Annotated in this window: 50 protein-coding genes and 1 riboswitch (2 of these 51 cut by a window edge); of the genes, 21 read left to right on the top strand and 29 right to left on the bottom strand. The window is 69.5% G+C overall.

Going from position 1 to position 57514, the window contains the following annotated elements; all coding sequences use genetic code 11:
* On the top strand, positions 1–1165 hold the 3' portion of the coding sequence (locus tag ACFRAQ_RS29540) for a family 1 glycosylhydrolase (RefSeq protein ID WP_379105402.1). It extends 218 nt beyond the left edge of the window; 1165 of the gene's 1383 nt are visible here — the last part of the coding sequence; its start codon lies beyond the left edge, outside the window; it ends in the stop codon at positions 1163–1165.
* On the opposite strand, the gene ACFRAQ_RS29535 is transcribed toward ACFRAQ_RS29540, so the two are convergent.
* The 8 genes from ACFRAQ_RS29535 to ACFRAQ_RS29500 all read right to left on the bottom strand — a co-directional run bounded on the left by ACFRAQ_RS29535 (position 1162) and on the right by ACFRAQ_RS29500 (position 9476).
* Complete coding sequence (locus tag ACFRAQ_RS29535) at positions 1162–2931, bottom strand: AMP-dependent synthetase/ligase (RefSeq protein WP_379105400.1); 1770 nt, start codon at positions 2929–2931, stop codon at positions 1162–1164. The genes ACFRAQ_RS29540 and ACFRAQ_RS29535 overlap by 4 nt on opposite strands.
* Positions 2928–3851, bottom strand: a complete 924-nt coding sequence (locus ACFRAQ_RS29530; protein ID WP_379105398.1) for an alpha/beta fold hydrolase — start codon at positions 3849–3851, stop codon at positions 2928–2930. The genes ACFRAQ_RS29535 and ACFRAQ_RS29530 overlap by 4 nt, the downstream gene beginning before the upstream one ends.
* A 93-nt stretch (positions 3852–3944) precedes the next feature.
* Positions 3945–5207, bottom strand: a complete 1263-nt coding sequence (locus tag ACFRAQ_RS29525; RefSeq protein WP_379105396.1) for an acyl-CoA dehydrogenase family protein — start codon at positions 5205–5207, stop codon at positions 3945–3947.
* A gap of 18 nt (positions 5208–5225) precedes the next feature.
* On the bottom strand, positions 5226–6104 hold the full coding sequence (locus ACFRAQ_RS29520; protein ID WP_379105394.1) for an SDR family oxidoreductase: 879 nt from the start codon (positions 6102–6104) through the stop codon (positions 5226–5228).
* 21 nt (positions 6105–6125) lie between these two features.
* Positions 6126–6989 (bottom strand): MaoC/PaaZ C-terminal domain-containing protein, encoded by an 864-nt coding sequence (locus tag ACFRAQ_RS29515; protein WP_379105392.1) that lies wholly within the window; start codon positions 6987–6989, stop codon positions 6126–6128.
* A 14-nt stretch (positions 6990–7003) separates the two neighbouring features.
* The gene (locus ACFRAQ_RS29510) at positions 7004–7447 is read right to left on the bottom strand and encodes an SRPBCC family protein (RefSeq protein WP_379105390.1); all 444 of its coding nucleotides are present in this window, start codon (positions 7445–7447) and stop codon (positions 7004–7006) included.
* A 28-nt stretch (positions 7448–7475) separates the two neighbouring features.
* The gene (locus tag ACFRAQ_RS29505) at positions 7476–8681 is read right to left on the bottom strand and encodes a lipid-transfer protein (protein ID WP_379105389.1); all 1206 of its coding nucleotides are present in this window, start codon (positions 8679–8681) and stop codon (positions 7476–7478) included.
* 147 nt (positions 8682–8828) lie between these two features.
* On the bottom strand, positions 8829–9476 hold the full coding sequence (locus ACFRAQ_RS29500; protein WP_379105387.1) for a TetR/AcrR family transcriptional regulator: 648 nt from the start codon (positions 9474–9476) through the stop codon (positions 8829–8831).
* A gap of 244 nt (positions 9477–9720) precedes the next feature.
* On the opposite strand from ACFRAQ_RS29500, the gene crcB (ACFRAQ_RS29495) reads away from it, so the two are divergent.
* Entirely contained in the window at positions 9721–10218 is a 498-nt protein-coding gene (gene crcB / locus ACFRAQ_RS29495; RefSeq protein WP_379105385.1) for a fluoride efflux transporter CrcB, read from the top strand.
* Entirely contained in the window at positions 10215–10574 is a 360-nt protein-coding gene (gene crcB / locus ACFRAQ_RS29490) for a fluoride efflux transporter CrcB (RefSeq protein ID WP_379105383.1), read from the top strand. Before crcB (ACFRAQ_RS29495) ends, crcB (ACFRAQ_RS29490) begins: the two co-directional genes overlap by 4 nt.
* A 36-nt stretch (positions 10575–10610) precedes the next feature.
* Here the strand turns inward: crcB (ACFRAQ_RS29490) and ACFRAQ_RS29485 are convergent, their stop codons facing one another.
* The 4 genes from ACFRAQ_RS29485 to ACFRAQ_RS29470 form a co-directional block, all read right to left on the bottom strand.
* A complete protein-coding gene (locus tag ACFRAQ_RS29485; protein ID WP_379105381.1) occupies positions 10611–10847 on the bottom strand; it encodes a hypothetical protein in 237 nt (78 codons plus the stop codon).
* Between the two features lie 200 nt (positions 10848–11047).
* The gene (locus ACFRAQ_RS29480; RefSeq protein WP_379105379.1) at positions 11048–11545 is read right to left on the bottom strand and encodes an ester cyclase; all 498 of its coding nucleotides are present in this window, start codon (positions 11543–11545) and stop codon (positions 11048–11050) included.
* 50 nt (positions 11546–11595) lie between these two features.
* Positions 11596–12738: an MFS transporter gene (locus ACFRAQ_RS29475; protein ID WP_379105694.1), complete on the bottom strand. Its 1143-nt coding sequence runs from the start codon at positions 12736–12738 to the stop codon at positions 11596–11598.
* A 381-nt stretch (positions 12739–13119) separates the two neighbouring features.
* Positions 13120–14337: an NADP-dependent isocitrate dehydrogenase gene (locus ACFRAQ_RS29470; protein ID WP_379105377.1), complete on the bottom strand. Its 1218-nt coding sequence runs from the start codon at positions 14335–14337 to the stop codon at positions 13120–13122.
* 269 nt (positions 14338–14606) lie between these two features.
* On the opposite strand from ACFRAQ_RS29470, the gene ACFRAQ_RS29465 reads away from it, so the two are divergent.
* Positions 14607–15242 carry a hemerythrin domain-containing protein gene (locus ACFRAQ_RS29465; RefSeq protein ID WP_379105375.1) on the top strand — a complete coding sequence of 212 codons (636 nt, stop codon included), beginning with the start codon at positions 14607–14609 and terminating at the stop codon, positions 15240–15242.
* 23 nt (positions 15243–15265) lie between these two features.
* Here ACFRAQ_RS29465 and ACFRAQ_RS29460 read toward each other — a convergent pair whose 3' ends face one another.
* From ACFRAQ_RS29460 to ACFRAQ_RS29450, 3 genes are all read right to left on the bottom strand, one after another.
* Positions 15266–18682, bottom strand: coding sequence for a BTAD domain-containing putative transcriptional regulator (locus tag ACFRAQ_RS29460; RefSeq protein WP_379105373.1), 3417 nt, complete (start codon positions 18680–18682; stop codon positions 15266–15268).
* A 147-nt stretch (positions 18683–18829) separates the two neighbouring features.
* Entirely contained in the window at positions 18830–19462 is a 633-nt protein-coding gene (locus ACFRAQ_RS29455) for a hypothetical protein (protein ID WP_379105371.1), read from the bottom strand.
* Between the two features lie 115 nt (positions 19463–19577).
* Positions 19578–21074 carry an MFS transporter gene (locus ACFRAQ_RS29450; protein WP_379105369.1) on the bottom strand — a complete coding sequence of 499 codons (1497 nt, stop codon included), beginning with the start codon at positions 21072–21074 and terminating at the stop codon, positions 19578–19580.
* 135 nt (positions 21075–21209) lie between these two features.
* Between ACFRAQ_RS29450 and ACFRAQ_RS29445 the strand changes: the two genes are divergently transcribed.
* The 4 genes from ACFRAQ_RS29445 (at position 21210) to ACFRAQ_RS29430 (ending at position 25096) form a co-directional block, all read left to right on the top strand.
* Complete coding sequence (locus ACFRAQ_RS29445; RefSeq protein WP_379105367.1) at positions 21210–21947, top strand: TetR/AcrR family transcriptional regulator; 738 nt, start codon at positions 21210–21212, stop codon at positions 21945–21947.
* Positions 21948–21980: 33 nt separating this feature from the next.
* A riboswitch (SAM riboswitch) is annotated at positions 21981–22092 on the top strand.
* 96 nt (positions 22093–22188) lie between these two features.
* Positions 22189–23538 (top strand): bifunctional o-acetylhomoserine/o-acetylserine sulfhydrylase, encoded by a 1350-nt coding sequence (locus ACFRAQ_RS29440; RefSeq protein ID WP_379105365.1) that lies wholly within the window; start codon positions 22189–22191, stop codon positions 23536–23538.
* Positions 23535–24698, top strand: a complete 1164-nt coding sequence (locus ACFRAQ_RS29435; RefSeq protein WP_379105363.1) for a homoserine O-acetyltransferase — start codon at positions 23535–23537, stop codon at positions 24696–24698. The genes ACFRAQ_RS29440 and ACFRAQ_RS29435 overlap by 4 nt, the downstream gene beginning before the upstream one ends.
* Before the next feature lie 236 nt (positions 24699–24934).
* Positions 24935–25096 (top strand): hypothetical protein, encoded by a 162-nt coding sequence (locus tag ACFRAQ_RS29430; protein ID WP_167659831.1) that lies wholly within the window; start codon positions 24935–24937, stop codon positions 25094–25096.
* A gap of 115 nt (positions 25097–25211) precedes the next feature.
* On the opposite strand, the gene ACFRAQ_RS29425 is transcribed toward ACFRAQ_RS29430, so the two are convergent.
* Positions 25212–25457: a DUF3017 domain-containing protein gene (locus ACFRAQ_RS29425; protein WP_357282389.1), complete on the bottom strand. Its 246-nt coding sequence runs from the start codon at positions 25455–25457 to the stop codon at positions 25212–25214.
* 110 nt (positions 25458–25567) lie between these two features.
* Between ACFRAQ_RS29425 and ACFRAQ_RS29420 the strand changes: the two genes are divergently transcribed.
* On the top strand, positions 25568–26032 hold the full coding sequence (locus tag ACFRAQ_RS29420) for a tRNA (cytidine(34)-2'-O)-methyltransferase (RefSeq protein WP_379105360.1): 465 nt from the start codon (positions 25568–25570) through the stop codon (positions 26030–26032).
* On the opposite strand, the gene ACFRAQ_RS29415 is transcribed toward ACFRAQ_RS29420, so the two are convergent.
* Together ACFRAQ_RS29415 and ACFRAQ_RS29410 are read right to left on the bottom strand one after the other, a co-directional pair.
* Positions 26033–26260 (bottom strand): DUF167 domain-containing protein, encoded by a 228-nt coding sequence (locus tag ACFRAQ_RS29415; protein WP_379105358.1) that lies wholly within the window; start codon positions 26258–26260, stop codon positions 26033–26035.
* Between the two features lie 69 nt (positions 26261–26329).
* The gene (locus ACFRAQ_RS29410) at positions 26330–29701 is read right to left on the bottom strand and encodes an error-prone DNA polymerase (protein WP_379105356.1); all 3372 of its coding nucleotides are present in this window, start codon (positions 29699–29701) and stop codon (positions 26330–26332) included.
* Positions 29702–29850: 149 nt separating this feature from the next.
* Between ACFRAQ_RS29410 and ACFRAQ_RS29405 the strand changes: the two genes are divergently transcribed.
* The gene (locus ACFRAQ_RS29405; protein ID WP_379105354.1) at positions 29851–30825 is read left to right on the top strand and encodes an SDR family NAD(P)-dependent oxidoreductase; all 975 of its coding nucleotides are present in this window, start codon (positions 29851–29853) and stop codon (positions 30823–30825) included.
* A 51-nt stretch (positions 30826–30876) separates the two neighbouring features.
* On the opposite strand, the gene ACFRAQ_RS29400 is transcribed toward ACFRAQ_RS29405, so the two are convergent.
* The 3 genes from ACFRAQ_RS29400 to ACFRAQ_RS29390 are packed head-to-tail and all read right to left on the bottom strand — an operon-like array spanning position 30877 to position 33234.
* Complete coding sequence (locus ACFRAQ_RS29400; RefSeq protein ID WP_379105352.1) at positions 30877–31872, bottom strand: sucrase ferredoxin; 996 nt, start codon at positions 31870–31872, stop codon at positions 30877–30879.
* Positions 31873–31885: 13 nt separating this feature from the next.
* The gene (locus ACFRAQ_RS29395) at positions 31886–32446 is read right to left on the bottom strand and encodes a YdeI family protein (RefSeq protein ID WP_379105350.1); all 561 of its coding nucleotides are present in this window, start codon (positions 32444–32446) and stop codon (positions 31886–31888) included.
* A 23-nt stretch (positions 32447–32469) separates the two neighbouring features.
* Positions 32470–33234 carry an alpha/beta fold hydrolase gene (locus ACFRAQ_RS29390; RefSeq protein ID WP_379105348.1) on the bottom strand — a complete coding sequence of 255 codons (765 nt, stop codon included), beginning with the start codon at positions 33232–33234 and terminating at the stop codon, positions 32470–32472.
* Between the two features lie 240 nt (positions 33235–33474).
* Here ACFRAQ_RS29390 and ACFRAQ_RS29385 point away from each other — a divergent pair, with 240 nt between their 5' ends.
* Positions 33475–35043, top strand: a complete 1569-nt coding sequence (locus ACFRAQ_RS29385; protein ID WP_379105346.1) for an ArnT family glycosyltransferase — start codon at positions 33475–33477, stop codon at positions 35041–35043.
* A 5-nt stretch (positions 35044–35048) separates the two neighbouring features.
* Here the strand turns inward: ACFRAQ_RS29385 and ACFRAQ_RS29380 are convergent, their stop codons facing one another.
* Both ACFRAQ_RS29380 and ACFRAQ_RS29375 read right to left on the bottom strand, forming a co-directional pair.
* Entirely contained in the window at positions 35049–36908 is a 1860-nt protein-coding gene (locus ACFRAQ_RS29380) for a DNA polymerase Y family protein (protein ID WP_379105344.1), read from the bottom strand.
* Between the two features lie 250 nt (positions 36909–37158).
* Positions 37159–37905 carry a hypothetical protein gene (locus ACFRAQ_RS29375; RefSeq protein ID WP_379105342.1) on the bottom strand — a complete coding sequence of 249 codons (747 nt, stop codon included), beginning with the start codon at positions 37903–37905 and terminating at the stop codon, positions 37159–37161.
* A 405-nt stretch (positions 37906–38310) separates the two neighbouring features.
* Here ACFRAQ_RS29375 and ACFRAQ_RS29370 point away from each other — a divergent pair, with 405 nt between their 5' ends.
* Entirely contained in the window at positions 38311–39447 is a 1137-nt protein-coding gene (locus ACFRAQ_RS29370; protein ID WP_379105340.1) for a serine/threonine-protein kinase, read from the top strand.
* Positions 39448–39534: 87 nt separating this feature from the next.
* On the opposite strand, the gene ACFRAQ_RS29365 is transcribed toward ACFRAQ_RS29370, so the two are convergent.
* Both ACFRAQ_RS29365 and ACFRAQ_RS29360 read right to left on the bottom strand, forming a co-directional pair.
* Positions 39535–40176, bottom strand: coding sequence for a response regulator transcription factor (locus ACFRAQ_RS29365; protein WP_213557894.1), 642 nt, complete (start codon positions 40174–40176; stop codon positions 39535–39537).
* A gap of 95 nt (positions 40177–40271) precedes the next feature.
* Positions 40272–41570 carry a PspC domain-containing protein gene (locus tag ACFRAQ_RS29360; protein ID WP_357282242.1) on the bottom strand — a complete coding sequence of 433 codons (1299 nt, stop codon included), beginning with the start codon at positions 41568–41570 and terminating at the stop codon, positions 40272–40274.
* A gap of 310 nt (positions 41571–41880) precedes the next feature.
* Between ACFRAQ_RS29360 and ACFRAQ_RS29355 the strand changes: the two genes are divergently transcribed.
* The 3 genes from ACFRAQ_RS29355 to ACFRAQ_RS29345 all read left to right on the top strand — a co-directional run bounded on the left by ACFRAQ_RS29355 (position 41881) and on the right by ACFRAQ_RS29345 (position 47251).
* On the top strand, positions 41881–42531 hold the full coding sequence (locus ACFRAQ_RS29355) for an MspA family porin (RefSeq protein ID WP_379105337.1): 651 nt from the start codon (positions 41881–41883) through the stop codon (positions 42529–42531).
* A 110-nt stretch (positions 42532–42641) separates the two neighbouring features.
* Entirely contained in the window at positions 42642–46757 is a 4116-nt protein-coding gene (locus ACFRAQ_RS29350; RefSeq protein ID WP_379105335.1) for an AAA family ATPase, read from the top strand.
* A gap of 80 nt (positions 46758–46837) precedes the next feature.
* Positions 46838–47251: a nitroreductase family deazaflavin-dependent oxidoreductase gene (locus ACFRAQ_RS29345; RefSeq protein WP_379105333.1), complete on the top strand. Its 414-nt coding sequence runs from the start codon at positions 46838–46840 to the stop codon at positions 47249–47251.
* Between the two features lie 14 nt (positions 47252–47265).
* Here ACFRAQ_RS29345 and ACFRAQ_RS29340 read toward each other — a convergent pair whose 3' ends face one another.
* Complete coding sequence (locus ACFRAQ_RS29340; RefSeq protein WP_379105331.1) at positions 47266–47853, bottom strand: TetR/AcrR family transcriptional regulator; 588 nt, start codon at positions 47851–47853, stop codon at positions 47266–47268.
* Positions 47854–47929: 76 nt separating this feature from the next.
* Here ACFRAQ_RS29340 and ACFRAQ_RS29335 point away from each other — a divergent pair, with 76 nt between their 5' ends.
* From ACFRAQ_RS29335 to ACFRAQ_RS29315, 5 genes are all read left to right on the top strand, one after another.
* Positions 47930–48421 carry a cupin domain-containing protein gene (locus tag ACFRAQ_RS29335; protein ID WP_379105329.1) on the top strand — a complete coding sequence of 164 codons (492 nt, stop codon included), beginning with the start codon at positions 47930–47932 and terminating at the stop codon, positions 48419–48421.
* Between the two features lie 117 nt (positions 48422–48538).
* Entirely contained in the window at positions 48539–49009 is a 471-nt protein-coding gene (locus ACFRAQ_RS29330; protein ID WP_379105327.1) for an Ig-like domain-containing protein, read from the top strand.
* 239 nt (positions 49010–49248) lie between these two features.
* A complete protein-coding gene (locus tag ACFRAQ_RS29325; RefSeq protein WP_379105325.1) occupies positions 49249–50466 on the top strand; it encodes an FAD-dependent monooxygenase in 1218 nt (405 codons plus the stop codon).
* Between the two features lie 116 nt (positions 50467–50582).
* Positions 50583–52244 (top strand): PspC domain-containing protein, encoded by a 1662-nt coding sequence (locus ACFRAQ_RS29320; RefSeq protein WP_379105323.1) that lies wholly within the window; start codon positions 50583–50585, stop codon positions 52242–52244.
* Positions 52237–52437 (top strand): hypothetical protein, encoded by a 201-nt coding sequence (locus ACFRAQ_RS29315; RefSeq protein WP_357098351.1) that lies wholly within the window; start codon positions 52237–52239, stop codon positions 52435–52437. The genes ACFRAQ_RS29320 and ACFRAQ_RS29315 overlap by 8 nt, the downstream gene beginning before the upstream one ends.
* A 127-nt stretch (positions 52438–52564) precedes the next feature.
* Here the strand turns inward: ACFRAQ_RS29315 and guaA are convergent, their stop codons facing one another.
* The gene (gene guaA, locus ACFRAQ_RS29310) at positions 52565–54130 is read right to left on the bottom strand and encodes a glutamine-hydrolyzing GMP synthase (protein WP_379105320.1); all 1566 of its coding nucleotides are present in this window, start codon (positions 54128–54130) and stop codon (positions 52565–52567) included.
* 427 nt (positions 54131–54557) lie between these two features.
* On the opposite strand from guaA, the gene ACFRAQ_RS29305 reads away from it, so the two are divergent.
* Positions 54558–55382, top strand: a complete 825-nt coding sequence (locus tag ACFRAQ_RS29305) for an alpha/beta fold hydrolase (protein ID WP_379105318.1) — start codon at positions 54558–54560, stop codon at positions 55380–55382.
* A 73-nt stretch (positions 55383–55455) separates the two neighbouring features.
* On the opposite strand, the gene ACFRAQ_RS29300 is transcribed toward ACFRAQ_RS29305, so the two are convergent.
* Positions 55456–56589 (bottom strand): GuaB3 family IMP dehydrogenase-related protein, encoded by a 1134-nt coding sequence (locus ACFRAQ_RS29300; RefSeq protein WP_357098360.1) that lies wholly within the window; start codon positions 56587–56589, stop codon positions 55456–55458.
* A 166-nt stretch (positions 56590–56755) separates the two neighbouring features.
* A protein-coding gene (gene guaB / locus ACFRAQ_RS29295; protein ID WP_379105316.1) for an IMP dehydrogenase crosses the window boundary here: on the bottom strand, positions 56756–57514 show its final stretch. 786 nt of this gene lie beyond the right edge of the window; the window shows 759 of its 1545 coding nt (coding positions 787–1545); its start codon lies beyond the right edge, outside the window; its stop codon occupies positions 56756–56758.

Below are 57514 nucleotides of genomic sequence, written 5' to 3'. Positions count from 1 at the left end.
GTCCGAAGGCCGTGCGCCCGACAGCAACTGGAGCCGGTACGCCACCTCCGGGAAGGCGCACGACCCCTACCTGAACTCGGTCGACTTCTACGACCGCTACGCCGAGGACATCGACCTCGCCGCGGGCATGGGCCTGAAGGTCTTCCGGCTCAGCATCGAATGGGCGCGCGTGCAGCCGAAGGCGGGCGTGTGGGACGAGCGCGACTTCCAGTTCTACGACACGGTTCTGCAGAAGATCCGCGCGGCGGGCATGCGCCCCATGCTGACCCTCGACCACTGGGTCATCCCCGGCTGGGAAGCCGATCGCGGCGGCTGGAAGAAACAGGACATCGTGTCGGACTGGCTCGCCAATATGCGCCGGGTCGTCGACCGGTACGCGAGCTACGACCCGATGTGGGTCACCATCAACGAACCTATGGGCTACGTCGCGCAGTCGATCAAGATCGGTGACATCGGGGTGCTCGACGCGCTGCCCATGTTCGACCGGATGGTCCAGGCGCACAACTCGATCTACGACTACATCCACACGCGCCAGCCCGGCGCGAAGGTCACCAGCAATATCGCGCAGTACCCGATCGTGCAGGACCTGACCGACATGATGTTCGCCGATCGAATCAAGGGCAAGATGGACTACATCGGCGTCGACTTCTATTACGGCGCGTCCCTGACGAACCTGCCCAGCCCCGCGCTGCTCGGCGACGAACTGTGGAAGAACGCCATCGAGCCCGAGGGCATCTACTACAACCTGCGCAACTACACCGAGAAGTTCCCGGGCCTGCCGATCTACGTGGTGGAGAACGGCCTGCCCACCGAGAACGCCGCCCCGCGCTCCGACAGCTACGACCGCGCCGACCACCTGCGCGACACCGTCTACTGGCTGCAGCGCGCCAAGGCCGACGGCATGAACGTCATCGGCTACAACTACTGGAGCCTCACCGACAACTACGAATGGGGCAGCTTCTCACCGCGATTCGGCCTCTACACCGTTGACGCCAAGACCGACCCGTCCCTGACCCGCCGCCCCACCGACGCCGTGGCGGCGTTCAAGGACATCACGGCACGAGGCGGCGTCGTCGCCGACTACCGCCCCACCCGTAAACCCGCCTTCTGCTCAGTTGCCATCCCGTTCGGCGACTGCCTGCGGCCGGTGTCCGTCCCCAACTAGTCGTAGAGCGCCTCGATCTCGGCGGCGTACTTCGCCGCGATGGGCTTGCGTTTGAGGGACATCTTCGGCGTGAGCTCATCGCCCCCGGGTTCCCAGGTCACCGGGAGCACCCGATAGCGCTTGATCTGTTCGACCCGCGCCAGCCGGGCATTGGCTTCCCGCATGCCCGACTCGATTTCGGCGAGTACGCCGGGATGCTCGGCGAGCACCGCGGGCGCGCCGTCCGCGAGACCGTGCCGACGCGCGTAGGCGGCGCAGGCGTCGGGATCCAGGGTCAGCAGGGCCGTCACGTATTTGCGGTTGTCGCCGACGGCCATCACCGACTGCACCAGCGGGCAGGAAACCCGCACCGCGCCTTCGATATTCGACGGCGACATATTCTTGCCCGCCGCGTTGATGATGAGTTCCTTCTTGCGGTCGAGGATACGCACGTAGCCGTCGGCGTCGATGCCGCCGATATCGCCGGTGTGCAGCCAGCCCTCGGCATCGATCGCCGCGGCGGTCTGTTCGGGATCGTGGCGGTAACCGCGCATGACCAGCGGTCCGCGAATGAGCAGTTCGCCGTCGGCGGCCACCTGTACCTCGACGCCGGGCAGCGCCTGCCCGACCGTCCCGATCCGGATGGCGTCGGGGCGGTTCGCCGTAGCCGCGGCCGAGGACTCGGTCATGCCCCAGGCCTCGCAGACCGGAAAGCCCAGTCCCAGAATGAAGGCCATGGCATCGGGCGCGATCGGTGCGGCGCCGCTGACCGCGATTCTGATGGCGTCGAGTCCCATGCGGGCGCGCAAGGTCCGCAATACCAGGCGGTCGGCCAGGATCAGCTGAATCCGTAACGACAGCGGCGCGCTCCGGCCCGCGAACCGCAGTCTCGCCACACTCGCACCGGTGTCGACGGCCCACCGCAACAACAGTCCGCGCGGCGTGGATTGTTCCGCGGCGATGAGGGTTTCGATGCCGGATTTCACCTTGTACCAGATGGCGGGGACCGCCAGGAACAGGGTGGGACGGGCCTGCGGCAGGGTGGCGATCAGCTGCTTGGGGTCGGCGACGGTGGTGATCTGCACCCCCCGGATGAGGTTGTTGTAGTGCGCGAACGCCCGATTCGCCAGATGCGCGTCGGGCAGATACGACACCACCCGATCGTCCGGTCCGATCGGGGCCAGCGCCTCCATCGCCGCGAACTCGAACAGCAGATTGGCGTGCGTGAGCTCCACGCCCTTCGGCGGACCGGTGGTGCCGGAGGTGTAGACGATGGTGAGCAGATCCTCGGAGCGCACCGCACGCCAGGCCGCGTCGAAGTCGAAATCCGTTACGGGCGTGGCGATGACGGCGTCCAGGGTGAGCGTGTCCTCGAATTCACCATCGACGCAGACGATGTGCTCGATCCGACCGTCCGGATCGGCGGCCCGGACCGTCGCCAGGAAGCGGGACTCGGTGATCACCACCCGGTTTTCCGCATTGGCGAACAGCTGCGCGATCTGTTCGGCGGTGAAGGTGTTGTAGATCGAGAACGGCGTGGCCCCCAGGTGCAGGATCGCGGTGTCGACGAGATGGAACTCGACCCGGTTGGTCAGCATGACGGCCACCGTGTCCCCAGCGGCCACCCCGATACCGGCCAGTCCGACGGCCAATTCCCTTACCCGGCGGGCATAGTCGGCCCAGGTGAGCTCCCGTCCGCAGTCGGCTCCGCGCAGCGCCACCCGGTCCGGGAATCGGCCCGCGGTGCGCTGGAACGCCTCGCACAGGGTGGTCGGATCACCGGTCACGAAGCACTCCATTCGGATCGTGGGTCCACGCGGGCGGCGTGATCGAGGACGAGGCGCGTGACCTCGGTGGGATAGTCGACCTGCGGGCAGTGTCCGGCGCGCGGCAGCACCACCAGCTCGCTGCCGGGCAGCAATGCGTGCAGCTCGCGGCTCGCGGCGACCGGGATGATCCGGTCCTTCGCGCCGTGCACCACCAGGGCCGGGCAGCCGATGCTCAGGTCACCGTGTCCGTTCGGGTGTTCGCGGGCGTAGCGCACGGCATCGCGCGCCCGCGCCGCCGCGGCGGGCATGTCGGGGATCGAGCGGAGCCAGGTGTCCACGTACATCGGGTCGGCCGTGACCCCGGGGCCGTAGCAGAAGGCCGCGGCGAGCCGCCGGATCCCCCAGCGCAGGACCGGAGCCGGCACCGGCAGCGCGCTGGCGAGGTCGAACAGCCGTGTGTACTCGCGGCGGCGAACGAGCCGGGCCGGGCGATGCCGGGCCAGCAGCGGCTCGTCCAGCAGGACGATCCCCGCCACCCGCCCATCCCGATGCCGTGCAGCCGCCCGCAGAGTGGTCGCCGCGCCCAGCGAATTCCCCACCAGCACCACCGGACCGTGCGCGGCGACCACGGCGTCGGCGAACTCGTCGAACTGCGGAGTCAGCGCGCCGGAACGGCGATCCTGCGCCAGGCCGAAGCCGGGCAGATCCACCGCCAGCGCCCGCCGACCGGTCGCGCCCAGCCGGGTCAACACCCCGCGCCAGGTGTCGGCGCTGTCGGCGTAGCCATGCAGCAGCACGATCGGTAGCCCGGCTCCCGCGACGGCCAGTTCGCGGGTGCGGACACCGGCGTAGGACACCGTTCGTTCCTCGATCACTGCCCCGGCGGCCGCGTGGTCGTCGGATGACGCCGCCGTCTTGTCGGATGACGCCATTGTCATGCGCTCCTGTCGTAGTGCCGATCGACCCGAGCCGATCAGCGAACGGTCCGCCCGAGCGGTGCGCGGGCGGACCGTGTCGTGGAATCACCGGAACTAGCGGCCGAGCAGGCCCTTGGCGACGTGGGTCACCTGGATCTCGTTGGAACCGGCGTAGATCATCAGGGACTTGGCGTCCCGGGCCAGTTGTTCGACGTGGTATTCGGCCATGTAGCCGTTGCCGCCGAACAGTTGGACCGCGTCCATGGCGACGTCGGTGGCGACCTCCGCGCAGTACAGCTTCATGGCCGAGGCCTCGGCCAGGCTCGGGGGTTTGCCGGCGCGGTTGCGTTCCAGGGCCATGAAGACCATGTTCTGCACATTGATCCGCGCCACCTCCATCCTGGCCAGCTTGAGCTGCACCAGCTGGAAGCGGCCGATCTCCTGACCCCACAGCTTGCGGGTCTTCGCGTAATCCACACAGAGCCGGTGGCATTCGTTGACGATGCCCAGCGCCATGAAGGCCACGCCGATCCGCTCGGCGGTGAAACTGGAGCGCGCGCTCTCGCGGCCGTCGCCACCCTCGTGCTCCTCGGTCTCGCCGAGCAGCCGGTCCCGGCCCAACCGGACATTGTCGAAGAACAATTCGCCGGTCGGTGAGGCGTGCAGGCCCATCTTCTTGAACGGCTTGCCCTGGGTGAAACCCTCCATGCCTTTGTCCAGCACGAAGGTCAGCACCTTGCGGTCCCGCTTGTCGGCGCCGTCGCCCTCGTCGAGCTTGGCGTAGACGACCACGGTGTCGGCGTAGGGGCCGTTGGTGATGAAGGTCTTCTGGCCGTTGAGGATGTAGTCCTCACCGTCACGCTTGACGTAGGTCTTCATGCCGCCGAACGCGTCCGAGCCGGAATCGGGTTCGGTGATCGCCCACGCCGCGACCTTCTTCATGGTCACCAGATCGGGCAGCCAGCGTTCCTTCTGCGCGAGGGTGCCGCGCGCGAGGATCGTGGTCGCGCCCAGGCCGATGCTCACGCCCATGGCGCTCACCAGACCCATACACACCCCGGACAGCTCGCTGACCAGCACCGCCATCATCGACTCCTGCCCGGCGAAGGGGCTGCCGTCGCCGGAGCGCTCCTTCTTCTCCGGCAGCGGCTCCCCCGCCGCGCGGGCTTCCTCCCGTTTGCGCTGGCGGGCCAGCAGTCCGGTGATCGCCTCCTCGCCGAGAGCGTCGATCCCGAACTCGCCGAACAGCTTCCGGATGATCGGGTACGGCAGCAGCTCGCCGCTGTCGAGGGCGTCGAGGTGCGGCCGCACCTCCTTGGCGATGAAGCCGCGCACCGCGTCGCGGATCAGCTCATCGGTCTCGGACCATTCGAACATCGTTGTCCGCCTTCCTGATTACGGCAGTCGCCCGGCGATATCGTCGATGGCCCACGGGCCCTCGGTCTCGATGGTCTTCACGTCGTGCCAACCCGCCAGCTCCGAGATGGCGCCGCCCTGCACCGCGAACACCTTGCCGGTGATCGGGCACTTCTCGGTGGCCAGATACGCCACCAGCGGGGAGATATTGGCCGGGCTGAAGGCGTCGAACTCGCCGTCCTCCAGGCCCGCCTGCTGCGCCGCCATCATCTCGCCCATGCCGGGGGTGGCCAGGGTGAGACGGGTCCGGGCGATCGGCGCGATGGCGTTCACGCGCACGCCGTAACGGGCCAGCTCATCGGCCGCCACCAGGGTGAGCGCCGCGATACCCGCCTTGGCCGCACCGTAATTCGCCTGCCCCGCATTGGGGATGGTGGTGCCCGACGCGGAGGCCGTATTGATGACCGCGGCATTGGGCTGATTACCCGCCTTGGACTGCTCCTTCCAGTACCCGGCCGCATGCCGCAGCACCGCCGCGTGCCCCTTGAGATGCACGGCCAGCACCGAATCCCACTGCGACTCCTCCATGCCCGCGACGAAGGCGTCGCGCAGAATGCCGGCATTGTTCACCACGACATCGAGGCGGCCGAACTCCGAAACAGCCTGATCCACCAGGTTCTTCGCGCCCTGCCAGTCGGCCACGCTGTCGGTGTTGGCGATCGCGCGCCCCCCTGCGGCGATGATCTCCTCGGCCACCTGCTGCGCCGGACCGGCGTCGGACCCCTCACCGGCATTGCTGCCGCCGAGGTCGTTCACCACGACCGTCGCGCCCTCTCGGGCGAACAGCAGCGCGTGCTCACGGCCGATACCGCGCCCGGCTCCGGTGATGATGGCAACCCGTCCCTCGAGTGCGCCCATGAATGTCTCCTCAGTTCTCGATCAGTCGGCGATCTCGGCGAGTCCGTCGCTCAGGACGGTGTCGTCGCCGCGTACGGTGCGAAAGGCGTAGGTGGTGATGCCGTCGGCGGAACCGACCTTCCAGATCTGCGTCTCCAGGTCGTCGTTCGGGAAGACCATCTTGGAGAACCGCACCGCGTATCGGCGCAGCTTCGCCACATCCGAACCCGCCACCCGCGACAGCACGCCCCACGACGACATCGCCATGGTGCACAGGCCGTGCGCGATGATGCCGGGCAGACCGGCGTCCTTGGCCACCTGGTCATCCAGGTGCAGCGGCACCGGATCCCCCGAAGCCGGTGCGTAGCGGTAGGTCTGGTCCGCGTCCACGTGGGCCGCGGCCGTCGCCAGCGGCGGCTGCTCCGCCAGCGCGGCATCGAAACGGTGCGCCGGGGCGGCCGCGCCGGCCTGCCGGCCCGCGTCGATATTCCGGAAGAACGCGGTCAGATACTGCTCGTTGACCAGTTCTCCGTCGCCGGAACGGGTTTCGATGTGGATGGTGATGGTGGACCCGTTGTCCTTGCCCTCGAAACCGATGGCGCGGGCCCGGGCAACCAACTGATCACCGGGCCGGATCGGGCGGTGGAAGTGGAAGTCCTGCTCCCCGTGCACCACCCGCCCGAAGATGTTCATCGGCGCCACGTCGATGACCGGCGACATCATGGCGTCGAACACCGGGACGATGGCGAAGACCGGCGGGGCCACATCACCTTTCAGATGTGCCACGATGGGATCGTTGGTAGCGGCCGCGTATTCGGCGATCCGCTCCCGCGTGACCTCGAAGGACTCCTCTTCCGACCAGGCGTTCAGGCCGGACTCGTCGAATTCGACTGTCGTCGAAGCCATCTCGCCTCGTCCTCTCACCGGCTCGCCGACGTGGCCAGCGCGTCGAGCGCGGTCAGGGTCTTGTCCAGCTGATTCAGGCCGTCCTTCTCGACCGCCTTGCCCAGCGCGCCCTTGATCAGCGCGCCCTCGAAGTCACCCGCGACGGAGAACTTGCTGCCGCCGCCCTCGGGGGTGATGTCGAAGGAGAACTGCACCTTCACGCCCGCCATGCCGGTGCCGCTGAGCACCAGTCGGTTCGGGGTCTCGACGCTCTCCACCACCCACTCGATCTTGTTGGCCATGCCGAGCATGAGGATCTTGGCGGTCAGCTTCGCACCCGGGGCCAGTACGGCCGGGGGCTCCTCCATCCAGCGCTCGTGGATGGAGAACCATTTGTCCCAGGTCTGCGGGTCCGAGACCACCGCCCACAGGGCATCGGGGGTCGCGCTGAGGTTCTTACCGGCTTCGATGTGTCCCATGGCTTTTCGCTCCTCGTCGAGTCGAAGGTCAGCGCTCGGCGCGCTGGTAGGCGGTGACGACGGCGGCGCCACCGAGCCCGATGTTGTGCTGCAGGGCGGCGGTCACGTTGTCGACCTGCCGCTTGTCGGCAGTGCCGCGCAGCTGCCAGGTGAGCTCGCTGCACTGCGCCAGACCGGTCGCGCCCAGCGGGTGCCCCTTGGAGATCAGGCCGCCGGACGGGTTCACCACCCACTTGCCGCCGTAGGTGGTCGCGCCGGAGTCGATGAGATGACCGGCCTCGCCCTCCTTGGCCAGCCCCAGCGCCTCGTAGAGCAGCAGCTCGTTGGCGGAGAAGCAGTCGTGCAGTTCGATGACCTGGAAGTCCTCGGGGCCGAGACCGGCTTGCGCGTAGACCTTCTCGGCCGCCTGGACATTCATGTCGTAGCCGATGAGGTTCTTGGCGCTGCCGTCGAAGGTGGAGCCGAAGTCGGTGGTCATGGCCTGGCCGACGATCTCCACCGCCTGCCGCGACAGGTCGTGGCGGTCCACGAAATCCTCGGAGGCGAGGATCACAGCACCCGAGCCGTCGGAGGTCGGCGAGCACTGAAGTTTGGTGAGCGGGTCATAGATCATCCGCGAGCCCAGGATGTCGTCGAGCGAATACTCGTCCTGGAACTGCGAATACGGGTTGTTCACCGAGTGCTTGTGGTTCTTGTAGCCGATCTTGGCGAAGTGCTCGGCGGTGGTGCCGTACTTGGCCATGTGCTCGCGTCCGGCCGCGCCGAACATCCACGGGGCCACCGGGAACAGCACCTCGGAGATCTCCGCCAGCGCCATGATGTGGCGCGCCATGGGCTGTTCACGGTCGTCCCACACCGAACCCAGCGAGCCCGGCTGCATCTTCTCGAAGCCCAGGGCCAGGGTGCATTCGGCCAGGCCGCCCCGAATCGCCTGCGCCGCAAGGTACAGCGCGGTCGAGCCGGTGGAGCAGTTGTTGTTGACATTGACGACCGGGATTCCGGTCATACCCAGCTCGTATACGGCGCGCTGGCCGGAGGTGGACTCCCCGAAGACGTAACCGACGTAGGCCTGCTCGACCTCCCGGTAGTCGATCCCCGCGTCCGCGAGCGCCTTGGTGCCGGACTCCCGGGCCATGTCCGGGTAGTCCCAGGCGCTGTCGTCCTCGTTCTTGCGCCGCCCCGGCTTCTCGAACTTCGTCATGCCGACGCCGACGACGTAGACCTTGTTCGTCATCGAACTCCTCACATAGGGGAACGAAAACAAACATACAGAGCTGTATGTAAAGCCGCAAGAGGGTACGGCGAATCCACAGCGGGACGGCAAGATCAGAAGGTCAGGTCGATCCGGCCGCACATACAGCGGCGTCGGTAAGGGTGGCGGTTATCGGTCGCCGAGATGGAAGTCCGGCATGACCGCCGCGGCCGCCAGCCGCAGCTGCGCCGAGGCCCGCAGCCAGCGCCGGTGCGCCCGCTCCGGATCCGGGGAGATAAAGTTGGTGACCAGGATTCCGCGCAGCGTGTCCATGGCCGTGTAGGCGAAATCGCGCACGTTCTTGCGGTCCAGTTCGTTCGGCACCAACTGGGCCACCGCCAGCAGCACCGCGTTGTTCACGAACGGCTCGACCTTCTCCATCTCCACCGCGAGCACCCGATCGGTGCGGCTGGCCACCCACAACTCGATGGCCGCGATGAACAGCGGGCCCTGATGCAGCTCCCACATGGCCTCGAGGGTCGCGGCGATCGGATCCTCCGTGCTGCGGACCCGCCCGATCTCCTTCATGGCCGCCTCGGTGCGACGCTGCGCGAGGTGACTGATCGCGGCGACCACGAGCTCGCTCTTGGACCCGAAGTGATGCACCTGCGCACCCCGGGTCACCCCCGCGCGCTCGGCCACCCGCGGCGTGGTGGTCCCCGCGTACCCGTACTCGACCAGGCACTCGATGGTGGCGTCCAGCAATCGCGTGCGCGTCTCGGTGCTGCGTTGTTCCTGGGTGCGGCGCGGCGGCTTCGAGACGGCGGAGCTGGTCATGCCGGAAATCTTACACTTACATACACCCGTGTATGTTCGCGCCGCGTTCGCCGGCCGACGGACGGCGTGGACGCCGTGACGTCACCCACTTCGGTTCCGCGCGACGGCCCGAACTGGTTACCCTGAGCGATGCGGCGGTGGGGCTCGCCGCTCCGGACACCGGAACAACCGCGGCGACACCGCCGCCAACAGTCCCTACCCCACGAAGACACACTGACCGTGTGCGCTGGAGTAGGAGACCCGTGTGACCCGAGAGCTGGACGCGACCGCTCAGCCGGCCGAACCCATCGACCCCGACATCGATCTGCATCAACCCGACCAGCGGCAGGAACTGCTGCGCTCACAGGGCGCGATCCTGACCGTCATCTCGGCCGGCGGCGCCATCGGCGCGCTCGCCCGCTACGGCCTCGCCCAGATCTGGCCGACTCCCCCGCACGGATTCCCGTGGGCCACCTTCGCCACGAATGTGCTGGGCTGCTTCCTGATCGGCGTGCTCATGGTGATCGTCACCGAACTGCGCACCGCCCACCCGCTGGTGCGGCCGTTCCTCGGCGTCGGCATCCTCGGCGGGTTCACCACGTTCTCCACCTACGCCAACGAGACCCGCGCACTGCTCGAACCCGGCACTGTCGCAACGGCATTCGCCTATCTGGCCGCCACGCTGAGCTGCGCGCTCCTGGCCACCCTGCTCGCGGTGCGGCTCACCCGCGCGGCGGGCGGCTACCGGAAGGCGGCGGCATGACCGGACTGCTGGTGATCCTCGGCGCGATGGTCGGCGCACCCGTGCGCTACCTCACCGACCGCGCCATCCAGACCCGTCACGACAGCGTGTTCCCGTGGGGCACCCTCACCGTCAATCTGGCGGGCTGCCTGATCCTGGGCGCGCTCACCGGCGCGGCCGCCTCCTCCCCCACCTTCGCGCTGCTCGGCACCGGCTTCTGTGGCGCGCTCACCACGTACAGCACCTTCGGCTACGAGACCATCCGTCTCACCGAGGAACGCTCGTACCTCTACGCCGCCCTCAATGTGACGGTCAGTCTCGTCGCCGGTCTGGGCGCGGCGCTGCTGGGCTTCACCACGGCACACGCCCTGGTCTGACCCGGCCGCCGCCGGGTCGGCCAGAGCCACCGCCGATCAGGTCTGCGAGTTGTACATGCAGGCGGCACAGGTCCAGCCCGCTTCGGTCATGACGCAGTCGGTGAGGCGGACATAGGAATTGCCGACCCGCTCCCGGCACGCGGAGGCGCAGCCGTTGAGGTCCTGGCCGCAACTGATGGCGTCGGCGGAGGCGATGGTGGGCACGGCGAGAGCGGGCACGATCAGCCCGGCTAGCAAACTCGCGGCGAGGACGGCGGTTCTGACTGCGCGCATGACGAGAAGTCCCTTCGTAGAAGAACGATGTCAGCTCGGCGAAACGCGTGCTCCCGCTCCCTACTGGACACTCGAGCGGATTGCCAGCACTGTTTCAGCAAACATCACTCGCGCCGGTCACCGCAAGACCGGCGCGCACCTGATCGGGGCGGTGTGGTCCGGCCCGCAGACCGCGCCACACCGCCCGGACAGCGGACGAATCAGGCGGACGTCGACTGCGCCGCCGGAATGACACCGAGCTGCTGCAACATCCCGAGCGTGTCCCAGTTCGCCCAGCTCTCACCGATCTTGCCGTCGGTCTGGAAGCGGTTGACGGTCATGCCCGCGATGACGACCGGCTTTCCGGTGGCGGGCATCCCCATCAACGGGCCCTGGTTGGTGCCCGACGCCGTCCACCGGGTGAGGACGAAATCGCCTTCCGCGAACTGCTCGTTGACCAGCATTCTCGTATCGGGGAACGCGGCGAGGTACATCTCCACCTGCCGCCTGAGCGCCGCGGGACCGTGCACCTCCGCGTGCGGATTCTGTGGATCGTGATCGATGGCGTCCGCCGCGATCACTTCATCGAAGACGTCGAGATCCCTGGCGTTCCAGGCATCGAATATGCGCTTGGCCGTGGCTTTGTTCTGCTCTGACATGTCGTTCCCGTCCTTTCGTGCAGGAAACGTCTTCCACTGGTAATTCGGCGCCATATTCATGATCCACCCGCGACACCAGAAGGCGAAGGGGCCGAACGGGAAATACCCGGCTACCGGTGCTGCGGCCGTCGCGCGAGCGACACGGTCGCCATGAAGAGCAGCACGCCCAGCACCGCCAGCCCGGTGCCGACCACCGCCGGGGCGGTGTAGCCCATCCCCGCGGCGATCACCAGGCCACCCAGCCACGCACCCGCGGCATTCGCGATATTGAGGGCCGCGTGATTCAGTGCGGCGGCGAGGGTTTGCGCGTCGTGGGCGACATCCATCAGACGGGTCTGCAGGGCCGGGGCCAGCGCCGCGCCCGACGCGCCGACCAGGAACGCCCCGGCCGCCGCCGTATACGGATTGTGCACCGCCGCAACATAACCCGCCAGGATCACCACCATCGCCAGCAGCGAGACGAACACCGCGCGATCCACGCCACGGTCGGCCAGCACGCCGCCCGCGATATTGCCCGCCACCATGCCCAGCCCGAACAACGCCAGCACCAGCGGCACCAGGCCGATCCGCACGCCCGCCACATCGGTGAGCGTGGTGGTGATGTAGGTGTAGACCGCGAACATGCCGCCGAAGCCGATCGCGCCGACCAGCAGGGTCAGCAACACCTGCGGACGCCGCAGTGCCGTCAGTTCGGTGCGGGGGTCGGTCATGCGAATGCCGTGCAACTCGGGCACGAATCGGAAGAGCGCGGCCACGGTCGCCAGGCCGATCACGGCGACCACCGCGAAAGCGGCCCGCCAGCCGAGATGCTGGCCCAGCCAGGTCGCTGCGGGAACGCCGACGACATTGGCGGCGCTCAATCCCAGCATAACCGCGGCGACCGCCTTGGCGCGCTGCCCCACCGGGGCCAAGGACGCCGCCGCCAGCGACGCCACCCCGAAGTAGGCGCCGTGCGGTAAGCCCGAAACGAACCGCGCGAGTGTCAATGTCGCGAAGGTCGGCGCGACGACACTGGCCGCGTTGCCCAGTGTGAACGCCACCATCAACGCCATCAGCAGGCGCTTGCGCGGCACCCGGGCGCACAGCGCCGCGATCACCGGCGCACCGACGACCACACCCAGGGCGTACGCGGAAACAATATGTCCCGCAGTCGGTTCGGACACGTGCATCGACCCGGCGATATCGGGCAGCAAACCCATGGTGACGAATTCGGTTGTGCCGATTCCGAACCCACCCAGCGCCAGCGCCAGCATGGCGGGGATGGGCCACCGCCCGCGCGCCGGCACGCCGGGATCACCGGTCCCGTCCCGGATGACGTCTTCGGCGGTCGAGGCGGCGGGGGCGGCGGATACAGATTCGGGCACAACCAAGCGCAACACAGTGGCGAACGATCCCGATACCGTCCGGCCCAGTGATTTCACTCACTGACCGACCGACCCGTCAGCCTGCTGTCAGAAATCGCAGGTTCCGAAAACAGTTCGGGCACCCGCCCACCCACCGGTTCCGGTGGGGGCAGGTGCCCGTTGGGCGCGGTGGATGTTCTGGCCGGGACTGTGGTCCCGGCCGCCATCTTCACCGCTTCGCGCTGTTCACGTTCATCGGCGCGTTGTGGAGCATGCGCTCCAGGGGATTTCCTAGCGAATCTCGCGAGCCAGGTTGGCGTCCAGCACGCCGAGGAATTCCTCGGTGGTCAGGTAGCCCTGGTCGCCGCCGACCAGCAGCGCGAGGTCCTTGGTCATCTGACCGGACTCGACCGTCTTGATGACGACGTCCTCGAGGGTCTGCGCGAAGCCGATCACCTCGGGGGTGTTGTCCAGCTTGCCGCGGTGGGCCAGGCCACGCGTCCACGCGAAGATCGAGGCGATCGGGTTGGTGGAGGTGGGCTTGCCCTGCTGGTGCTGACGGTAGTGACGGGTCACGGTGCCGTGCGCCGCCTCCGCCTCACAGGTGCGGCCGTCCGGGGTCAGCAGCACGGAGGTCATCAGACCCAGCGAGCCGAAGCCCTGCGCCACGGTGTCGGACTGCACGTCGCCGTCGTAGTTCTTGCAGGCCCAGACGTAGCCGCCCTCCCACTTGAGCGCGGAGGCGACCATGTCGTCGATCAGGCGGTGCTCGTAGGTGAGACCGGCCGCGGCGAACTCGTCCTTGAACTCGGTCTCGAACACCTCCTGGAAGGTGTCCTTGAACATGCCGTCGTAGGCCTTGAGGATGGTGTTCTTGGTCGACATGTACACCGGGTAGTTCTGCTGCAGGCCGTAGTTCAGCGAGGCCCGCGCGAAGTCCCGGATGGACTCCTGGAAGTTGTACATGCCCATGACCACGCCGCCGTCTTCCGGCATGCGCACGACCTCGTGCTGGATCGGCTCGGAGCCGTCCTCGGGCGTGAAGGTCAGGGTGACGGTGCCCGCCTGGTGCACCTTGAAATCGGTGGCGCGGTACTGGTCACCGAAGGCGTGACGGCCGATGATGATCGGCTTGGTCCAGCCCGGAACCAGACGCGGAACGTTCGAGATGATGATCGGGGCGCGGAAGATCGTGCCGCCCAGGATGTTGCGGATGGTGCCGTTCGGCGACCGCCACATCTTCTTGAGGCCGAATTCCTCGACTCGCGCCTCATCGGGGGTGATCGTCGCGCACTTGACGCCGACGCCGTGCTTCTTGATGGCGTTCGCGGCGTCGATCGTGATCTGATCATCGGTCTTGTCGCGGGCTTCGATGCCGAGGTCGTAGTACTCGAGGTTCACGTCGAGATACGGATTGACCAGCTTGTCCTTGATGAACTGCCAGATGATCCGGGTCATCTCGTCGCCATCGAGTTCGACGACGGTCCCTTCAACCTTGATCTTGGACATGGATCTTCGTGTCCTCCTAGGAAGGTGGTGCTCCCATTGCACGGCCGGTGAGCACCGCTTGTAGCGGACCCCAGCTGTTCAACAGACAACGTATACGCATGACTCCCGGCACCGGACCTGTGGTACCAGGTCCATGTCCGATGTGGCGTCAAGCAAGACAAGCGTACTGCTGCTATGGACCTCACCGCGCGGGCAGCCCCCGCTGTGCGGGAACCCGCCCTCAGTTACTCGCAAGTAGGGTGCAAGTGATCGGGCCCACAGTCTCCAGTATGCCGACCACCACCGAGCCCGACCTGCTGGGCATGCGCCTCGCCCACCGCGCCATGATCGCCGACACCGCGCGCTTCACCGACCTGACCCGCGACATCGCCGCCGGCCGTGCGAACTGCCCACCCCGGCGAGCCGCGGCCATCGCCGAATACCTGCTGCTGCTCTGCGACAGCATCCACCATCACCACACCATCGAGGACGAGGTGCTGTGGCCGCTGCTGCGCGGCACCGGCGCGGTGGACGTGCGCGAACTCGAGGACGACCACGCCCAGCTCGACCCGATCCTGGACAGCGTGCGCGACGGCGCGCGCGAACTCGCCCGCGAAGGATCCGCGGCGGCGCTCAGCGACCACCTCGGCCGCTTGAACGCGTTACTCAGCGAGCACATCGCCGACGAGGAGGACACCGTCTTCCCGGTGATCACCGCCCACCTCGACGCCGAGCAGTGGAGCGCCGTCGAAGCCGCCGCCCGCAAGGGCGCGACCATGAGCTTCGAACTGCCGCGCATGTTCGGCATGTGCACGCCCGAGGAATGGGAGCGCGCCACCGCCGAGGGCGGGCTCGTGCTCGGCCTCATGCTGCGCTGGTTCGGGCGCGGGCATCGGCGCCGGGAAGCCCTCATCGCCGGGAGCTGACCCGGCGGGCACGGCCGAATGCCCTACCGACGAGTTCGCGCCGCCGACGGGAGGGTGGCGAGCTGGGCGGTGAGATGGACGTCGACCTCGGTCGCGCGGGTTCGATGCGCGGCGGCGGCCTCCGGGTCGCCCAGCGCGTCGGCCAGCTCCGCCAGCATCGTGTCGATCGGACCGTAGACGACCGAACCGGTGTCGAGGCCCGCGACCGTGCCCGAGCGCGGGAGCATGTCGCGGTAGCACTCGGCGGCGGCCTCGAGCTCGCCGAGCCGCAGCGCGACCCGGGAACGGAAGACCGCCATGACCGACCAGTAGTGGTCCCGGCGGATCGGCGCGGCCGCGGCGAAAACCGCACGCGCGGCGTCGATGTCACCGCTGTCCAGCAGCGCCAGCGCGTACGGGTGCGCGAGCGCCTCGGGCGAGATCGCGTACACCTGCGCCATCGGCTCCACCAGGCCGGACAGATCGCCGCGCGCCCAGCCCAGCATCATGCCCCCGGCGATGAGCAGCTCCGCGCCATTCGCCGCGCCCGCCGCGACCATTCGCGCGCTGGCCTCGGCGTACGCGCGCTCGGCGGCGTCGAGATCGCCGCGCAGCACCGTGAGCACCACATCGAACAGCGTGAGCACGATCAGCATCTGATGCAGCTGACCACCCGTCGCGCACTCCAGCCCGCGCTCGGCCGCCCGCCGCGCCCGCACCAGATCGTTGTCCGCACCGGCGATCAGGCAGCCCAGAAAGTGCGCCACCGCCTGGAATTCGACCAGACCCGCCGCCGTGGACACCGCCAGCAGCTCGTCGGCCAACGCCGCGCGTTCGTGCCACAGATCCGGACCGAGCGCGACATACGCGCGGACATTCAAGGCCGCGCACAGCAATTCGTGATCCCCCAGTTCCCGTGCCGTCGCCACCGCCTCCGCGGACGCCGCGAACGCCAGCGCGTCGTCATCCCCCTCGACCTCCACGACCAAGCCCACCAGCAGCCGCACCCGCACGGCCTCGGGCAGCGGACGATCCAGCGCCGCCCGCAACGCACCGATCACCCGATCATCCGGCAGCCGCTTGTCCCGGGTACCCCAGATCAGCGGCGCCCGCCAGGAACACAGGGCCAGGGCGATGGGAGCGATGGCGGCACCGGTGACCGGCGCGGCGCGCGCGGCGAGATGCTCGGCCAGGTCGAGGGCGGCGGCGCGCTCGGCGCGGGCGGCGGCGTCATTGCCGCGGTAGGCGAGGGCGTTGACCAGGGCGCAGCGGACTTCCAGAATGGCCGCGCCCACAACGGGATCGGGGCCGTCCTCGCGATGGCCCGCGAGCGTGTGCAGATCCAGCGCGGCCCGCCACAGCGGTTCCGCCTCGGCGAACGCGCGGCGCGCACCGTCCTGCCGGGCGGCGGCCAGGACGTACCCCAGCGCCTCCCCGGCGGTTCCCGCGTGCGCGCCGGTCAGGGCGTGATGGGCGAGCAGCGCCGGATCCACCGGATTCACCCGCTCGGCCACCCGTAGCGCCGACCAGTGCATGCGGCCCCGGCGCAGCGCGGGAATGCCCGCGTAGACCGCGTCCCGGGTCAGCGCGTGCCCGAAGCGGATCCGGCCCCCGGACTCCAGGCGCAGCAGCCCGGCCACCACCACGGTGTCGACCAGATCGACCAGGGCCCCTTCGGTTTCGCCCGTCAGCTCCAGCAGCGCGTCGAAATCCGACTCGCCGCCCCACACCGCGAGCAGCCGCAGCATGCGCGCCGCCTCGGCGGGCAGCCGCGCGATCCGGCGATGCAGCACATCGCTGACTCCCGCCGGCACCGCCAGCAGATCCCCTTCGGCGGCAGCGAGTTTCGCCAACTCGGCCACGAACAGCGGATTACCGCCGGTGCGATCGCGCACCAATTCGGCCGTGGCATCGTCGATTCCGCGCAGACCGGCCGCCTCCGCGACCGCCCGCACGGCCTCGAGGTCGAGCCCGGTCAGCTCCAGCCGTCCCGAGGTCACCGCCGCCAGTGCCGCCGACGTGGCCCGAACCTCGTCCCCCACTTCCGATCCGCGCATGGTCACCACGAACAGCACCGGAGCCTGCGCCGACCACGCCACCACCTGCCGCAGGATCTGCAGGGTCGCGCTGTCCGCCCGATGCGCGTCCTCCAGCACCACCAGCACCGGCCCGGCCGCACTCGCCGTATCGACCGAGCTCGGTGTATCCGGGACGACCGAGCCGGGGCTCATCCGCCCACCCGGGGTATCGATGGGCTGTCCGGTCCATTCGGCGAAGCGGTCGACCACGGCCAGCGACAGCCGGAACGGTGTCGCGTCCGCGCCGAGATCCGCTGCCTTGCCGCCGGATTCACCGGTCAGCTCCATCCAGGCCCAGGCCGCCGGAGCGCCGTCGACCTCGGGGCAGCGGCCGACCGCGGTCCGCCAGCCGGCAGCGGCGAGCTCGTCGGCGACCGACCGCACCAGCGTCGTCTTGCCTGCTCCGGGCTCACCTTCCAGCCACACCAATCGGCCGCGGCCGCCCGCGGCTTCGCGGGCGGCGGACAGCAGGGCCGCACGTTGACCCGAATAGCCGACCGGGGCGGATACCGGTGGCACGGGTTCCGGCCGATCGGGCCCCACCGATGCGATCGTCGCGACCTCATCGGTGGAATGTGAACGTGTCGAACCTGATTCCGCGGCGAACGGCTCGGCGGGCGCGGGCAGCGTGAGGGCCGGGTCGTGGGCGAGGATGGCGGCTTCCAGCTCGCGCACCGGCGGGCTGGGGTCGATGCCGAATTCGGTATTGAGGGTGGCGCGGAGGTCGCGCAGCGTGGCCAGGGCCTCGAGCTGGCGTCCCTGGCGGTAGTGAGCGAGGGCCAGCAGCCGGACGGCGGCTTCACGTTCGGGGTGTTCGTCGACCAGGCGGCGCAGGGCCGCGACGGCCTCCTCCGGGCGACCCAGGGCGAGGGCGGCCTCGGCCCGTTGTTCCACGGCGGTCCAGCGCATATCGGTGAGGCGGGCGATATCGGCGGCGCTCCAGGCCGCGTCGGCGTAGGCGGCATAGGCGGGACCGCGCCACAACGCCAGCGCGGAATCGAGGAGGCGGTGGCGGGCGGCCGGATCGGATTCGGTGGCGGCGGCGGACACCAGGTGACCGAATTGCCAGACGTCGACGGCCGAAACCGGCAGGCGCAGCGCGTATCCGGGGGTCTGCGACACGAGCACTCCGGCGGGCGCGCGCGGCGGCCGATCCGGCTCCAATGCCCGCCGCAGATACGAGATGTGCGCCTGCAACGCCCCCGAGGCCTTCGGCGGCGGCTCCCCCTGCCACAGATCCTCGATGAGCCGATCCGCCGAAACCACCTCGCCCCCGGCCGAAACCAGGCGCGCCAGCACCGCCCCCTGCCTCGGCCCGCGCAAAGGGGCGGGCCGGCCGTCCACCGTCACCCGCAGTGCGCCCAGCACTTCCACGAACACCACGGGCGATACATCGGCTGCGACAGCCCATTCGCTAACACAGCGAACGACTGACGCCGATCCGGACCGGCGACCGCCGATACCGCAACACACCGGTCGCCCACGCCTGTCCGCGACAGGCACGCGCGGGCGACCGCTGTCCCAGGCGGCTTATCGCCTCGCGGGCAGTCGAAGCGCACGGAAGCCGCCGAGCGCGAGAACGAGTCCGACGGCGATGGTGCCCGGGATGATCCACCACCCCTCCGCGCCCGGCAGCCCTTCGGCCCCGGCCATCGCGACCACCGCGAGGATCAGCGCGACCGCGGACCCACGCCCGAGGAGCGGACGCGGGGCCGCCAGCGCGCACACCGCCAGCAGGATGAATCCCAGCAGGAAGGCGGCGGCGAGCGGCCCGTTCACCGGGAGGGCGGCCTCCTCGATCGCCGATTGCTCATGGTGCGACAGGCGTGGCGCGACATAGATCTCGTGGTAGGCGCCGACCGGGATCGCGACGGTGAGCCCGACGAACAGCAGGACCCGGGCGACCGCGGAAATCTTTGTAGGCCAGTCATTCCTGTCTCGCCAGGCGGCGAACACCACGGGCAGTCCCACCGCCATCAGGATCGCGCCGGCGCTGAAGGTCAGGTGGGCGGCGGCCCAGGTGGCGGACTGTTCGGCCGCCTCGGAATGTTCCAGCGGGTGCAGGGCATTGCCCACGGCGAACAGCACGCCGCCGGCGATCAGCGCGCCGGCGCGCAGCCGCAGGTCCGGATCGGTCGCGATGGGCATCATCGTCATCGTCATGGTCGTACTGTCGGCCAGGGCGATGCACCGCGACTTGCCGCCGACTTGCGGCCGAAACGCACCGTGCCCGCCGCGAGATTCGCGGCGGGCACGGTGCGGAATCACCGGCGGTGGTTCACACGCCCACGTGCACGGCGTGCTCGTCACCCTCGAGCAGGTTCTGCGGCTTGTCCCGAACCATGAACGCCGCGATCGGAACACACAGCGCGAAGAAGATCGCGCCGATCAGGAAGGCCACGTTGTAGGAGTGGATCGAGGCCCGCTCCATCACATGGTCGACGGTCATGTTGTTACGCACGTACCGCTCGGCCACCTGCACCGAGATGGTGGTCAGCAGCGCGGTGCCGATGGAACCACCTACCTGCTGGGCGGCGTTCAGCAGCGCGCTGGCCACGCCCGAATCCTCGGCGTCGACCTGGTGCAGCGCGGTGGTCTGCATGGACACGAACAGCGCACCCATGCCCAGCGCGATCAGGATCATGGCGGGCAGCAGGGCGGTCGCGTAGCTGTCGCCGTACTCCAGCCGCGACAGCCACACCAGGCCCGCCGCGCCCAGCACCGAACCCGCCAGCATGAGCGGCCGCGGCCCGATCCTGGGCAGGACCGCCGAGGCGATACCCGCCGACACTACGATGCCGGCCGGGAACGGCAGGAACGCCACACCCGTCTTCAGCGCCGAGTAGTGCTCCACGATCTGCAGGTAGAAGCTCAGGTTCAGGAACATGGCGAACATGGCGATCGGCACCAGCAGCGCGATCAGATACGACCCGCCGCGGTTGATCTCACCCGGAATACGCAGCGGCAGCAGCGGATTCGCGGTCCGGGCCTCGATGGCCACGAACGCCGCCAGCAGCGCCACACCCACCACGAACAGGGCCAGCGTGGTGGAGGCGGTCCAGCCGTCGGAGGCCGCGCGGCTGAAGCCGTACACGATCGAGATCAGGCCGAGGGTGACGGTGACCGCGCCGGGCAGGTCGTAGCCGCCGGTGCGGGGTGCGGGCACATCCTTGACCACGAAGGCGAACGCGCCGACCAGGGCCAGCAGCGCGACCGGGGTGTTCACCAGCAGCGACCAGCGCCAGTTCGCGTACTCGACGAGCGCGCCACCGGCGATCAGGCCGAGCGCGGCGCCCGCCGCCGACACACCGGCGAACACGCCGAAGGCCCGAGCCCGTTCCTTGGCCTCGGTGAAGGTCACCGACACCAGCGACAGCGCGGCCGGGGCCAGCAGCGCGCCGAACGCGCCCTGCAGCGCGCGGCCCGCGAAGAGTTCGGCCTGGTTCTGCGCGAGACCGGCCAGCGCGGAGGCCGCGGCGAAGCCGATCAGGCCGACCATGAGGATCCGGCGGCGGCCCAGGTAGTCGGCGAGGCGGCCGCCGAGCAGCAGCAGACCGCCGAAGATCAGGGTGTACGCGGTGAAGATCCACTGCTTGTCACCGTCGCTGATGTGCAGATCCTGCTGCGCGAACGGCATGGCGATGGTGACGATCGTGGCGTCCAGGACCACCATCAGCTGCGCCATGGCGATCACGCCCAGCGCCCACCAACGCCTGGAATCTTGTGCGGGACTTGCTTTTTCGTCTGTACCGAGAGCGTCCGTCGCTACGGTCATGAGCCTCTCCTCTGGATTCGAAGGCAGCTTCACCATAGTGACCCCAACCGACAATTGGCGTCAAGGGAAAATTGTCGCATCGCGACAGTTGTCATACTGGGACAGTAAAACACACCAAGGACCTAGGATGGAGGGATGTCGGAGTTGTCAAGTCACATCGGTGTGATCTCGCGTCACCGCCCCGGCCTGCGTGAGCGCAAGAAGCAGCAGACCCGGACCCGGATCATCGACGTCGCCCTGCGGTTGTGCGACGAACAGGGCTTCGACGCCACCACCGTCGAGCAGATCGCCGACGCCGCCGACGTCTCCCCGCGCACCGTGAACCGGTACTTCGAGAGCAAGGAGGCGATCGTCATCGCCCCCATCGAAGGCTGGGGACAGGCCCTCGCCGATCAGCTGCGCGCCCAGCCCGTCACCGGCGACGAGATGGAAGCGCTGCTCGGCGCGTTCCTGGCGGTCGTGGACCAGATCATCGACTCCGACACGCCCGTGCCCTTCCGCTGGTTCCAGCAGATGCAGCGCATCACCCGCGACAGCGTCGCCGTCCGCGCGCTCAGCATGGAATCGGCCGACACCAAGACCCGGGCCGTGTCCGAGGTGCTCGCCGAACGCCTGCGCCTGCCCGAGGACCACCTCACCGTGCGGCTCATCGCCACCACCTGGCACGGCATCGTGCGGGTCGGCATGGAATGCGAGTTCGACGACAGCGACGAGCTCCCGGACTGCACCACCGTCACCACCGCCCGCATGCTCGCCGACAGCGTCCAGGCGGCATACGGCGAATTCCGGCGGGCCTGTTGCGGTGCGACAACGGTATTTCCCCCCGTAAACGGGGGAAATACCACCGAAAATGCGACAAACCCCACTGCGTAGATCGGGCCGGACGGCCGCTAGAATCCCGCATTAGGTCAAGAGCATCAGCGTTAAGGCCCCGGCTTGCTGATCGGCAACCCTCCAGCTGCGGTGGGGTGCTCCGGGTGCAGACCGGGCGTTCGAGGGCCGAACGCAAGCGCAACTAGGAGGTCTACCGAAATGTGTTGTTGTCGAAGCCCATTCGCTTCTCGATAACGTCAAACTTCCGCCATTCGGCGACCTTGTTTTTGGAGCAGAACACATGAGTGACTCGACCGCGCCCGCGGCCGTCCCCGCTGACGGCACCCTGGATCCGGCCAACTGGTCCTTCGAGACCAAGCAGATTCACGCCGGCCAGGCTCCCGATTCCGCCACCGGAGCCCGCGCCCTGCCCATCTACCAGACCACGTCCTACGCGTTCCGCGACACCGACCACGCCGCCGCGCTGTTCGGACTCGCCGAGCCGGGCAATATCTACACCCGCATCATGAACCCCACCCAGGACGCGGTGGAACAGCGCATCGCCGCCCTCGAAGGCGGTGTGGCCGCACTGCTGCTGGCCTCCGGGCAGGCCGCGGAGACCTACGCGATCCTGAATCTCGCCGAGGCCGGGGACCACATCGTGGCCAGCCCGCACCTGTACGGCGGCACCTACAACCTGCTGCACTACTCGCTGCCCAAGCTGGGCATCCAGGTCAGCTTCGTCGAGGACCCGGACGACCTCGAGCAGTGGCGCGCGGCGGTGCGCCCCAACACCAAGGCGTTCTACGGCGAGACCGTCGCCAACCCGAGCAGCTCGGTCCTCGACATTCCGGGCATCGCCGAGGTCGCGCACGCCGCCGGGGTGCCGCTCATCGTGGACAACACCGTCGCCACCCCGTACCTGATCCAGCCGCTGCGGCTGGGCGCGGACATCGTGGTGCACTCGGCCACCAAGTACCTGGGCGGGCACGGTTCCGCGGTCGCGGGCGTGATCGTCGACGGCGGCTCCTTCGACTGGACGGTGAAGAACGAGGCGGGCGAGTCCCGTTTCCCCGGCTTCACTACCCCGGACCCGAGCTACCACGGCGCGGTCTTCGCCGACCTGGGCGCTCCGGCCTTCGCGCTCAAGGCCCGCGTGCAGCTGCTGCGCGACCTGGGCGCGGCGGTGTCGCCGTTCAACGCGTTCCTCATCGCGCAGGGCCTCGAGACGCTGAGCCTGCGCATCGAGCGGCACGTGGCCAACGCGCAGGCGGTGGCCGAGTTCCTCGCCGGGCAGCCCGGCGTCGAGAAGGTCTACTACGCCGGACTTCCCGCCTCGCCCTGGTTCGAGCGGGGCAAACAGCTGGCACCGAAGGGCGTGGGCGCCATCGTGTCCTTCGAGCTGGCCGGCGGCGTCGACGCGGGCAAGAAGTTCGTGGAGGCGCTGGTGCTCCATAGCCATGTCGCTAACATCGGGGATGTGCGCTCGCTCGTCATCCACCCGGCATCCACCACGCATTCCCAGCTGACCCCCGCCGAGCAGCTGGCTTCCGGTGTCACGCCTGGTCTGGTGCGGTTGGCCGTGGGCATCGAGGGCATCGGCGACATCCTGGCGGATCTGCGCGCCGGACTGACGGCGGCGGCAAGTTGACCGTGAACATCGAATCGCGAACGTCCCGGCACGCGGCGGAGCTGTTGCTGCCGCCGCCCGACGGGACGCTCGGGAGCATCGCCATCGGCGACGTGGAACTCGAGAGCGGGGCCGTGATCCCCGACGCCACGCTGGCCGTCCAGCGGTGGGGCGAACTATCGGCGAACGCGGACAACGTGGTGCTCGTGGAGCACGCGCTGACCGGCGACTCGCACGTGGTCGGCCCCGCCGACGTGCACCACAACCAGGCCGGCTGGTGGGACGGCATCGTCGGCCCCGGCGCGCCCGTGGACACCCGCGAATGGTGCGTCATCGCCACCAACGTGCTCGGCGGCTGCAAGGGCAGCACCGGCCCGTCCTCGCTGGCCCCGGACGGGAAGCCGTGGGGCACGCGGTTCCCCGCGCTGTCCATCCGCGACCAGGTGACCGCCGAGGCCAAGCTGTTCGACCTGCTCGGCATCGACCGCCTGGCCGCCGTGATCGGCGGCTCCATGGGCGGGATGCGGGTGCTGGAGTGGATGATCGGCCGGCCCGAACGGGTCGGCGCGGCCCTGGTGCTGGCGGTCGGCGCGCGCGCCACCGCCGACCAGATCGGCACCCAGACCACCCAGATCGCCGCCATCAAGGCCGATCCGGACTGGCAGGGCGGCGACTACCACGGCACCGGGCGCGCGCCCATGACCGGCATGGGCATCGCCCGCCGCATCGCGCACCTGACCTACCGCACCGAGGGCGAGCTCGACCATCGCTTCGAGAACCACGGCCAGGGCGACGAGGATCCGCGCGCGGGCGGCCGCTACGCGGTGCAGAGCTACCTGGAGTACCAGGCGGACAAGCTGATCGCGCGTTTCGATCCGGCCACCTACGTGCTGCTCACCGAGGCCATGAACCGCTACGACGTGGGTCGCGGCCGCGGCGGCGTCGCGGCGGCGCTGGCCTCGACGCCGGTGCCGTGCGTGATCGGCGGGGTGGACTCGGACCGGCTCTACCCGCTGCGCACCCAGCAGGAGCTGGCCGATCTGCTGCCCGGTTCCAAGGGGCTCGAGGTCATCCACTCCAAGGACGGGCACGACGGGTTCCTGACCGAGACCGAGGCGGTCGGCAAACTCATGCTGGAGACCATGGAACTGGCCCGCGCCCAGCGCGTGTCGGGTCACTGAACCAGCGCTGCCCGAACGGCGGCGCCACCGCTGCCACTGTGCCGGTGTCGCCGCTGCCCGAACGCCGTATGTCCGCTGCCCGGCCGCTGCCACAGCCGACGGCGCGTTACGCGACGTATCGTGCCTGTTTCCAGTGAATTGTCCTGACGCGCTTTCGGTTTCGCGCGCATGACGCCTCCGTAACCGGTGTTCCGGAATACGTGTGCAGCGGGCATATCAGCCGTAATGTATTCGCCATGACCGCCGCATTCGATGACATGGATCTCCGCGATCTCGTCGATCTGCTCTCCGAGGACGAGCAGCGTGAACTCCGCCCGGCCATACTCCGTGTCCTGCACAGACTCCCGGACCAGGAAGTGCTGCGGCGCGAACTCGGCCGCCGCATAACCTCGGTCTAGCTATCCCCCAGCGCCGCCGGTTCACCCCGGCGGCAGAACAACTCGCTCATCTTTCCAGCGCCGCGACTCCGGTCGCGGCCCCGGCCCCGCGACCCGCGAGGCCCCACAGCTCCGGCTACGTGACGCCGAGACTGCTGATGGTCGCCGCCAGCACGATGATCGCGACACCCAGCACCGTCAGCCAGACGACATCGAAACCCTTGCTGCGCACCGCGAGCAGACCCACCCGATCAGTGGGCAGTGCCAGTCGCAGCGCCGCCGCGAGCAGCGTCGCGCCGCCGAAGAAGAACGTTCCGCGCCGCCAGCGATCCCAGGCCAGGAAGACCACGGCCACCACCAGCACCGCGCCCACCAGCAGCATGGGCAGATTCTCGCGGGCGAACTCCCCCGCACGACTGCTGCGACTCTGGGGTGCGGCATGGGCTGGACTCACCGCACGAGCTTAACCGCCGCTCTGCAATGCTGGATCCCGTGTTCCATCTCGTGTTCTTCGAACCCCGCATCCCGCCCAATACCGGCAACGCCATTCGACTGGCCGCCGGTACCGGCTGCGCACTGCACCTGATCGAACCGCTCGGCTTCGACCTATCCGAGCCGAAGCTACGCCGGGCCGGGTTGGACTACCACGACCTGGCCGTCGTCACCGTGCACGAGAGTCTCGCCGCCGCCTGGGAGGTCATCGCCCCCGAACGGGTCTTCGCCTTCACCGCCGCCGCGACCACCCGCAACACCGAGATCACCTACCGCGACGGCGATGTCCTGCTGTTCGGCCCCGAACCCACCGGCCTCCCCGAGGAGGTGCTCGCCGATCCGCGCGTCACCGACCAGCTCCGCATCCCCATGCTGCCCGGCCGCCGTTCCATGAACCTCTCCAACGCCGCCGCGGTCGCGGTGTACGAGGCCTGGCGGCAGATGGGGTTCCCGGGCGCGGTCTGACTAGTCGTCGACCTCGAAGCGTTTGAAGCGGGAGGTCGCGCCGGCGGTGAGGCGGACCGCGGACTTGGGGACGCCGAAGTGGGCGGCCAGCAGTTCGATGGCGGCCTTGTTCGCCTTGCCCTCCACCGCCGGGGCCCGGACGTACAGCTGCAGCGCGCCGTCGTCGAGGATCTCGACGAGCGGGCCCTTTTTGCTGCCGGGTTTGATGGTCGCCCGGACCACTGTCACGCCGCTCTCCTTCCCCGCTCGTGCCACGATTCTCCCGTAGCGCCGCGACTGCCGCGGTGCCGGGGCGGCTCAGCGGAAGTCGCGGGAGCGGCCCTCGATGCGCAGGTCCATGCGTTGCAGATGGTCGGCGACGATGGTGACCGCGCCCTCCGCGTTCTGCACCCGTCCGCGGATGAGCAGGGCGGGGGCGGTGGTGGCCAGGCGGCGGTAGCGGGCCCACAGGCCGACCGAGCAGACCACGTTCACCATGCCGGTCTCGTCCTCCAGGTTGAGGAAGGTGACGCCGCCCGCGGTGGCCGGGCGCTGCCGGTGGGTGACCGCACCGCCGACCAGCACCCGGGTCCCGTCACGAATGTCGAGGAGCCGGTCGGCGGGGACGACGCCGAGCGCGTCGAGCCGCTCGCGCAGGAATTCGGTCGGGTAGCTGCCGGGTGAGACGCCGGTGGCCCACACGTCGGCGGCGGCCAGTTCCAGCGCGCTCATGCCGGGCAGGGCGGGGGCCGCGGTGGCCGCGCCGGTGCCGGGCAGCCGGTCGGATCGTTCCCCCGCCGCCGCGCCCGCCGCCCACAGCGCCTCGCGGCGGGTGCCGCCGAGACTGTCCAGCGCGCCCGCCGTGGCCAGCGACTCGGCTTGCGGCACGGTCAGTTCCACGCGTCCGGTGAGATCCAGGAACGAGGTGTAGGGCCCGAGCTCGCGGGCGGCCACGATCTGCTCGGCCAATTCGGTCCCGATGTGCCGGACCGCGGCCAGCCCCAGCCGGATCGCCATCCCCTTCGCCTCCAGGGTCGCCTCGGCCAGGCTGTGGTTGATGTCGGGCCCGTGCACCGTCACCCCGTGCCGCCGCGCGTCGGCGACCAGCGACTGCGGCGAATAGAACCCCATCGGCTGAGCGCGCAGCAGCCCGGCGCAGAAGGCCGCCGGGTGATGCAGTTTGAACCACGCCGAATAGAACACCAGCGAGGCGAAACTCTGCGAATGGCTTTCCGGGAAGCCGAAATTCGCGAAGGCGTACACCTTCTCGTAAATGCGGTCCGCCACTTCCCCGGTGATGCCGTGCAGGTCGCGCATGCCCTGATAGAAGCGGGCCCGCAGCCGCTCCATCTTCTGCGTGGACCGTTTGGATCCCATGGCGCGGCGCAGCTCATCGGCTTCGGCGGGGGTGAATCCGGCGACGTCCACGGCCATCTGCATGAGCTGTTCCTGGAACAGCGGCACGCCGAGGGTGCGTTCCAGCGCGTTCTTCAGCGACGGATGGTCGTAGTCGGGTTTCTCCCGCCCGTTGCGGCGGCGAATGTAGGGGTGCACCGATCCGCCCTGGATCGGCCCGGGCCGGATCAGCGCCACCTCCACCACCAGGTCGTAGAAGGTGCGCGGCCGCAATCGCGGCAGGGTCGCCATCTGGGCGCGCGACTCCACCTGGAACACGCCGACCGAGTCGGCGCGGCACAGCATGTCGTAGACGGCGTCCTCGCCCAGGTCCAGCCGGTGCAGTTCGACGGTCTGGCCCTTGTGCTCGGCCACCAGGTCGATCATGTAGTGCAGCGCCGACAGCATGCCGAGTCCGAGCAGATCGAACTTGACCAGCCCGGCGGACGCGCAGTCGTCCTTGTCCCATTGCAGGACACTGCGATTCGCCATGCGCGCCCATTCGGTCGGGCACACGTCGGCGATGGGCCGATCGCAGATCACCATGCCGCCGGAGTGGATGCCCAGATGCCGGGGCAGCCCCTCCAATTCCCCGGCCAGCGCGAGCACGTCGTCCGGGATGTCGGTGTGCTGTTCCCCCGCGACCCCGCTCCAGCGGCTCACCTGTTTGCTCCAGGCGTCCTGCTGCCCGGTCGAGAAGCCCAGCGCGCGTGCGGCATCGCGCACCGCGGAGCGCCCGCGATAGGTGATCACATTGGCCACCTGCGCCGCGTACTCGCGCCCGTATTTGGCGTAGACGTGCTGAATGGCCTCCTCGCGCCGATCCGATTCGATGTCGACGTCGATATCGGGCGGCCCGTCCCGCTCCGGCGACAGGAACCGTTCGAACAGCAGCTGGTTGGCGACCGGATCCACATTGGTGATGCCGATGGCGTAGCAGACCGCCGAATTCGCCGCCGAACCCCGGCCCTGACACAGGATGTCGTTGTCGCGGCAGAAGCTGACGATGTCGTGCACGACCAGGAAGTAGCCCGGGAAGTTCAGGGTGGCGATGACGTTCAGCTCGTGGTCGAGCTGCCGGTAGGCGGCCGCGTTCCCGGCGCGTGGGCCGTAGCGGCGGGCCGCGCCCGCGAAGGTGAGCTCCCGCAGCCACGAGTTCTCGTCGTGCCCGTCGGGCACGTCGAAGGGCGGCAGTTGCGGCGCGATCAGCCGCAGGTCGAACGCGCAGTCCCGGCCCAGCGCAACGGCATTGGGCACGGCCTGCGGGCAGGCCGCGAACAGTCGCGCCATCTCGTCGCCGGAGCGCAGGTGCGCGCCGCCGGTGGGGGCCAGCCAGCCCGCCATGTCGTCGAGGCTGGAGCGGGCTCGCACGGCGGCCAGCGCCATGGCCCGGCGGCGGTGTGGCGGGGCCGCGAAATGCGCTCCGGTGGTGGCGATCACGGGCAGCCCGGCCCGGTCGGCGAGGGCGAGCAGCCGGGCATTGCGCTCGTCGTCCTCGGGGATGCCGTGGTGGGTGAGTTCCACGCTCACGTGGTCGCGGCCGAAGCGGTCGATCAGTTCGCGCAGTGCCGCTTCGGCTGCCGCGTCGCCCTGCCGCAGGGCCTGTCGCACAGTGCCTTTCCGGCAGCCGGTGAGGATGTGCCAGTGCCCGCCCGCGGCCTCGGTGAGCCGGTCCAGGTCGTAGCGCAGGATGCCCTTCTCCCCCGCCGCCATGTGCGCGGCGGCCATCTCCCGCGACAGCCGCCGGTAGCCTTCCTGCCCGCGCGCCAGCACCAGCAGATGTGGTCCGGCCGGATCGGGGGTGCCGGTGCGGGGTTCGGAATTCAGTGCGTCCGCGTCGTTTTCGCGACCGCGTCGCCGGGCGGCCGGGCCGCGTCCGCGCGGCGCGAGATGCGCTCCGGCGCGGGCGGCGGTGCCGATGGACAGCTCGGCGCCGAAGATGGTCGGCATCCGCCATTCCCGGGCCGCTTCGGCGAACCGGACCACCCCGTAGAACCCGTCGTGGTCGGTGAGCGCGAGGGCTTCCAGTCCGAGCCGCACCGCCTCCTCCACCAGTTCCTCGGGCTGGCTGGCCCCGTCGAGGAAGCTGTAGGCGGAGTGGGTGTGCAGTTCGGCGTAGGGCACCGTGGACCGGGCGGTCCGCTCGATGTCCCCGGCCTCGTACTTCTCGCGTTTCCGCGACCAGGCCGGGCTGTCGCCGCCGTCGCCCTCGACCTGTTTGCGCGCGGGGTCGGGTCGCCCGGACAGCACCCGTTCCATCTCCGCCCACGTCGGCGGGCCGTTGCCCCAACCCATCGGCCCACCTCCTCCACAATCCGACCGGTCTCGAGTATCGAACATACATTCGAAACCGATCGGTCTCTACGGCGGCTCGCCAATCCACCGTGGCGCAGTAACTTACTTTGGAGTAAGTTCGAGGCAATTCCACCTGCAAGGGAGCAGAAATGGCCGACCAAGACACCGGTTACCTGGCCCGTCGGCGCGCCCGCCGCGATCTGACCGGCAAGCACGTCGTGATCACCGGCGCCTCCTCGGGCATCGGACGCGCGGCCGCGCTGACCGCCGCACAGAAGGGCGCACTGGTCATCCTGCTGGCCCGCCGCGCCGACGAACTGTCCACCGTGGTGGACGAGATCACCGCCGCGGGCGGCGCCGCCTTCGGCTACCCGTGCGACGTCACCGACCAGGATTCGGTGGATCGGACCATCGAGACCGTGCTCGCCGCCCACGGCCACGTCGACATGCTGGTCAACAACGCGGGCCGCTCCATCCGCCGGGCCGTGCACCGCTCCACCGACCGCATGCACGACTTCGAACGCACCATGGCCGTCAACTACTTCGGCGCGGTCCGCATGACCCTGGGCCTGCTGCCCGGCATGCGCGAACGCAAGGACGGCCACATCGTCAACATCTCCAGCGCCGGCGTGCAGGTCGCCACCCCGCGTTTCGCCGCCTACCTGGCCAGCAAGGCCGCCCTCGACAAGTTCGCCGAGGTGACCGCCGCCGAGATGCGCTCCAGCAACATCACTTTCACCACCATCCACATGCCGCTGGTCCGCACCCCCATGATCACCCCCAGCGGCGACCAGGGCACCGGCACCCAGTCCCCGGAATGGGCCGCCGCCCTCATCGTCCGGGCCCTCACCGAACGGCCCCGCCGCATCGACGTCCCGCTCGGCACCCTCGCCGAATACGGCAACCTGGTGGCCCCCGGCATCAAGGAGCGGGTCCTGCACCGGTACTACCGCGCCATCCCGGACTCCCCCGCCGCCAAGGGCGAGACCGTGTCCGCGCCGGAGACCGCCGACGTGGAAATCGTCGTCCCGCAACGCCATCGCCGCACCGTGCCCCCGGCCGTCCGCGCCACCGGCACCGCCCTGCGCCGCGCCGCCCGCCTGGTCCCTGGAACGCACTGGTAATCGGCCGGGGGCCGAATTTCGGTTCGCGGCAATAGTTCGCGCCCGTGCCGCTCAGGCGAGTTGCCGGAGATGGTCCAGCACCACCGCGGTGGCGGGTTTGGGGGCCGCGCCGCAACTGGCCTGCCGCGGCGAGTAGGCGGCGGTGCGGGCGGTGACCAGCCAGCGGCGGCCGTCCCGATGCGTCACCATGGCCGCACCCGCGAACGTGGCCGGATCGGTCGGGCTTCCGGCATCGGCCGGGGCGGCCTCGACGACGAGGTCGTCGATACCGGCCGTCGGGTCGACATCGCCGGACTCGACGGTCCGACCGGTGCTGTCGCCGGTCGAGGTGACCCGGGTGAACGTAGCGTCGGCGATGCGCCGGCGGACCGCTATTTCCGCCACCTGCTCGACCGGGCCGTAGCAGCTGCGGCCGCGCAGGCCGGTGAGCGAGACCTCGCCCTTGTCGGCGGCGGCGAGCATGGCGTGCGCCGAATCCTCGTCCAGGCGGCCGTAAGTGAGACCCGTGGGCAGCACGATGACCGCCGGGGCGAAACGGTGACCGCCGGTGTGGGAGCACTCCCACACCCGCTCGGGGTGGGCGGCGGACAGGCTCGCGGCGATGGGACGGCCCAGCAGGGCGCAACACTGGTCGCGCTTACCGTGCGCGCAGACCAGCACCAGCGGATCCGTCACGGCCGCACCGATTCCCGGCGCGGGCCCGTCGACCAGACGCAGATCGATGTCCAGCAGTTCCCGCGGGTCGGTGATCTCGAGCCGCTCGCACCACGACCCCTCGGGCCGCGAACTGGCGAGCAGAACCGTTCGGACGCCGGTGAATTCCCGCCGCCCCGCCCGCCGGATCAGGGTGGGCCGCACGTGCGCCGCCTTGGTGCGCGCGGCCAGTTCGGGGGTGATGTCGGGCCCGAGCACCTGGTCGCCGATCACGTCGCGTCCCCACGCCCCGGGCTGTTCTACACATAGCCAGCCGGTGATGCGGGTCGCGCTCCCGGGTAGGGGAACCTCCAGTGCCGCGGCCGAACACGACAATCCTTCGAACCCCGTCACAGCCGTCCCTCGGTCACAGTGGCTTCCCGTCGATCAGTTTCGCGATCACCTGCTCCAGCCGCCGCTGCCGGGCCTCCGGCCGGACCGCGCTGCCCAGGTGGTAGCCGACCGCGATGCGCGACTGCATGGGCAGGGTCTCGAAGAACACGGCCGCCTCCGGATGCCGGGCCAGCTCGTCCAGGAAATCCTGCGGCAGGTCGTGTCCGACGGCGTTGTCCCAGCGCCCGTCCGCCTTGGCCCGATCGATCTCGGCCTGCCCGGCCGGATGCACGATCCCGGTCTCGATCAGTTCGCCCGCCAGCCCCACATCGCGCTGCGACCACTGGCTGCGCGGGCGGCGCGGGGTGAATCCCATGACGAGGAAATCGTCGTCGAGTTTCCTGGCCTGCCCGTCGATCCAGCCGAAGCACAGGGCCTGTCGCAGCGCGCCGTCATGGTCGAGCGAGGCGTAGGCCGAGCCCTTCTTCGCGAACTTCAGCCAAATGCCGTCCACCGCCGCGTGATTGGCCGACAGCCAGTCCCGGAACGCGGACTCGTCGGGAAACCACAGCGTGGGTCGCTCGGATGCGGACACCGTTCAACTCTAGATACCGGCAGCTAGTGCCCCAGGAAGGGGAGCACTTGGGCCTCGAAGGCGGGGTAGCGGTCGCGGTGGATGCTGTGCCCGCAGTCGAAGGCGCGGACGGTGCAGTCGGCGAGGCTGGTGCGTAACTGTTCGAGCTTGTCGGGGTCGACCATGCCGCCGGGGCCGCCGCGCAGGAACAGGGTGGGCGCGGTGATGTCGGACAGCCCGTCCCACCATTCCGGGTAGGGCTTGCGGAACTGTTCGAGCGCGTCGCCGGTCATGGATCGGTCGAAGGCCAGCACCGCGCGCGGGTGCCGCAGCAGGCTGGTGGTGGCGTGCCACAGTTCGGGGATCGACGGCAGCTTGCGGGTGAAGCTCACCTGTTCGTCGCCGGAGCGCAGCGGCAGCGGCTGTTCCTCGATCACCAGGCGCCGGACCAGTTCCGGGCGTTGCATGGCCACCCAGGAGATGGCGTAGCCGCCGAGCGAATGCCCGACCAGGTCGACGGCGTCGAGGCCGATCCGGTCGCACAGCGCGAGGATGTCGGCGCCGAATTCCTCGAACCGGTAGGACGCGGTGTGCGCGCTGCGCCCGTGCCCGCGCAGGTCCGGAATGATCACCCGGCGGCCGCGGCGCACCAGCTGGGTCGCGAACCGATCCCAGGTGTGCCCGTCGCCGCCCATGCCGTGCACGAGGACTACCGGCGTGTCGCTGTAGAGATGTCCGCCCGTGGCGCCGGAATCGCGATAGGCGATCGACACGTCATCGAACTCGACCCGGGTGACCGTTGACTCCACGATTGTCCAGAGTACGGATCGCTGGGTGGTCGCCGCCGCAATTTGTGCGCTCCGCCATATCGAATACAGATACGGTTGCCTATTCATTCACTTGACGAATGAATGCGGAACTGCGCAGGTCCAGGCTTGATACCAAGCGGTTTGGCCTGTGAAATAGATCACTTTCACATTTTTCGGTAATCGGTCAGCCCTGACGGTAGCGTGATCCCCGATTTAGCAATACTTGTTTGTCGGGGAAATATGGTTCTCAATGCTGCCGCCCCCGCGGTCGAACTCGATGAACCGAGCCCGCCGCGGCCGACCTTCGCTACCGCCTGGGTCCTCCTACTAGCCGCGCTCTGCGGGACCTTTCTCGCCGTCCCGACACTGCGCTACGACTTCTTCGGTGACGAACTGTATTTCATCGCCGCCGGAGCCCACCGCAGTCTCACCTACGCCGACCAAGGCGTCCTGATCCCACTGGTCGCCCACCTGGCCGACGCCGTCGCCCCCGGCTCCGCGCCGATGCTCCGATTACCCGCGGTCCTGATGACCGCCGCCGCCGTCGTGATCAGCGCCGCGGTCGCCTACGAGCTCGGCGGCTCCCGGACCGCCCAACTGATCGCGGCCGCCGCCTACGGCATCTCCCCGCTCGCCGCCACCCAGGCCGTGCAGCTGAGCACCTTCTCCTTCGACGCCACCCTGCAGGCCGCCATCATCTGGCTGCTCATCCGCTGGATCCGCACCCGCGACGACCGGCTGCTCATCGCGGTCGGCGTGGTCGCCGCCGTCGACCTCCAGGTCAAGTGGTTCATCCCCACCATCCTGCTCACCCTGGCCGCGGGCATCATCGTCGCCGGACCGCGGGAACTGCTGTGGCGGCGCGGACTCTGGATCGGCGCGAGCATCTTCGCCGCCTCCGCCCTGCCCGGCCTGTGGTGGCAGAACCAGCACGGCTGGCCCGCGCTGGCCATGAGCAAGGTGATCGGCGCCGAACAGGACGCCGCCGGCGGCGGACCGCTGGCCTGCCTGCCGCAGATGATCGGACTGGCCGGACTGCTCGGCGGCCTGCTCGCGGGCTGGGCGTTCTGGAGCCTGGCCCGGGAACGCTGGCTGCGGCCCTACATGTTCATGCTCGTCTCCTCCGGCCTGCTGGTGGCCGTGGTGCTGTTCGGGCACGGGCGGCCGTACTACACCGCCGGATTCCTGCCGGTGCTGTTCGGCATCGGCGCGGTCGCGCTGCCCTACTACCGCGGCGAGCGCGGCAACCGGGTGCTGCGGGTGGTCGCGCTGCCGGTCATCGGGTTGTCGCTGGTGATCATCGCGGCGCTGGTGGCCGCCCTGCCGCAGCCGCCGTCGCGGGTGCACACCGCCATCCGCACCCAGGCCGACTTCGCCATGCGGACCAGCATCTACGGCTACTCGGGCTGGTCCGAGCTGACCGCCAAGGTCGCCGACGCCTACCGGCAGCTGCCCGAATCCGAGCGGCCCACAGCGATCGTCGCCCAGAACTATTGGCAGGCCGCCGCCCTCCAGAACTTCGGCCGCGACTACGGCCTGCCGCCCGTCTACAGCCCCAACCGCGGCTTCGGCTACTTCGGCCCGCCGCCCAGCGACATCGGCGCGGTGCTCTACGTCGGCCTCGACAGCACCGAACCGACCCTGCGCCGCCAGTTCGGCAATGTCCAGGTCCTCGACCACCTCGACAACCCCAACGGGTTCCCCGGCGTGAACACCGGCATCGCCATCGCGGTCTGCCGCGGCCCGCTGCACCCCTGGCCGGAACTCTGGCCGGACATGATGGATCTGCACCTGCCGCTCGGCATCTGAGACCGCTACTCGTACAGCCCCTCCACGTGCCAGACGTTGTCGTAGCCGATCAGCAGTAGCGCGCGCAGCCGTGCGGCGTCCTCCGCGTCCAGCTGCACCTGGGCGCGCGCGGCGAAACCGTCCTCGAACCGGTGCGTCCACCACCGGTCGTCCACCGGCCACGGTCCCGCCCAGCCCGACAGCCGCCACGAACTACTGCCCCAGTGCAGCTGGACCGGATCCGCCGTGAACATGCCACGATCACTGACCCAGACCGGCGACCCGTCGGCGCCCTCCAGCCGCACCTCCGGATGATGCGTGAGCACCAGCGCCGGAGCGGGCTCGGGCAACCGCCCCGGCCACGGCTGCGCCGGATCGTTCGCCGGCACCGGCTCGTCCCCGAGCGTCACCATGGTGATCCGCTCCTCCGGCCCCCGCCCGCCACTGAGCACCCCCATCCGCACCGCGTCCCCGCCCAGCAGCCCCTGCACCCGGATCAACGCCCGCCGCGCCCGCTCCTCGTCCTCCCCGACCCCACCCCACAGCCCCAGCTGCAAGGCCCCGGCCGACACGACCTCCACGGGTTCCAGCCGCAACAGGGTGATGGCAGCGTTCGGCCCGGACTCCCAGCCCTCCCCCGGATCCGGTTCGTACTCATAGGCCTTCGCCCTACCCGACCGACGCGGGCCTCCACCGTGCCCGCGCGCGCCCCGGTCGTCCCGCTGCGCGCCGCGGTCGTTCCCACGCGCGCCACCGTCATTGCCACGCACGCCACCGTCGTTCCCACGCGCGCCACGATCGTCCCGATGCGCGGCAGGGCCATCACCGCGCGCGCCATAGTCCCGATCGGCCGCGCGGCGGGCGCGGGCGCGGTCCAGGGCGCGGCGGGTGAGCCAGCCGTCGAGCTGCCAGCGGATGCGGTCGGCGGTGCTGTCGGGGGTGAGGGGTTCGGCGCAGCGCCAGATGCGTGAGAACTCCTCGCCCGCCTCGGTTTCGGCGTGGATCACCAGGCGGGTGCAGGCCACCGCGGCCGCGGCGAGCTTGGTGTGCAGTTCGGCGGCGAGCATGCGGCCCGCGAAGGCCGCCATGTCGACGCGTTCGATCGGCGGGTCGCAGCGCTGTTCCACGGTGAGGTCGGCGGCGGGCAGGCGGGCCGCGGGCGGCCGCTCCGGCAGCGCGCGGGCACACCGGTGCGCGACGATCGCGTCCGCCCCGAACCGCGACGCCACCTCGGCGGGCGTGAGCGCCGCGAAGTCGCCGATCCGCCGCAGCCCCAGCCGGTGCAGCAGATCCACCAGCTCGACCCGCTGCGGCGCGGCCAGCACCGGTTCCCCCGCCAACTCCGAGATCGGCATGGGCGCAAGGAATTCCGCCCCCTTGCCGGACGGCACCAGGGTGGCGCGGCGGGCGGCGAAGACCGCGGTGGACAACTCGTCGGCGATGCCGATCTGGCATTCCACCCCGACCGCCGCCACCGCGTCGACCAGTCGTTCGGCCGCGGCCTCCTCCGATCCGAAGAACCGCGCCGCCCCGCGCGCCGACAGCGCCAGCATGCCCGGCCGCAGCACCTCGACGCCGGGCACCGTCGCGTCCACGGCCGTCACCACGGGCTCGAACAGCCGCGCGTCCCGATCCGGATCGTCCTGCGCCACCAGCAGTTCCGGGCATCGGCCCTGCGCCTCCCGTTTCCGCAGCCCGCGCCGGATCCCCTCGGCCCGCGCGGTGGCAGTGCACGCGATCACCCGATTGGCCGCGAGCACCGCCACCGGCCGGGTGGCCTCCGTCCCCGCCTCGGCGGCGGCCGCCACCGCGGGCCAGTCCGGGCACCACACCACCAGCACCCGCCGCGGCTTCACGACCTGTCCCCTCTCCCGGCACGACCACATGATCCAGAACTCTTGCCACGCAGAGCACTTCCGCCACGCAAGACACTCCTGCCACGCGGCGAGCCCTTGCCACGCAAGACACTCTTGCCACGCGGCGAGTCCTTGCCACGCGAGACACTCTCACCGCGTGACGAGTCCTTGCCACACGGTGAACCCTTGCCACGCAGGAAGTTCTTGCCACACAGCGGGCTCTTGCCGCGCGGGGAGCCGGGGCCCTCAGGCCGCGACATGGCAGTTCCTCGCGGTCCGGTCAGGACGCGACATGGCGGGCGATGCGCAGCGGCGGCTCGGCCGGGGCGGCGGGGTCGGCGGTGGAGACCCATTCGACGCGGCCGTCGGCGGGGCTGAGGGACAGGTGGCCGAGGCGGGGTTGGGCGGAGCGGCCGCGCACGGAGACATCGAGGCGGACGGTGCGCAACCGGCCGCAGCCCCGGCCCAGTCCGCTGTATCCGGCGACCCGGGTGTCGATGTGCAGCGCGGGCCCCGACCAGGAGCCGTTGGTCACCATCAGCGTGGAGTTCTTGCCGCGGGCGCGGGCGGCCAGGATGCGGGCGCGGGACATCGGCACCGCCAGCCCGTTCAGCCCGAGAACCACCAGGTCCAGGCCATCGAGCAATACCGAGGCAACTTCGAGGGGATCGGGACCGGGATCGGAGACCACGGCCAGCCGGTCCAGTCGCGCTCCCATCTCGGCGGCGGCCAGCAGGCCCAGCCGCGGCAGCCCGACCACGGCGGCATGTCCGCCGGCGCTCGTCACCGCGGCCAGCAGCCCGGAGATCAGCGAGCCGGCGCCGTTGTAGACGACCACCGACCCCTTGGCCAATCCGCCGTCGGGCAAAAGGTTTTCGAGTGCCGCGGGCACCGGCAACGGCTCCCGCCGCGGCTCCGGCGCCATCGGTACGCGCGCCGTGGCCTCGGCGCCGCGCGCCGGGACCGCGGCCATTCGCCGCCGCAACTCCGCCAGCTGTTCCCGCCTGGCTTCCGCCGCCGCACCCATCCAGTGACCACCTCTCCCAGTCGACGGGCTAGCACCGATCCAGCTACCTGACATAATCGAACTCATGTTCGATCAATGCACAGTAGAACTCGAGTCCCGGGACGCGTCAAGAGTCAGTGGCCCCCACCACGGCCGCACAACCTGTGCGACCCCTCCCCGCCCACCGCCCGGCCCGGCGGCAACCGGCTGCCCAGAAGAGAGTGCGGGCGGGTCACGTGTCGTTTCGTCCGGAAGATCCCCGGACCTCCGAGAATCTCCCATCGCTCCCCCATGACCGGAGGGCGTGCGAAACACGGTGTGTCCGTATAGGTCTGGAAAGGAATCCGCGAGACCGCGCCGCAAGACCCAGCAAACCCCGGGTTTCGAACCAGGCCAGTCAGGATGGTTTTCCGCTACCCTGCACCCGTGACCGAACGCGCTCGTCCCATTGTCGGCCCCGATTATCTGGTGGCCGGTCGCTACCGTCTGCAATCCAAGCTCGGCGGCGGCGGCATGGGTGCCGTCTGGCTGGCGACCGATCGCCTGCTGCACCGCGATGTCGCCATCAAGCAGGTCCTCACCACGCAGGGCCTGAGCGAGGACGAGGCGCGCGAGGTCCGCAGCCGGATCATGCACGAGGGCCGGGTCGCGGCCAAGCTGTCGCACGAGCACGCCATCGCCGTCTATGACGTGGTGCTCGAGGCCGGTGAACCCTGGCTGGTCATGGAGTACCTGCCTTCGCGCAGTGTCGCCAAAGCCCTTGCGCTGGTGGATCAGTTGTCCCCGATCGAGGTGGCGCAGATCGGCGCGCAGGTGGCCGACGCGCTCGCGGCCGCGCACGTCGCGGGCATCGTGCACCGCGACATCAAGCCCGGCAATATCCTGGTCGCCGACCGCGGCGACGAGGTCGGCATGGTCAAGCTCTCCGACTTCGGCATCTCCAGCGGCGCCAACGACACCAGCGAGGAGATCGGCGACGTCATCACCGGCACCCCCGCCTATCTGCCGCCGGAGGTCGCCCGCGGGGCCCGCCCCACCACCGCCAGCGACGTATTCTCGCTCGGCGCAACGCTGTACACCGCCATCGAGGGTCAGCCGCCCTACGGTTTCGACGAGGACAGCAATGTCATCGTGGAGCGTGCCGCCATGGCTCAGATCACCCCGCCCGCCCGCAGCGGCCCGCTCACCGAGGTCCTGCTGCATATGATGGAGCCCGCCCCGCAGCGCCGCCCCACCATGACCGAGGCCCGCAACGAGATCCTCACCGCCGCTTTCGGTCCCGGCACCGCGCCCTACATCCTGAACGCGCCGGTCCGTACCGAGGACGGGACGATTCCGGCGTGGGCGGCCCGCAATTCCGCGGCCGGACTGCGCAGCCCCAACTCCAGCCCGCTGCCGCGCCCGCAGCGCACCACCCCCGCGGCCCCGGTCGCGGCGCAGCCCAAGCCGAAGGGCTTCGAGTTCGATTTCAGCAAGCTGGGCCCGAACGCGGGCCCGCTGGCGGTGGCGATCGGCCTGCTCATCGGCCTGCTGATCATCATCGTCGTCGTGATTGCGCTCTAACCGCCTCCGCGCGACGGCCGAACCGACTTCGGACGTCCCCCGAGGATTTACCCTCGACGCACGAAATCAGTTGTCACCCCGGATATCTCAATCGATCCGGCGGCGGTGCGCCCACCTGGTCAGGGCGTTCCGGTTCGACTGCTGGGTCTTGCGCAGCACGTTCGAGGCGTGCGTCTCCACCGTCTTCACCGAGATGAACAGCGTTTCGGCGATCTCGCGATAGGTGTAGCCGCGCGCCAGCAGCCGCAGCACCTCGAGTTCGCGCGGGGTCAGCGAATCCAGTTCCGGATCCAGCGGCGGTTCGGGCACCTGCGACTTGCCGGTGAACGAGTCCAGCACGAACCCGGCCAGTCGCGGCGAGAACACCGCGTCCCCGCCCGACACCCGGCGGATGCCGTCGGCCAGTTCCGGCCCGGAGATGGTCTTGGTGACGTATCCGCGCGCGCCCGCCCGGATCACCGCGATCACGTCCTCGGCCGCGTCGGACACGCTGAGCGCCAGACACACCGGCCCGGCGTCGATGCCCTGCAGCACCGCGACCCCGCCGCCGTCGGGCATGTGCACGTCGAGCAGCACCACGTCCGGCGCGGTCGCCTTGATCCCGGCGATGGCCTCGCCGACGCCGCCCGCCTCGCCGACCACCTCCATATCGGATTCGCGGCTCAGCTCCGCCCGCACCCCGGACCGGAACACCGCATGGTCGTCGACCAGAAAGACCCGGACGCTCACCTAGTTCTCCTCACCTGACGAACCCTGCCCCCATCGGTACCACAATCCCCAGCCCGCGGCCCGCCCACGACTCATGTTCATGGCCGCCCCGGAACTCACAGCTGCGCGGCGTCTTCCGGACTGTCGGTCTGCACCACCAGCCGCTCGTCGCCGCCGTCCTTGCGCGGCATGAAGATTCGTACCTCGGTGCCGTTGCCGGGCGACGACTTGATCTCCACGTGCCCGCCGCGCCGGTCGATGCGGGCGTGAATGGACTTGGCCACGCCTTGACGGTCCTTGGACACCGCGTCCGGGTCGAACCCCTTGCCGCGGTCGCGCACGAAGACACTCACCTGATGCGGCTCCACTTCGGCGTACAGGTCGATGGTCGGCACCCCCGCATGCTTGGCGGCATTGACCAGCGCCTCCCGGCTGGCCCCCAGCACCGCGGTGAAATGCTCCTTGGGCAAACCGATTCCGCTGTCGTCGAGATCCATCGACACATCGCCCACGGTGACCGGGGTGACCTTCACCCCGTGCTGATCCTCCACCTCGCCCGCGATGGTGCGCAGCGCCGCGGCCAGGCTCGACTGCGCGGGCCCGGCGTCCTCGAACAGCCACTTGCGTAGCTCGCGTTCCTGACTGCGGGCCAGCCGCACCACTTCCTGCGGATCGTCGGCCTGACGCTGGATCAGGGCCAGCGTCTGCAGCACCGAATCGTGCAGATGCGAGGCGATCTCCTCGCGTTCGTCATTGCGGATCCGCGCCGCGCGTTCGGAATTCAGCGCCCGCACCATGCGCAGCCACAGCGGCACGGTCAGCAATCCGGCGCCCACCAGGGTCACCGCCACCGCCAGCAGCGCCGACCCGAGCGAGCTGAGATTGATCCGCCCCAGCACCACCACCCCGAGCCCCACCACGATGAGCGTGGCCCCGCCGACGATGCGCGCCCACGTCACCACCGACGGTTTGGCGGGCAGCCCGATGACCGATCTCGGTCCGTCCGCATCGAATTCGCGCCACACCAGCGCCGCGCCGACCGCCACCACGATGATCGGCCCCACCACGTGCGCGGCCGTCCCGTTGAACAACCACGCGGTCGATACCGACAGCGCCATGCCGAGCAGCGCCATACCGATGGCCTGCCGCCGTTCGGAACCGGTCGGCGGGGCCGCGTCGGCGCCCGCGGGCGTGAAGATCCACAACATGCCGTAGGCGACGATCCCGGCCCCGGCGAGCGCGGACAGCAGCACGAACGCCATCCGCACCTTGAAGACGTCGATTCCCAGGTGATCCGAGAGCCCGCCCGCGACCCCGCCGACCACGCGCCCACCCGTGCGCCGCACCAGCTTGGGCTGGGTCGCCACGGTGGCGGCCCCGCGGGCAGGGTCGTACAAGGGCGCGGACGGATACATGCCTTCGATACTGGCACGGGTATCCGACACCCGGCATCGGGAAACACCCCGATTCGACCCCTGAGCCGCCGAATTGTCCGGACCGGACGGAAAGTGGGCGCTGACCTGGCCTGTATCCGATTCGGCCCGATGTGTCGGGGGTGCCGGGCGGATGATCGTTCCCCGCCGGACCGGATAATCGCCTTCCCGCGTCCGAACTGCGTTTTCACACCCTGACCGGGCGAATCTCTCAGCCCTGCCACACCCCGCCTCCCTACCTTTTCACTCAGCGGCGCATCGAGCTCCGCATCGAGAGTCGGGGAGGACTCACATGATCACCAAGACCGCCATCGCCGGTGCCGTCACCACCGTGGGCCTGCTCTGCGGCGCGCCGGCCGCGGCCATCGCCCACGCCGAGGGGGGCCTCGCACCGCACGAGAAGACGACCGTCGCGCCGAACGGGCTGACGGCCACGGTGGGGCACCGGGATCACGCGGCCCACCCGGTCGCGCCGTTGAACAGGATGCCGACCAGCCGGGAGGTCTACCTGGACAACACGTCCTACGGGAACGTCAGCGGCGGGACCGGCAAGATCCGCACCGGATACTTCGTCGCCTGCGCGGTGGACCTGGACGTGAAATTCACCATCGGGGCCAATGCCGGCGTCGATCTACGCGCCGACCTCGGGGTGTCGGCGGGCTTGGAGATGGTGACGCCGACCGCGAGCGTCGACATCGTGCCCAAGATCGGCGCCAGCATCGGCGTCACCCTGGGCATCACGCCCGGCAAGATCACCGATGTCAAACTCGGTGAGAAGCAACTGCCCGCGGGCGACACCGGCTACATCGTCAACCGCGACTACCAGCTGCGGGTGGACGGCTGCGGCGGACCGCTGACCGTGCAGGCGTACACCATCATCGAGGCGACCTCCCCGGGAGCGGACGCCGCGGACTGGGTCGTCGGCGACCCGATCACGCTGTGATCCGCCCGGAACGGCGGCGCGGAACCCCGCGTCGCCGTTTCGGCATTCCCGTTCCCCGGCAGTTACATTGGCGTCATGCTCGCGGGGGACGGACGGCAGGACAGCACGTGGTGACGGAGTCCGAGGCCGATCGAATCCGGTCACCCCGTGCGCTTTTCGCCCAGCGATTCGCCGAACTCTATGCGGTGGCGGGGAATCCGACGCTGCGCCGGGTCGCGACCGCTGCCGAGAACCGCATGCGCGCCGCCCAGGGCAACCGCCCGGGCGGCGCGTCCGCGCAGCGCATCAGCGACTGGAAGGCGGGGCGCAATGTCCCGGCTCGCTTCGAATCGCTGCTCCCGGTCGTGCTCACCCTCATCGACCTGGCCCGTAAGACCGGTCAGCCGCTGCCCCGGCAGCTGACGGATCTCAAAGAGTGGCAACGCCTCTGGCAGGAGGCCACCACCTGGGCTCCCGAGGAGGAGGCGGAAGCCGCCTGCCCCTACCCCGGTCTGATCGCCTTCGGCGGCGCGAATCGCGACCTGTTCTTCGGCCGCACCCGCGCCACCACGGATCTCACCGACCTCGTGCGAGCCGCCGACGGTCCGGTCGTGGTGATCGGCGCGTCCGGTGCGGGCAAGTCGTCGCTGCTGGCGGCGGGCCTGATCCCCTCGCTCTCCGAGTGGGAGACGGCACTGTTCACCCCGGGTGCGCGGCCAACGGCCGCGCTGCGAACGATCGTGGAAACAGCGCGGGCCGAATCGGATTCGCGGCCGACCGCCGCGCCGGACGACACCGCGCCGAAGGCAGCGGCCGAACACGCCGGGCCGCGGGCAGCACTCGAGCACACCGAACCCGACCTCCGGCGGGTGACACCGGCTCTCGCCCCGCGCGCCGAGGGTCCACGCCGCCTGCTTGTCATCGACCAGGCCGAGGAACTCTTCACCGCCTGCGCCGATGATCGTGAACGCGAAGCCTTCCTGGCCCTCCTGCACACCTGCGCCACCCGAGCCGACGACCCCGTCGCCGTCGTCCTGGCCCTGCGCGCCGACTTCTACGCCCACTGCCTCAACCATCTGGTCCTCCAGGAGGCCCTGGAGCACCGCAGTTTCCTGCTCGGCCCCATGCGCACCGAGGAACTGGCCCAGGCCATCTCGGGTCCGGCGCGCGCGGTCGGCCTGGACCTGGAGAACGGCCTCGAAGAGCTGGTCATCACCGAGCTCTGCGGCGCGGGCGGCCAGCACGACCGCCGCGCCTACGACCCGGGCGCGCTGCCGCTGCTCTCCCACGTCATGGCCGCCACCTGGCAGTACCGGGAGGGCCGTCGCCTCACGGTGTCGGGCTACCGCAAGGCGGGCGGCGTCGTCGGCTCGGTCGCCGAGACCGCCGAATACGCCTGGAACGAACTGTCTCCCGGCCAGCGCGCCGCCGCCCGCGACCTCCTGCTCGGCCTGGTCACGGTCACCCGCGACGCTCGCGACACCCGCCGCCCCGGCGTCCGCACCGACCTGCTGGCCCGTGCCGCCGACGCCGAATCCGCGACCGCCGCACTGGAATTGCTCGCCGCCACCCGCCTGATCACCCTCGATGCCGAGACCGTCACCCTCACCCACGAGATCGTCCTCACCGCCTGGCCCCGGCTGCGCAGCTGGATCGACGAGGACCGCGTCGGCTACCTGGTCCGTCAGCGTCTGGAGACCGACGCCGCCGAATGGGCCGGGCAGGAACGCGATTCGTCGCTGCTCTATCAGGGCGCGCGCTTGGAGAACGCCCTCGAGCACGTCGATCCGCCCCCGGCCGGCCCGCTGGCCACCGAATTCCTCACCGCCGCGACCACGGCCCGCACCAAGTCCCGCCGTCGCGCCACCTGGATCCGGGCCCGGCTGGCCCTGTTCGCCGTGGCCGTCCTGGTTTTCGGGTTCAGCGCCTATACCCAGACTCGGCTGGCCGATCAACGCCGCGACGACCGCGACTTCGCCGCCGTACTCGCCGAAGCGGACCGGGTCCAGCAGTCCGACCCGTCGCTGGCCGCGCAGTTGAACCTGATCGCGTGGCGGATGCGGCCGGACGATCGGGCCGTGCGCTCCCGGCTGTTCCAGACGCAGGACACCCCGTTGGCGACGGTCACCCCCGCTCATGCGACCGCCATCGAGAGGATCGTCTACCGGCCCGACGGCAAGATCCTGATCTCCTCGGCCGCGAACACCCTCCGGTTCTGGGACAACGCCGATCCCCAGCATCCCAAACCGCTCTCCGTGCAACCGCTTCCGCTGGCCGGTTCGGATCCCAGGCAACCGGATGCCACGCCGCTGGAGTTGACCGGGTACAACAGCGCGTCCTTCAGTTCCGATGGCACGCTGCTGGCCACCACCAGCGCCTCCGACGGGCAGACCCGGCACATCGTGTTGTGGGACGTGTCCACACCCGCGACGCCACGGCGGCTGTCCACCGTGACCGAACCGCCGGATTCCAATTACGTGCAGGTCGCCTTCGTGCCCGGGGGCCGCACCCTCGCGGTGCTGACCGCCACCAAGTTCAGTCTGTGGAATGCCGCGGATCCGGCTGCCCCGGTCCGGGTCTCGTCGCGGCAGATCCCGCTCGGCGTGAGCGACCACCTCAGTCTCCGCATCAACCCCACCGGTCGATGGCTGACCGTCACTCATGCCTCGCTCGAGGGCGTCTCCCCCATGCTCGACCTGTGGAACATCACCGACCCCGCCAACCCCACACCGGTGACTCCGGCCGGTGAACCGATCCCGGCTGGTCGACTCGTCGCCTTCACCCCCGACGGGGCCACCCTCGCCGTGGTGACCCGGATCCGCGGCATCGCGGCCTCCGATACCACCGTGGAACTGTGGGATGTCTCGGATCCCGCTCGTGCACACCGGTATTCGACGGTGAGTACCGGCTCGAACTATGTCGGCGCCCTCGAATTCGCGTCGGACGGCCGGATTTTCGCCACCACCAGCACGGACGGCACGACGCTGTGGAACATGACGGACCCGGCCCGCCCGACCCGATACGGCGCCACCCTGCCGGGCAATCCCGGTAAATGCCGCTACACCCAGCTCACGGTTCCGTGCAAGGGCGCCCCCACCACGCTGGCCTTCGCACCCGGTGGCCGCACCCTCGTCACCGGCGACGCGCAGGGCGAGATCCGAACCTGGTCATTGCCAGTCCTGCTCACCGCGCCCGACGGGCAGGGCGCGGCGGCGGCCTTCGACCGGACCGGAACCCGCCTGGTCACCTTCTCCGACAACGGCCGGATCATCGTGTGGGATCTGCGAAATCCGGACCAGCCCAGCCGAATCGGCGACTATCGCACCGAGCCCGGATTCATCGGCGCCACCTTATCGGCCGATGGCAATACCCTGCTGACCCGCAGCTCGCCGGACGGTTCGTATGTTCGGGAGACCCAGCACGTCTTCGACCTGTCCGACCCCGCCCGCATTCGCGTGCTCGGCGACCCGGCCTTCCCCGGAGCCCAGTACAGTCCGTCCGTCTCCCCCGACCTGCGCCTGGCGGCCGCGACCAACGCGGACAACACGATTCAGCTCTGGGACATGAGCGATCCGGTACACCCCAAGCCCGTCGGCGACCGCCTGCCGACCCACACCGCCTACCCGAGAGCGTTCTTCGACGCCAACGGCGCCACCCTCACCGTCAGCGAAATCGTCGGCGACACCAACACGGCCGAACTCCTCGTCACCCTCTGGAATGTCGCCGACCCCGCGCACCCCGGCCGCGTCGCCGACCTGCTCCGGCAACCCGCCGTCGCGGGCGACCAGATCATGGTCACACCCGATCACCGCACCATGGTCGTGATCGCCAATGACACCTTCCAGAACTGGGACATCAGCAATCCCACCCGTCCGGTCCGGCTCGGCGACCCGGTGCCCGCCCGCACCCTCAACCTCGCCTCCATCCGCTTCACCACCGACTCCCGGACCATGATCACCACCGGCATCGACGGCGCTGCCCGACTCTGGAACATCACCGACCCGGCCCATCCCGCCCCCACCGATGCCCTGGCCGAATCCGGCTCCACCTCCATCACCGCCACCTTCTCCCCCGACAACCGCCACGTGGCCATCACGACGGCCTACGGTCCGATCAAACTCTGGGACACCGACCTTCCCCACGCCGTAGCCCGAGTCTGCGACACCACGTCGGACATCTGGACCGAAGCTCTTTGGCGGCACCACCTCCCGCAGCTGCCCTACCGCCCGCCGTGCCCGGCCCACTGACATCGTCCGAACTGCCGGGCGGAATACCGCCGAGCCCCGGACCGGTTGGAGTCCACGAGATCCCGAACAGGACAGGTGAGATGAACGCATTCAACGAATCCGTGATCGCGGAGTTCCGCGCCAACAACGGCAAGGTAGGCGGCCCCTTCGAAGGCCGCACCAACATGGTGCTGATCACCACCACCGGCGCGAAGTCCGGCCGCCCCACCACCAACCCCCTGGTCTACGTCCCCGACACCGACCGCATCATCCTCATCGCCTCCAACGGCGGCGCCGACAAACACCCCGCCTGGTACCACAACCTCCGCGCCAACCCGGAGCTCACCGTCGAACTCGGCACCGAAACCTACACCGGCAAAGCCGAATTCCTCCCCGAACCCGAATCCACCACCCTCTACAACCGCATGATCGACCTCATGCCCGTCTTCGCCGACTACCGAGCCAAGACCACCCGCCACATCCCGGTCATCGCGGTGTATCGCCAACCCGCGTAAGGGTTGCGCCCGAATCAGCCGCTCGACGGTTGAACCCGCAGCCCATCGGACAACAGGGTGAGCAACCGGCGCCAGTCGCCGCTGCCGGAGCGAATGGTGGCGGACAGTGCGCCGACAACCATGTAGACATCGGCGACGGTCAAGTCCGGGCGCACTGTTCCAGCGGCCCGATCGGATTCGATGAGCGCGCCGATGATCTCGGCGAGCTGTTCCAGCGCAGCGCCGCGCGGTTCACTACCGCGTGATTGACGGGCGGCTTCGATGGCGGCGGACAATCCACTGTCGGCCGCCAGGATTTCGCCGACATGGGTCAGATAATCGAGCACCCCCCGGCCGGGCTCGGCCTGGTCCAGACATTGGGTGCGCGCGTATTCCTCGATCTCGGCGAAGCGTTGCGCGGCCGCGGCTTCGATCAGGTCGGCCTGGGCCGGGAAGTGCCGGTACACGGTGCCGATCCCGACACCGGCGGCCCGCGCCACCTCCGGAAGTTGGACCTGACTTCCCCTCTCCGCGAACAGATTACGTGCGGCTTCCAGGATGCGGTCGCGATTGCGGGAGGCGTCCGCGCGCGGCTTTCGCGACGGCGACGATGGGCTTGACACTCGGGTTCCCTTCCGGCCTACACTCGAATCGGATCCGGATTCCGGTTCCGTTTCTCTTGAGTCGAAGGGTACCACCATGTCCCACAATCGATTTCTGCTGCTCGAAGCCGGCGCGGCCCGCCCCGGCCGCCTCCCGCTGCCGCCCGCGTTCGCGGTGAAGGCCACCACCGCCGATACCGAAGGCCGCTTCTCGCTCCTGGAAGTCACCCTCGCCCGCGATATCCCCCGCCACACCCATGACGCGGCCGACGAATCCATCTACGTGCTCGACGGCACCCTCGAGGTGGAATTCGACGACCGCGTCGAGCACGCCACCGCCGGGATGTTCGTCCTACTCCCCCAAGGCATTCCGCACGCCCTGCGCTGCGCCTCGACGCCCCCGCCGCGCCTCATCCAGATCTCGTCACCGGGCGGCTGGGAGTGCTACCTGGAGGATCTGTTCGAGGCGGGACCCGCCGTGCTCACCGCGGGCGCCCTCGACCCGGCCAAGATCAACCCGATCGCCGCCAAACACCACATCCGGTACGAGGAACCCACGGTGGCCCAGTACGACCCGGACGGGAGTTGATACGGCATGCGCCCCGGGAAGTAGGGGCAACCCGGTTTTTTGAAACGTGACGATTTCACTCCCTGCGGACGATAGCTTTCTTCGACCTCACTCGAGGTCGAAGAACAGGAGACGCGGATGAGTACACGTAGTGGGCTGGATCGCCGGATCAGCTGGGGCGTTCGAGCTCTGGTCGCGGCATCGACCCCGGTATTGCTGTTCGGCGCTCCGGCCGCGGCCGAAACCACCATGGGGAACGTCGCCATGAAGGAGTCGAATCCGCAAGTCGGATGCGCCTACGAGGTGAACAGCGGTGCCCTCTACCGGTTGCGCGCCGGTGACCAGGCGAGAGACAACTTCGCGGGTAGCGGCATGGTGGTCACCTTCTTCGACGATGGGGCCACCATCGGCACCGGCACGGTGGGTGGCGACCCGAACGGGTGGGGCCAGGCGAAGGTGTCGTGGACTCCGAAAACCGCTGGGCAGCACCTTCTTACCGCGCAGGTGGAGGGCCGCACCGGCCCGACCCCCCTGGATCCGTTGACCGTGCAGGTCCGCGCGGCCACGAGTACGGGCAGCTTCGGCTGCTTGCCCAGCATCTTCGGCTAGAGCGAAACCAATTGTCTGCCAACAGATTCGATCGGCACTGAACCAGATCTGCCTCGGGGTGGAATAGGCTCGAAGGTGATGGGAATGTCGTCGTCGGGTGAGAACTGGCGGCACATTCTCGGCCGGGCCGATGAATTTCGCGCACCCCCGCCGTCGATACCTCTGGATGCACCGCAGCGGTGAGTCAGAGTAGGCGCGAACAATCCGGACCTGATTCGGATCGGCGAGAGGGAGGCGCGATGAGTGGGACCAAAGTGTTGGTGGCGGGGGCGAGTATCGCCGGGCCCGCGTTGGCGCATTGGTTGCGGCGACGGGGAGCCGAGGTGACCGTGGTGGAGCGGGCTCCTGGGTTGCGGCCCGGTGGGCAGGCGGTGGACGCGCGCGGGGTGGCCAAGGAGGTCATTCGGCGGATGGGGCTGGATGCGGAGGTGCGGGCGGCACGGACCGAGACCGCGGGGGCGTACACGGTGGACGTGGACGGGAAGGTGCTGGAGACGTTTCGCGCGGACGATCATGACGGGGACGGGTATATCTCGGAGATCGAGATTCTGCGCGGGGATCTGTCGCGGGTGCTGCACGACGACACTCGTGACGAGGTCGAGTACATCTTCGGGGACCGGATCGCGGAGCTGACGCAGGACGCGGACGGGGTCGACGTGGTCCTCGAGGGCGGAGAGCGGCGGCGTTTCGACCTGGTGATCGGGGCGGACGGGCTGCATTCGGGGCTGCGCGCCATGGTTTTCGGCCCGCACGAGCGGTTCGTCCGGCATCTCGGGCACGCGCTGGCTTTCTACACCGTGCCCAACGAGTTCGAGCTGGACGGCTGGCTGATCGACTACCAGACATCCGGGCGCTCGGCGGGTCTGCGACCCATCCGGGACGCCACCCAGGCGATGGCCCTGTTCTCCTTCGTCGCCCCCGACCTCGACATCGACTACCGCGACATCGCCGCGCAGAAGCGCCTGCTCCGCGCTCGGATGGACGGCATGGGCTGGCTGACCCCACGCATCCTCGCCCATCTGGACGACGCCCCGGACTTCTACCTCGACCAGGTCGCCCAGGTGGTGATGGACCGCTGGTCGAGCGGACGCGTCGGCCTGCTCGGCGACGCGGCCTTCAGCTCGTCCCCCTATTCCGGACAAGGCACCGGCCTGGCCCTGGTCGGCGCCTACATCCTGGCCGGAGAGCTGGCCGCCGCCGACTGGGACCCCGAAGCCGGATTCGCCGCCTACGAGCAGCGCATGCGCCCGTTCGTCGAGGCCAACCAGGAAATCGGCCGGCTGCACGCCCGCAGTCGCGATATTCCCGACCCGAACGCCGAGCCCGGCCCCGAACCCGACTGGGACTTCGACCTGATCGACCGCGCGCTCAACGGCATCGAACTGCCCGACTACGCGGAATTGCCGGACTCCCGCCCTGCCGCCGAACCGCCGATCACCTCATCAGCAAGCAATTAGGCGGCCCAGCGCATGTCACGCTTCACCGAACGATGGCCGGTCGGGGCCAAGTTCAGGTGGGGGTTCAGGGTGATCCCCGATGCGGCTGAGCAGGGCCTGACAGCACGATGGATGCCATGACGAGAACGAGCGACTGGTCCAAGGGTGCTGGGCGTACCGGCTTCTCCGATCAGATTCAAGATCTGTGGCAGACGCGGCCGGTGCGGTTTCCCAAGGACGGGCCGATCGCGGGCGTCGCTGTCGGTTTCGGCCGGCGCTACAACGTGGACCCGGTGCTGGTGCGGGTGGCGTTCGTGGTGTCGGCGTTGTTCGGCGGGGCGGGCGTCGTGCTCTACCTGCTCGGATGGCTGCTGCTGAACCAGGCCGGAGACCAGTCCTCGGCGGCGGAGTCGCTGTTCGGGCGCGGCCAGGCGTCGCAGCCCTCGTCCAAGACCATCGTGCTCATGGTGGCGTTGGGGATCGCTGTGAGCACGATGGGTCCCGTCGGGGTGGGGCTCGGCGGTTCCGGGGTGATCAGCTTCGCGCTCATGCTGGGCGGATGGTGGCTGCTGTATCAGCGCCAGATGCAGCCGCCCGCAGGCTATTTCGAGCAGCCGGCGGTCACCGATCCGTTCAACACGGGGTATCCGGGCACCGCGAGCCCGTACTGGACCGGGTATCCGGGCACCAATGCGGTGACCTTCCAGACGTACGGGCCGTACACGACACTGCCCGATCACTACGAGCCCGACCCCAACCAGCCGCCGGTCGCCGCACCGGAGCCGGAACCGGTTGTCACGCAGAAGATTCCGGACACCGAGCAGGTCACCGACGTGCTGGAGACCCGGTACGCGCCCGCATCGTCGGTGTCCGACACCGTGATCCTGCGGAAGTCCGAATCCGCTTCGGGCCCCGGCACGCCGGAACAGCCGGACGAGCCGGCGGACACAGCGGCGACGGCTGTCGATCTCACCAAGCCGAAGACCGACGACGAGAACGGCGGCGCCCCCGAGACCCCCTCGGCCCCGCCGGCCGACGTCGAACCGCCTACGCTGCACCGGATTCCGCCGGTCATCGACCGCCCACGCGCCGGATTCGGCCCCGCCCCCATCTCCCCCGACTTCGGCCCCACCCCGCCCGGCTGGGACCCCCTGGGCGTGGCCCCGCTGGCCTGGCAGCTGCCCGAGCCGACCACGCCGGTCCAGCAGCAAGTCGTCCAGGCTCCCCCGGCCCGCCCGCGGTCCCGCCTGACCCCCGTCACCATCGGTCTCGCCATCCTGGCCGCCGCCGCGGCGGGTTCCATGGCCGCGTCGGGCGTGGAGTGGATGACGCCCGGCCGGATCGGCGCCGCCGCATTGGCCGTGGTGGCCGTGGGCCTCATCGTGGGCGCGTTCCTGCGCCGCGGCTACGGCCTGATGGTGGTGCTGGCCCCACTGGCCGGTTTCGTGATCCTGGCCTCGCTGATCGGCCCGATCCAGTTCGACGAGGGCGCGATGGGCGACCACAAGTGGTCCGCCGCAACCGATTCCGAGCTGCTGCCCGTCTATCACATCTCGATGGGTTCGGGCACTCTCGACCTGAGCCAACTGAAGCTGACCGAGGATCGCGCGGTCGAGGTGAAGGTGCGCATGGGCGACGCCCGGGTGATGCTGCCGCCGAACCTGCGCGTCAACACGACCTGCAATGTCCGCATGGGTGATTCGAACTGCCCGAGCGGAATCTCGGGCCCGGCGACGGGCCCCGTCCTGAACCTGACCGTCGACGTGCAGATGGGAAACGCGGAGGTGAACCGTGGCTGAGAACAAGAACCGCCGACCCTCGTTCGCACTACTGCTGGCCGGCCTGCTGGGCCTGGGCGTGAGTGTGTGGGCCTTCATCGGCCCCCACTTCTGGCCCGTCTCCGGCGGTCTGTCGCTGGGCTGGATCGTGGTGATCGCCGCCATCGTGGTGGGCGTGATCCTGGTGCTCAGCCCGAAGAAACACCGGGAGTAGACCGCACGCGCCGCCCCCACCCCCTCGCCGGGGGCGGCGTCCTTCCTTCCCGGAACTGCCCTTCCGAGAAGGCCGAAGGCCCCGCACCTTTCGCAGGTGCGGGGCCTTCGCGTTCAGCGGGGAGCTCTCACTCCCATTCGATGGTGCCCGGCGGCTTGGACGTCACGTCGAGCACGACGCGGTTGACGTCGGCCACCTCGTTGGTGATGCGGGTGGAGATCCGCTCCAGCACCTCGTAGGGCAAGCGGGTCCAGTCGGCGGTCATGGCGTCCTCGGAGGAGACCGGGCGCAGCACGATCGGGTGGCCGTAGGTGCGGCCGTCGCCCTGCACGCCGACGCTGCGGACATCGGCCAGCAACACCACGGGGCACTGCCAGATCGACTTGTCCAGCCCGGCGGCGGTGAGCTCCTCGCGCGCGATGGCGTCGGCCTGGCGCAGCAGCTCCAGCCGGTCGTGGGTGACCTCGCCGATGATGCGGATGGCCAGACCCGGACCCGGGAACGGCTGGCGCGCAACGATTTCCTCGGGCAGCCCCAGCTCGCGGCCGACCGCGCGCACCTCGTCCTTGAACAGCAGCCGCAGCGGCTCGACGAGCGCGAACTCCAGATCGTCGGGCAGACCGCCGACATTGTGGTGCGACTTGATGTTCGCGGTGCCCGCGCCGCCGCCGGACTCGACCACGTCCGGGTACAGGGTGCCCTGCACCAGGAACTCGACCTTGGTCTCGCCCTGCTCGCCGACCACCTCGGAGACCGCGTCCTCGAACGACCGGATGAACTCCCGGCCGATGATCTTGCGCTTCTCCTCCGGATCGGTGACGCCCTTCAGCTCACCCAGGAACTTGTCGACCGCGTCGACGGTGACCAGCTTGGCCCCGGTCGCGGCGACGAAATCACGCTGCACCTGCTCGCGCTCGCCCGCGCGCAGCAGACCGTGATCGACGAACACACAGGTGAGGCGGTCACCGATGGCCCGCTGCACCAGCGCGGCCGCGACCGCGGAGTCCACACCGCCGGACAGGCCGCAGATGGCGTGGCCGTCGCCGACCTGCTCGCGCACCTGGGCGATGAGCGCCTCGGCGATATTGGCGGGCGTCCACGCGCCCGGGATGCCGGCGATCTCGTGCAGGAACCGGCTCAGCACCTGCTGGCCGTGCGGCGAGTGCAGCACCTCCGGGTGGTACTGCACGCCGGCGAGCTTGCGCGCCCGATCCTCGAACGCGGCGACCGGCGCGCCCGCGGAGGTCGCGGTCACCTCGAACCCGGCGGGCGCGTCGGTGACGGCGTCGCCGTGGCTCATCCACACCGGCTGCCGGGTGGGCAGGCCGCCGTGCAGAATGCCGCCGTCGACGCTGAGCTCGGTGCGCCCGTACTCGCGAGTCCCGGTGTGCGCCACCGTGCCGCCGAGCGCCTGCGCCATGGCCTGGAAGCCGTAGCAGATACCGAAGACCGGCAGGTCCAGTTCGAACAGCCGCGCGTCCAGCTGCGGCGCGCCCTCGGCGTACACGCTGCTGGGTCCGCCGGAGAGGATGACGGCGAGGGGCTGCTTCTCCGCGATCTCCTCGACGGTGATCGTGTGCGGCACCACCTCGGAATACACACTCGCTTCGCGCACCCGGCGCGCGATCAGCTGCGCGTATTGCGCGCCGAAATCGACAACAAGGACTGGTCGCTGGGTTTCTGCCACCCGCACAGTCTAGTGAGCGAGATAGGACACACTCTCCCCGGGCGACCGCTCCCCCGCCTCCCCGGAACTCGGCGGACAGCTACGTGCCGTTGGCCGTCGAACACCCGTGCCGGCGGTCAGGTGCCGAACCGATTTCGGCCGTCCCCGACGAATTACCCCGACGGGCACGAAATCAGTCGGCACCCAGGGGATCGGGTTCACTGTGGACCGCCACCCCGGGCCAGGGTGCGCCGCGGCCTCGGAAGCGGTTACCCGCCCGGCCCGGAAGTGGTGGCATCGGGACGGTATTCGCGTCGGAGTTGTCCTGGATAGGGACTTCCGCCCTCGCCTGGACGGTAATTCCTCCCCGACCGAACGGGCCGAGCGACACCCGCTGTGCCGGTGGGCAGGAAAGCTCGCCGGTTTGTCACCGGTGCTGGCTATTCTCTACCTCGTGCCATTCGCCCGTGCGATCGATGCCGAGATCCACTACGAGGACAGCGGGGGCGAAGGTCCGGTTGTGCTGCTGGGGCACGAATTCCTCATGGACCGAACGATGTTCGCGTCGCAACAGGCGGCGTTGACTCCGGAGTTCCGGATCGTGACCTGGGATGCGCGCGGACACGGCCGCACCCGCGACGAGGGGCTGCCGTTCACCTACTGGACCTCCGCCCGGGACGCGCTGACCGTACTGGATCAGCTGGGCGCGCAACGGGCCGTGGTGGGCGGAACCTCCCAGGGCGGCTTCATCGCGCTGCGCACCGCGCTGCTGGCCCCCGACCGGGTCGCCGCCCTGGTGCTGCTCAGCAGTGAGGCGCACGAGCCCACCGCCGCCGAACTCGCCAATGGCCGAAAGTTTCTGGACAAGTGGCACGAGGACGGCCCCCGCCCCGCGCTCGCCGAATACCTGGCCCGCTGGCTCATCGGCGACGACGACTGGTATCGCGCCGTGTGGGTGAAACGCTGGCTGGCCCGCGACCCGTCGGCTACCGAGGTCGCCGCGGGCGCGCTGCTGGGTCGCGACTCGGTGCTGGAGCGACTACCCGAAATCACCTGCCCCACTTTGGTCATCCACCCGACCCGCTCGGGCGTGCCCCGCTCGCACGCCCGGGAACTGGCCGAACGCCTCCCCCGCGCGCACTATCTGGAGATCGACGGCGCCCGGCAGACGGTGAACATGACCCACCCGGTGGCGGTGAACTCCGCGATCCGGGAGTTCCTCCGCGATATCGCGGTACCGCCGCTGCGCGATTTCAGCGCCCGGCCGGGCAGCCGCTGACCGACCCCGGATACGACTCGCGCCCTTGCGCATTCGAGTGAATGCCCAAGGGCGCGAGTGCAGGGTCTGATCGCTAGCCGCGCACGTTCAAACCGACCTTCTGGAATTCCTTGAGGTCGCTGTACCCGGTCTTGGCCATCGAACGACGCAGGCCGCCAACCAGATTCAGCGAACCGAACGGGTCGTTGGACGGGCCGTTGAGGACCTGGTCCAGCGGGACCCGCTCCTCGTCGACCGCGTACGGCAGCACAGCGCCGCGCGGAACCGACGGGTGCGCGGCGGCCGAGGGCCAGTACCAGCCGTTGCCCGGGGTCTCGCGGGCCATGGCCAGCGGCACGCCCAGCATGACCGCGTCCGCGCCGCACGCGATGGCCTTGGCGACGTGCCCGGAGGTCAGGGTCTCGCCGTCGGCGATGACGTGCACGTAGCGGCCGCCGGTCTCGTCCAGGTAGTCGCGACGCGCGGCGGCGGCGTCGGCGATGGCGGTGGCCATCGGCACACCGATGCCGAGCACCTCACCGGTGGTGGTGGAGCCCTGCATCGAGCCGTAGCCCACGATGACGCCCGCCGCGCCGGTGCGCATCAGGTGCAGCGCGGTGCGGTGATCGGACACGCCGCCCGCGACCACCGGCACATCCAGCTCGGCGATGAAGGTCTTGAGGTTCAACGGCTCCCCGTCGCCCACGTGCTCGGCAGAGATGATGGTGCCGTGCACGACCAGCAGGTCGATCCCGGCCTGCACCAGGCTCGGGGTGAGGGCGCGCGCGTTCTGCGGGCTGACCCGCACCGCGGTGGTGACCCCGGCGGCGCGCACCTCGGCGACCGCGGCGGCCAGCAGGTCGGCCTTCATCGGCGCGGCGTGCAGCTCCTGCAGCAGCGCGACCGCCGCCTCGGTGCCTTCCTTCTCCGCGACCTCGGTCAGCTGCTGCACCTTGGCGTCGACGTCGGCGTGCCGGGCCCACAGGCCCTCACCATTGATGACGCCCAGGCCGCCGGCCTTGCCCAGTTCGATGGCGAACTTCGGCGAGACGAGCGCGTCGGTGGGATGCGCGAGGAACGGGATCTCGAAGCGGTACGCGTCGAGCTGCCAGGCCAGCGACACCTGCTTGGAGGAGCGGGTCCGGCGCGAGGGCACGATGTCGATATCGTCCAGCTCGTAGGTGCGCCGAGCCGTCCGGCCCATGCCGATCTCGACCATATCGCGCATCGTTGTTCAGTCCTCCTGTGTTGGATTGCCCTCCGCTTCGCTCCGGGCGGGTTCGCGGCGCTGGAAGTCTCGTTCTTCCCTCCTCCGCTCCTCCGCTTCGCTCCCCCGCTCCGTCAGTCCAGAACGAGACGCGCCGCGAACCTTTGGGCGTTCACCTGTTTTGTGGTCAGGCGCGTGTCGTGTAGTTGGGAGCCTCGACAGTCATGGTGATGTCGTGCGGGTGCGACTCCTTCAGGCCCGCCGCCGTAATCTGCACGAACTGGGCCGCCTGCAGATCCGGAATGGTCTGCGCGCCGGTGTAACCCATGGCCGCGCGGAGACCGCCGACCAGCTGGTGGATCACCTGGTCCAGCGGGCCGCGGAACGGCACCCGGCCCTCGATGCCCTCGGGCACCAGCTTCTTCTCCGACAGCACGTCGTCCTGGAAGTAGCGGTCCTTGGAGTAGGACTTGGCCTCGCCGCGACCCTGCATGGCGCCCAGCGAACCCATGCCGCGGTAGCTCTTGAACTGCTTGCCGCCCACCAGGATCAGATCGCCCGGCGACTCGGCGGTACCGGCCAGCAGCGAACCCAGCATGACGGTGGAGGCGCCGGCCGCGATGGCCTTGGCGATGTCACCGGAGTACTGCACGCCGCCGTCGGCGATGACCGGCACACCGTGCGGCTTGCACGCCGCGGTGGCCTCCAGGATCGCGGTGATCTGCGGCGCGCCGACACCGGCGACCACGCGGGTGGTGCAGATGGAGCCGGGGCCCACACCCACCTTCACCGCGTCCACGCCGGCTTCGACGAGCGCCAGCGCGCCCGCGCGGGTGGCGACATTGCCGCCGACGATCTGCACGCGGTCGCCGACCTCGGCCTTGATCTTGGAGACCATCTGCAGCACGCCCGACTGGTGGCCGTGCGCGGTGTCCACGATGAGCAC

It is taken from the genome of Nocardia sp. NPDC056611 (genome assembly GCF_042792755.1).
GTDB lineage: Bacteria > Actinomycetota > Actinomycetes > Mycobacteriales > Mycobacteriaceae > Nocardia.
Note: the sequence above shows the minus strand (reverse complement) of the source record. Positions and strands in the feature narration are given on the sequence as shown.

Coding starts and splice junctions, on each gene's coding strand:
- ACFRAQ_RS29375 (WP_379105342.1), bottom strand. CDS start 37,905: ATGGGTGCGGCGGCGGAAGCCAGGCGGGAACAGCTGGCGGAGTTGCGG.
- ACFRAQ_RS29450 (WP_379105369.1), bottom strand. CDS start 21,074: ATGACCGTAGCGACGGACGCTCTCGGTACAGACGAAAAAGCAAGTCCC.
- ACFRAQ_RS29430 (WP_167659831.1), top strand. CDS start 24,935: ATGACCGCCGCATTCGATGACATGGATCTCCGCGATCTCGTCGATCTG.
- ACFRAQ_RS29325 (WP_379105325.1), top strand. CDS start 49,249: ATGAGTGGGACCAAAGTGTTGGTGGCGGGGGCGAGTATCGCCGGGCCC.
- ACFRAQ_RS29505 (WP_379105389.1), bottom strand. CDS start 8,681: ATGACGAACAAGGTCTACGTCGTCGGCGTCGGCATGACGAAGTTCGAG.
- ACFRAQ_RS29405 (WP_379105354.1), top strand. CDS start 29,851: ATGGCCGACCAAGACACCGGTTACCTGGCCCGTCGGCGCGCCCGCCGC.
- ACFRAQ_RS29385 (WP_379105346.1), top strand. CDS start 33,475: ATGGTTCTCAATGCTGCCGCCCCCGCGGTCGAACTCGATGAACCGAGC.
- ACFRAQ_RS29410 (WP_379105356.1), bottom strand. CDS start 29,701: ATGGGTTGGGGCAACGGCCCGCCGACGTGGGCGGAGATGGAACGGGTG.
- ACFRAQ_RS29530 (WP_379105398.1), bottom strand. CDS start 3,851: ATGACAATGGCGTCATCCGACAAGACGGCGGCGTCATCCGACGACCAC.
- ACFRAQ_RS29470 (WP_379105377.1), bottom strand. CDS start 14,337: ATGTCCAAGATCAAGGTTGAAGGGACCGTCGTCGAACTCGATGGCGAC.
- ACFRAQ_RS29345 (WP_379105333.1), top strand. CDS start 46,838: ATGAACGCATTCAACGAATCCGTGATCGCGGAGTTCCGCGCCAACAAC.
- ACFRAQ_RS29485 (WP_379105381.1), bottom strand. CDS start 10,847: ATGCGCGCAGTCAGAACCGCCGTCCTCGCCGCGAGTTTGCTAGCCGGG.
- ACFRAQ_RS29455 (WP_379105371.1), bottom strand. CDS start 19,462: ATGACGATGACGATGATGCCCATCGCGACCGATCCGGACCTGCGGCTG.
- ACFRAQ_RS29515 (WP_379105392.1), bottom strand. CDS start 6,989: ATGGCTTCGACGACAGTCGAATTCGACGAGTCCGGCCTGAACGCCTGG.
- ACFRAQ_RS29300 (WP_357098360.1), bottom strand. CDS start 56,589: ATGCGCGATATGGTCGAGATCGGCATGGGCCGGACGGCTCGGCGCACC.
- ACFRAQ_RS29320 (WP_379105323.1), top strand. CDS start 50,583: ATGACGAGAACGAGCGACTGGTCCAAGGGTGCTGGGCGTACCGGCTTC.
- ACFRAQ_RS29465 (WP_379105375.1), top strand. CDS start 14,607: ATGCCGACCACCACCGAGCCCGACCTGCTGGGCATGCGCCTCGCCCAC.
- ACFRAQ_RS29355 (WP_379105337.1), top strand. CDS start 41,881: ATGATCACCAAGACCGCCATCGCCGGTGCCGTCACCACCGTGGGCCTG.
- ACFRAQ_RS29360 (WP_357282242.1), bottom strand. CDS start 41,570: ATGTATCCGTCCGCGCCCTTGTACGACCCTGCCCGCGGGGCCGCCACC.
- ACFRAQ_RS29330 (WP_379105327.1), top strand. CDS start 48,539: ATGAGTACACGTAGTGGGCTGGATCGCCGGATCAGCTGGGGCGTTCGA.
- ACFRAQ_RS29335 (WP_379105329.1), top strand. CDS start 47,930: ATGTCCCACAATCGATTTCTGCTGCTCGAAGCCGGCGCGGCCCGCCCC.
- crcB (WP_379105383.1), top strand. CDS start 10,215: ATGACCGGACTGCTGGTGATCCTCGGCGCGATGGTCGGCGCACCCGTG.
- ACFRAQ_RS29510 (WP_379105390.1), bottom strand. CDS start 7,447: ATGGGACACATCGAAGCCGGTAAGAACCTCAGCGCGACCCCCGATGCC.
- ACFRAQ_RS29440 (WP_379105365.1), top strand. CDS start 22,189: ATGAGTGACTCGACCGCGCCCGCGGCCGTCCCCGCTGACGGCACCCTG.
- ACFRAQ_RS29475 (WP_379105694.1), bottom strand. CDS start 12,738: ATGCTGGCGCTGGCGCTGGGTGGGTTCGGAATCGGCACAACCGAATTC.
- ACFRAQ_RS29425 (WP_357282389.1), bottom strand. CDS start 25,457: ATGCTGCTGGTGGGCGCGGTGCTGGTGGTGGCCGTGGTCTTCCTGGCC.
- ACFRAQ_RS29500 (WP_379105387.1), bottom strand. CDS start 9,476: ATGACCAGCTCCGCCGTCTCGAAGCCGCCGCGCCGCACCCAGGAACAA.
- ACFRAQ_RS29525 (WP_379105396.1), bottom strand. CDS start 5,207: ATGTTCGAATGGTCCGAGACCGATGAGCTGATCCGCGACGCGGTGCGC.
- ACFRAQ_RS29380 (WP_379105344.1), bottom strand. CDS start 36,908: ATGTGGTCGTGCCGGGAGAGGGGACAGGTCGTGAAGCCGCGGCGGGTG.
- ACFRAQ_RS29480 (WP_379105379.1), bottom strand. CDS start 11,545: ATGAATATGGCGCCGAATTACCAGTGGAAGACGTTTCCTGCACGAAAG.
- ACFRAQ_RS29445 (WP_379105367.1), top strand. CDS start 21,210: ATGTCGGAGTTGTCAAGTCACATCGGTGTGATCTCGCGTCACCGCCCC.
- ACFRAQ_RS29520 (WP_379105394.1), bottom strand. CDS start 6,104: ATGGGCGCACTCGAGGGACGGGTTGCCATCATCACCGGAGCCGGGCGC.